This is a genomic window from Rothia sp. HMSC071C12 (genome assembly GCF_001813895.1).
Lineage (GTDB): Bacteria > Actinomycetota > Actinomycetes > Actinomycetales > Micrococcaceae > Rothia > Rothia mucilaginosa.
On record NZ_KV814371.1, the window covers coordinates 62,110 to 119,780 of the forward strand.

The 57,671-nt window shown below is 59.9% G+C and carries 36 protein-coding genes and 1 tRNA gene (1 of these 37 running past the window's edge); 6 read left to right on the forward strand and 31 right to left on the reverse strand.

Annotated features, from left to right (window positions below; all coding sequences use genetic code 11):
* From HMPREF2942_RS03600 to ileS, 15 genes are all read right to left on the reverse strand, one after another.
* On the reverse strand, positions 1 to 1,119 hold the 5' portion of the coding sequence (locus tag HMPREF2942_RS03600) for a glutaminase (protein WP_070688413.1). The gene continues 282 nt to the left of window position 1, outside the view; only the first 1,119 of its 1,401 coding nucleotides appear in the window; it begins with the start codon at positions 1,117 to 1,119; its stop codon lies beyond the left edge, outside the window.
* Between the two features lie 357 nt (positions 1,120 to 1,476).
* Positions 1,477 to 2,439: a cation diffusion facilitator family transporter gene (locus tag HMPREF2942_RS03605; RefSeq protein WP_070688414.1), complete on the reverse strand. Its 963-nt coding sequence runs from the start codon at positions 2,437 to 2,439 to the stop codon at positions 1,477 to 1,479.
* 111 nt (positions 2,440 to 2,550) lie between these two features.
* Positions 2,551 to 2,623 (reverse strand) — tRNA-Ala (locus HMPREF2942_RS03610).
* Between the two features lie 194 nt (positions 2,624 to 2,817).
* A complete protein-coding gene (gene rsfS / locus HMPREF2942_RS03615) occupies positions 2,818 to 3,255 on the reverse strand; it encodes a ribosome silencing factor (protein ID WP_005505774.1) in 438 nt (145 codons plus the stop codon).
* A gap of 66 nt (positions 3,256 to 3,321) precedes the next feature.
* Entirely contained in the window at positions 3,322 to 4,371 is a 1,050-nt protein-coding gene (locus HMPREF2942_RS03620; RefSeq protein WP_070688415.1) for a sulfite reductase subunit alpha, read from the reverse strand.
* Entirely contained in the window at positions 4,364 to 5,113 is a 750-nt protein-coding gene (nadD, locus tag HMPREF2942_RS03625; protein ID WP_070688416.1) for a nicotinate-nucleotide adenylyltransferase, read from the reverse strand. Before nadD ends, HMPREF2942_RS03620 begins: the two co-directional genes overlap by 8 nt.
* Before the next feature lie 411 nt (positions 5,114 to 5,524).
* Complete coding sequence (obgE, locus tag HMPREF2942_RS03630) at positions 5,525 to 7,132, reverse strand: GTPase ObgE (RefSeq protein WP_070688417.1); 1,608 nt, start codon at positions 7,130 to 7,132, stop codon at positions 5,525 to 5,527.
* Between the two features lie 198 nt (positions 7,133 to 7,330).
* Entirely contained in the window at positions 7,331 to 7,588 is a 258-nt protein-coding gene (gene rpmA / locus HMPREF2942_RS03635; RefSeq protein WP_005505766.1) for a 50S ribosomal protein L27, read from the reverse strand.
* 40 nt (positions 7,589 to 7,628) lie between these two features.
* Positions 7,629 to 7,940, reverse strand: a complete 312-nt coding sequence (rplU, locus tag HMPREF2942_RS03640) for a 50S ribosomal protein L21 (RefSeq protein ID WP_005505764.1) — start codon at positions 7,938 to 7,940, stop codon at positions 7,629 to 7,631.
* A gap of 527 nt (positions 7,941 to 8,467) precedes the next feature.
* A complete protein-coding gene (locus tag HMPREF2942_RS03645) occupies positions 8,468 to 12,232 on the reverse strand; it encodes an Rne/Rng family ribonuclease (protein ID WP_083313459.1) in 3,765 nt (1,254 codons plus the stop codon).
* 606 nt (positions 12,233 to 12,838) lie between these two features.
* Positions 12,839 to 13,078, reverse strand: coding sequence for a hypothetical protein (locus HMPREF2942_RS03655; protein WP_005505761.1), 240 nt, complete (start codon positions 13,076 to 13,078; stop codon positions 12,839 to 12,841).
* A 286-nt stretch (positions 13,079 to 13,364) separates the two neighbouring features.
* Positions 13,365 to 14,027, reverse strand: coding sequence for a vitamin K epoxide reductase family protein (locus HMPREF2942_RS03660; protein WP_049354518.1), 663 nt, complete (start codon positions 14,025 to 14,027; stop codon positions 13,365 to 13,367).
* Positions 14,028 to 14,504: 477 nt separating this feature from the next.
* The gene (locus tag HMPREF2942_RS03665; protein WP_005505759.1) at positions 14,505 to 15,182 is read right to left on the reverse strand and encodes a TenA family protein; all 678 of its coding nucleotides are present in this window, start codon (positions 15,180 to 15,182) and stop codon (positions 14,505 to 14,507) included.
* A 399-nt stretch (positions 15,183 to 15,581) separates the two neighbouring features.
* Positions 15,582 to 17,243, reverse strand: a complete 1,662-nt coding sequence (locus HMPREF2942_RS03670) for a bifunctional folylpolyglutamate synthase/dihydrofolate synthase (protein ID WP_070688419.1) — start codon at positions 17,241 to 17,243, stop codon at positions 15,582 to 15,584.
* A 132-nt stretch (positions 17,244 to 17,375) separates the two neighbouring features.
* Positions 17,376 to 20,717 carry an isoleucine--tRNA ligase gene (gene ileS, locus HMPREF2942_RS03675; RefSeq protein WP_049327276.1) on the reverse strand — a complete coding sequence of 1,114 codons (3,342 nt, stop codon included), beginning with the start codon at positions 20,715 to 20,717 and terminating at the stop codon, positions 17,376 to 17,378.
* A gap of 1,456 nt (positions 20,718 to 22,173) precedes the next feature.
* Between ileS and HMPREF2942_RS03680 the strand changes: the two genes are divergently transcribed.
* Both HMPREF2942_RS03680 and HMPREF2942_RS03685 read left to right on the forward strand, forming a co-directional pair.
* Positions 22,174 to 23,109 (forward strand): DUF6318 family protein, encoded by a 936-nt coding sequence (locus HMPREF2942_RS03680; RefSeq protein WP_070688420.1) that lies wholly within the window; start codon positions 22,174 to 22,176, stop codon positions 23,107 to 23,109.
* 342 nt (positions 23,110 to 23,451) lie between these two features.
* The gene (locus tag HMPREF2942_RS03685; RefSeq protein WP_070688421.1) at positions 23,452 to 24,417 is read left to right on the forward strand and encodes a DUF6318 family protein; all 966 of its coding nucleotides are present in this window, start codon (positions 23,452 to 23,454) and stop codon (positions 24,415 to 24,417) included.
* A gap of 313 nt (positions 24,418 to 24,730) precedes the next feature.
* On the opposite strand, the gene cobA is transcribed toward HMPREF2942_RS03685, so the two are convergent.
* Together cobA and nirB are read right to left on the reverse strand one after the other, a co-directional pair.
* On the reverse strand, positions 24,731 to 25,642 hold the full coding sequence (cobA, locus tag HMPREF2942_RS03690; RefSeq protein ID WP_070642518.1) for a uroporphyrinogen-III C-methyltransferase: 912 nt from the start codon (positions 25,640 to 25,642) through the stop codon (positions 24,731 to 24,733).
* Position 25,643: 1 nt separating this feature from the next.
* On the reverse strand, positions 25,644 to 28,313 hold the full coding sequence (nirB, locus tag HMPREF2942_RS03695; protein ID WP_070688422.1) for a nitrite reductase large subunit NirB: 2,670 nt from the start codon (positions 28,311 to 28,313) through the stop codon (positions 25,644 to 25,646).
* 546 nt (positions 28,314 to 28,859) lie between these two features.
* Between nirB and nirD the strand changes: the two genes are divergently transcribed.
* Positions 28,860 to 29,186, forward strand: coding sequence for a nitrite reductase small subunit NirD (nirD, locus tag HMPREF2942_RS03700; protein WP_060824684.1), 327 nt, complete (start codon positions 28,860 to 28,862; stop codon positions 29,184 to 29,186).
* Positions 29,187 to 29,324: 138 nt separating this feature from the next.
* Here the strand turns inward: nirD and HMPREF2942_RS03705 are convergent, their stop codons facing one another.
* The 9 genes from HMPREF2942_RS03705 to HMPREF2942_RS03745 form a co-directional block, all read right to left on the reverse strand.
* Positions 29,325 to 30,065, reverse strand: coding sequence for a sirohydrochlorin chelatase (locus tag HMPREF2942_RS03705; protein WP_065423850.1), 741 nt, complete (start codon positions 30,063 to 30,065; stop codon positions 29,325 to 29,327).
* Between the two features lie 83 nt (positions 30,066 to 30,148).
* Positions 30,149 to 32,944, reverse strand: coding sequence for an HtaA domain-containing protein (locus HMPREF2942_RS03710; RefSeq protein ID WP_070688423.1), 2,796 nt, complete (start codon positions 32,942 to 32,944; stop codon positions 30,149 to 30,151).
* Positions 32,945 to 33,123: 179 nt separating this feature from the next.
* Complete coding sequence (locus HMPREF2942_RS03715; RefSeq protein ID WP_070688424.1) at positions 33,124 to 34,740, reverse strand: enoyl-CoA hydratase; 1,617 nt, start codon at positions 34,738 to 34,740, stop codon at positions 33,124 to 33,126.
* Between the two features lie 338 nt (positions 34,741 to 35,078).
* Positions 35,079 to 36,908: a hypothetical protein gene (locus HMPREF2942_RS03720; RefSeq protein ID WP_246824346.1), complete on the reverse strand. Its 1,830-nt coding sequence runs from the start codon at positions 36,906 to 36,908 to the stop codon at positions 35,079 to 35,081.
* A gap of 465 nt (positions 36,909 to 37,373) precedes the next feature.
* A complete protein-coding gene (locus HMPREF2942_RS03725; protein WP_070688426.1) occupies positions 37,374 to 39,155 on the reverse strand; it encodes a propanediol dehydratase in 1,782 nt (593 codons plus the stop codon).
* A 297-nt stretch (positions 39,156 to 39,452) separates the two neighbouring features.
* On the reverse strand, positions 39,453 to 41,438 hold the full coding sequence (locus HMPREF2942_RS03730; RefSeq protein WP_070688427.1) for an adhesin: 1,986 nt from the start codon (positions 41,436 to 41,438) through the stop codon (positions 39,453 to 39,455).
* A gap of 752 nt (positions 41,439 to 42,190) precedes the next feature.
* Entirely contained in the window at positions 42,191 to 44,089 is a 1,899-nt protein-coding gene (locus HMPREF2942_RS09605) for an LPXTG cell wall anchor domain-containing protein (RefSeq protein ID WP_070688428.1), read from the reverse strand.
* Between the two features lie 540 nt (positions 44,090 to 44,629).
* On the reverse strand, positions 44,630 to 45,430 hold the full coding sequence (locus HMPREF2942_RS03740) for an SDR family oxidoreductase (protein ID WP_005505741.1): 801 nt from the start codon (positions 45,428 to 45,430) through the stop codon (positions 44,630 to 44,632).
* Positions 45,431 to 45,553: 123 nt separating this feature from the next.
* Positions 45,554 to 45,871: a penicillin-binding protein gene (locus tag HMPREF2942_RS03745; RefSeq protein WP_070688429.1), complete on the reverse strand. Its 318-nt coding sequence runs from the start codon at positions 45,869 to 45,871 to the stop codon at positions 45,554 to 45,556.
* Positions 45,872 to 46,408: 537 nt separating this feature from the next.
* Between HMPREF2942_RS03745 and valS the strand changes: the two genes are divergently transcribed.
* The 3 genes from valS to HMPREF2942_RS03765 all read left to right on the forward strand — a co-directional run bounded on the left by valS (position 46,409) and on the right by HMPREF2942_RS03765 (position 51,873).
* Positions 46,409 to 49,141 carry a valine--tRNA ligase gene (valS, locus tag HMPREF2942_RS03755; protein WP_070688431.1) on the forward strand — a complete coding sequence of 911 codons (2,733 nt, stop codon included), beginning with the start codon at positions 46,409 to 46,411 and terminating at the stop codon, positions 49,139 to 49,141.
* Between the two features lie 724 nt (positions 49,142 to 49,865).
* Complete coding sequence (locus HMPREF2942_RS03760) at positions 49,866 to 50,072, forward strand: hypothetical protein (RefSeq protein ID WP_070633977.1); 207 nt, start codon at positions 49,866 to 49,868, stop codon at positions 50,070 to 50,072.
* Positions 50,073 to 50,253: 181 nt separating this feature from the next.
* Positions 50,254 to 51,873, forward strand: coding sequence for an LssY C-terminal domain-containing protein (locus HMPREF2942_RS03765; RefSeq protein WP_070688432.1), 1,620 nt, complete (start codon positions 50,254 to 50,256; stop codon positions 51,871 to 51,873).
* Between the two features lie 139 nt (positions 51,874 to 52,012).
* Here the strand turns inward: HMPREF2942_RS03765 and HMPREF2942_RS03770 are convergent, their stop codons facing one another.
* The 5 genes from HMPREF2942_RS03770 to tig form a co-directional block, all read right to left on the reverse strand.
* On the reverse strand, positions 52,013 to 52,654 hold the full coding sequence (locus tag HMPREF2942_RS03770) for a DsbA family oxidoreductase (protein ID WP_070615900.1): 642 nt from the start codon (positions 52,652 to 52,654) through the stop codon (positions 52,013 to 52,015).
* A 174-nt stretch (positions 52,655 to 52,828) separates the two neighbouring features.
* Positions 52,829 to 54,151, reverse strand: coding sequence for an ATP-dependent Clp protease ATP-binding subunit ClpX (gene clpX / locus HMPREF2942_RS03775; protein WP_210399425.1), 1,323 nt, complete (start codon positions 54,149 to 54,151; stop codon positions 52,829 to 52,831).
* A gap of 508 nt (positions 54,152 to 54,659) precedes the next feature.
* Complete coding sequence (locus HMPREF2942_RS03780; RefSeq protein ID WP_012903382.1) at positions 54,660 to 55,349, reverse strand: ATP-dependent Clp protease proteolytic subunit; 690 nt, start codon at positions 55,347 to 55,349, stop codon at positions 54,660 to 54,662.
* A gap of 5 nt (positions 55,350 to 55,354) precedes the next feature.
* Positions 55,355 to 56,008 carry an ATP-dependent Clp protease proteolytic subunit gene (locus HMPREF2942_RS03785; RefSeq protein ID WP_005505718.1) on the reverse strand — a complete coding sequence of 218 codons (654 nt, stop codon included), beginning with the start codon at positions 56,006 to 56,008 and terminating at the stop codon, positions 55,355 to 55,357.
* Positions 56,009 to 56,327: 319 nt separating this feature from the next.
* Positions 56,328 to 57,629, reverse strand: a complete 1,302-nt coding sequence (gene tig, locus HMPREF2942_RS03790; protein WP_070688434.1) for a trigger factor — start codon at positions 57,627 to 57,629, stop codon at positions 56,328 to 56,330.
* Between the last annotated feature and the right edge of the window lie 42 nt (positions 57,630 to 57,671).

Genomic DNA, 57,671 nt, shown 5'->3' on the forward strand with positions numbered 1-57,671 from the left:
CTCATCCACCGCGTACACGCGAGTCACATCCAGGGCAACCTTGGAACCCTCCATCGGGGATTCCACAATCTCACGAATCACGCGCTCCACACCCGCAAAACGGATGCGGCCCTGCAACTGGATCAGGCGCATAGACTCATCGCCCGAACCGATTTGGTAGTTCGCGCGCAACGCCGAACGAGCCACGGTCGGCACGTTCATCACGTGCATGCCCATGTCATCCGAGAACTGCTCGAACAGCTCTACACCGCGCACACTGTTACCGTGACCGTCCAGACGCGGCGAGAACGTCGCCACGCCCAGCTGACCGGGCACCGCACCAATAATGCCGCCGCCCACGCCGCTCTTCGCCGGAACACCCACCTGGGTCGCCCAGTCACCCGCAGCGTTATACATACCGCACGTGAACATGACGCTCAGCACCTGACGCACCACAGTCTTAGGAACCACCTGCTCACCCGTCACCGGATGCACACCGTAGTTCGCCAAAGTCGCCGCCATCAACGCCAAATCCTTAACCGTCACCATCAGCGAGCACTGGCGGGTATAACCCTGCACCGCCACAGTCGGGTCACCGGTCAGGATGCCGTGGCCGCGCAGCATGTGCGCAATCGCGTAGTTGCGGTGCGCGTGCTCCAGCTCAGACTCGTACACGCGCTCATTCACCGACAGGCGGCGACCCGCAAACGCAGACAGACCAGAAATGACGCGCTCCATGCGCTCGCCCTGAGTCGCACCGGGAGGACCAACCAGCGAATGGGTGGTAATCGCGCCCGCGTTAATCATCGGGTTCAGCGGCTTACCGGAGCCGTCCTCCAGGGACAGCTCGTTGAACGGCTCACCGGAAGGCTCCACGCCCACCTTCGCAAGCACGTCATCATAGCCGCGGTCCGCGAGCGCCAGGGCGTACACGAACGGCTTAGAAATCGACTGGATCGTGAACTCCACATCGGAGTCACCGGCGGCGTACTGCTCACCATCAACCATGGCGATAGACGCGGCAAGCTTGTCCGGGTCCACGGCGGCAAGTTCCGGAATGTAGTTTGCCAACTCACCGGAGGTATCAGAAGCGACCGACTCGAGGGTCTCGGTCAGGTAAGTGGCAATAGGTGAATGCATAGTGTTCCGTATCTGCTGCTAATCGTGGTTGTTCTCGTCAAAAATCTATGGATGCGCCCGCCCGCTGTTCCGTTTCAGCTATTCCGTTTCAGCTGGGCTGAGGCGCTCATCGTTGCAGGCTACCGCGGCTACCAAACTAAAGAGCCAGCCAGCGGGCCTGTCAAAGTGTGTGGGTGAGGAGCACCTTTTGCTCCCTAAAGAGTGTATCTTTTGCGTGTTGAAGCCACCAAATATAACGGTCACTTCTCCCCCGCTATTTCAGGCTCTGGTACCTGTTCTGGCTTGCCGTTTTCTGCCGTAATTTACCGCGGCGGGCAGAACTGCCTGCGAAGTCCCGGCAAAACCTACGGGCACAGCCTAGGGGTGGCGAATCGAATCCGGCTCACGACCACCCAGCTCGGCGGTCTCCAGCTGGAAGGTCGAGTGCTCCACCGACACCTCAAAATGGCTCGCCACGCACGAACGGATACGGTCCAGAATCGCCACCGCAGAGCCGTCATGGAAGCACGAATCGGCAACCACCACGTGCGCGGTCACCACCGGCAGACCGGTCGCCACCATCGAGGCATGCACATCGTGCACCTCCACAACGCCGTCAACGCGCAGCATGTGTTCACGCATCGCGTCCAGGTCCAAGCCGTCCGGGGTGAACTCCATGAGCACGGCCGTCGTCTGCTTCATCAAACGTACTGCACGCGGCACAATCAGCGCCGCAATGAATAGACCCGCAAGGGCATCCGCCTGGTAGAAGCCGGTCAGCCAAATCACGATAGCCGCCACAATGACGCCCAGCGAGCCCAGGGCGTCATTGAGCACCTCCAGGAACGCGGCACGCATGTTGAAGTTCGCGTTCCTCGCCGTAGCCAGCACCGCAATGCCAATAGCGTTCGCAACCAGGCCAACCACACCAAAGATCAGCAGTTCGGTGCCGGGCACCTCCGGCGGGGCGAACAGGCGATGCACACCCTCCACCGCCGTGTAGATACCCACCGCCAGCAGCAGCACCGACTGCCCGAGGGCGGCAAGCACCTCAATGCGGCGGAAACCCCACGTACGGCGGGACGTTGCCGGGCGCGTCATCAGCGAAGCCGCCGTGAGCGCCACCAGCAGTCCGGACGCGTCCGTAATGGCGTGCGCCGTATCGGTCAGCAGGGCAAGACTTCCCGTGACCAACGAACCAATCGCCTGCGCCAACACAATAACGACCGCCAAGCTAAACGCAATCAGCAGGCGCGGACGCATCAAGGCGGCGTCCTCCGGGCTCGGTGCATGCGAATGATCATGATGCCCGCCGTGGCCGTGATGTTCGTGCGCTCCCATGTGCTTCTCCTCAACTATGAACTGCGTTGTTGACTATCGAGAGTTATCAGTGGATAGCAAAATCGCCCGATTCACAAGAACCGGGCGACAAGCTCCTCAACCGAGAAAACGTGGAGATAAGGGGACTCGAACCCCTGACCCCCTGCATGCCATGCAGGTGCGCTACCAGCTGCGCCATATCCCCATATTTTGTTATTGACCTCAACGAGGCAACATGAATATATTACACACACCACGGACAGCGATGCAAACCAGCGCACCCAAAACCACAAAAGTTACCGGCGGGTAAGCCAAAGGCTAAGCAAGAAGGGCGGACCCCGCGGCACCATACAGCGCCAACAGAGCCCACCCCTCATCAGCTAAAAATCAAGCAAAAGCTTACGCCTCATCCTGAGCGGGAATGATGCGTGCAGCATCTTCCTCAGTCTCACCCTCAATGTCGAAGGGAGCCTCGTTCTCAACGCCCAGCTCAATACGCGGAGCCTCAGCCCACAGACGATCCAGAGCGTAGAACTCGCGGTCCTCCTCGTGCTGAACGTGCACGACAATATCGCCGAAGTCCAGCAGAATCCAACGACCCGAGGAACGACCCTCACGGCGGACCGGCTTCAGGTCAGCCTGCTCACGCAGAGCGTCCTCAACCTCATCCGCAACAGCGTTCACGAGGCGCTCATTGTGGGCAGAAACCACCAGGAAGCCATCAATCAGACCCATCGCGTCGGATGCATCCACAGCGAACAGGTTCGTTCCCTGCTTCTCCTCCGCCGCGCGGGCGGCAATGCGCAGAGCCTCAATCGAGGACTGTGCAGCAGTCATATTTTCCTTCCTTGCCGGCAGAACACCCGCCGGCAGCACCCCCAACAGGGGTGCATTGTTCACGGCCTACTTAGGGCCAAAAATCATAATCAGACCAACAACGACCAGGGCGAGCAACAGCACAATCCACAGCCACGCCAGGGAGGGCTTCTGCGCAGGCTGCAGAACCTCTTCAGCCTTCTCAACAGCGCTCTCAGAAGCAGACTCTTCCTCAGCTTCCTTCGAAGCCTCAGCAGAAGCAGCCGAAGCAGCCTTCGACTCAGCCGGCTTAGACTCTTCAACCTCAGAGTCCTCTTCGGACTCCTCGGCAGTCTCCTCGACCAGTGCTTCTTCGGGATCCTGACGATCCACCATGCGCTGCAGCAGCTCCTCAACCTCATCCGGGCTCAGAGCAACAGTCGGGTCGCCGTCCACCGAATCCACGGTATCCCCTGCGGAGGCGCTATCCAGCACGCTCAGGTCAAGACCCTGCGCGTCCACCGCGCTCACGCGGGTGGGCAGCTCGTCAGCAGACTCTTCAACCTCAGCAACCTCAACAGTCTCTTCCTCAACGGAAGCAACCTCGGTCTGCTCAGTCTCAACGTCAGAGCTGTCCAGCTCCTCAACCTTCGGCTCATCGCGCACCAGGTACTGGTGCAGCTCGGGTTCCGGTTTCTCCTCCTTAACCACGGCAATGACCGGGATCGAAGAAGTCATCGGGTTATCCACCGCGGAGGGGCTGGTCGCATCCACACGGTTCTGCGCGATCTCTTCGGGGCGCAGAATACGCAGGCTACTGGTCAGAGGAGCAGGCTCGTGCAGCTTCTCCTCATCGTTCGCTTCAGTGTCAATCTTGCCCTGAGCCGCCAGCGCCGCAAAACGACGCTGAACAGCCAGAACCTGCGGGTCAATAGCGTCCGTATAAATCACGGAGCCCATGTTCGCAACAGGCTTCGCGGGCTCACCGCGGCGGTTCGCGCGCAGGTACTCGGCAACTTCTTCACGGTAGCGGGCAAGACGGCGCGGACCCATCACCTTAGTAGGCGGCGGCACCTCAATGCCGTCCTCGGTCACGTACGTCTCGTAGAGGTACGCTTCGTCCTCGCTATAGGGCTTCGAACCCGTAGCTTCACTCATGTGTTCCCTCATTATTCGTCGATTGGGGTGCCTGCCCAGACTCATCCTTCACGCGGGGCAAGCCGTCACGGTACGCCGTCAAGGCGTCCTTCTTGTACAGGCCGTACTTAGCAATGTACTGCACCACACCATCGGGCACCAGGTACCAGATGGGGGCGTCTGCAGCTGCGCGGCGACGAATATCGGTCGAAGAGATCGCCATCGCAGGAATCTTCAGGGTCGTAATATGACGACCCTCAGCCAGCGGCGGATCCAGATCATGATCGGGGCGGGTCACGCCCACAAAAGTTGCCAAATCCCACAGCTTATGGGCATTACGCCAGGTCATAATCTGGCTGATCGCGTCCGCGCCGGTAATGAAGAACAGGTCAGCATCCGGGCGCAGGGCGCGCAGCTCGTTAAGCGTATCAAAGGTGTAGGTGGCGCCGCCACGGTCAATATCAATACGGCTCACCGTAAAACGCGGGTTCGACGCGGTTGCAATCACCGTCATCAGGTAGCGATGCTCAGCGTCACTCACGTGCCGCTCCCCCACCTTCTGCCAGGGCTGACCGGTCGGAACGAATACGACCTCATCCAGGTCGAACACGGCGGCAACTTCACTAGCTGCCACCAGGTGTCCGTGGTGAATCGGATCGAAGGTTCCACCCATCACGCCCAGACGCACCCGACCGGGAGTGCGCGGGGGAATCGACTCGGTGCTCGGAGCACCAAAATCAAGGTGAACAGGCTGGTCAGTCACAAATGCCGTCCTTGCTGGGGACAGAGACCGCACCACGGCAGCTAAAAAGCCACCACAGGCGCGGATGCGGGCAGGTACACAGAAGGTACGCAACACCGAAAAAGGTGCCCGCGTACATTCCCCTCTATGCTACCTGCTTACGGTCAAAAAAACCGAAATGACGGGGGTGAGCTAAGCCGCCAGTGGAATACCCAGCCAGCACGCCCGACCACAGGCTCACCCGCGTGTTCCGACACGCACATCCGGCGCGAGCGGCAACCACAGAACACAAAAGAAAGCACCGCACACAAGAAAGCACCGCGCACCGGAGCCAAACCCCGGTACGCGGCACCACTCACTGTCTATGAAACAGCTGTCTATGAAACAGCTGTCTAGGCAACAGCTGTCTAGGCAACAGCTACGCTTCAGCTACTAGTCGTCGACGTTCGGCATGTCGATATTCTCGTCGACCTTGCCTTCCTTCAACTTCTTGCGGTACTCAACCGACTCGGTCCACACGCCTGCAGCGCGCTCGGACTCCAGCTCGGCACGAGCCTCCGCCTTCGCGTCCATACGCTCCTTGTACTCCACACGCTTCTGCGCACGAGTCGGGCGAATGATCTCTTCCAGACGAGCGTCCGTACCACGCGGGGAGGACAGCAACTCAGCGCCACCGACCATGGTCGGCTCCCAATCGAAGATCACCGAGTTGTCATTCTCACCAATCACCACGGCGTCACCGGCACGAGCACCAGCCTTGAACAGCTCATCCTCAACACCCAGGCGCGCCAGGCGGTCCGCCAGGTAGCCGACAGCCTCATCATTATTGAAGTCAGTCTGCTGAATCCAACGCTCAGGCTTCTCACCAATCACGCGGAACAGCGGCTCAAGGTTACGCTCCTCGCGGCGAATAATGAACTCCTGCTTCTTCTTACCGCGGAAGCCCTTCGGGCGAACCACAGGAGCCTCAACAACCACGCGCTCCGCTTCCTTCTCGGCAGCGGCACGAGCCTCGCGGTCTTCCTCAACGAGCTTTGCCATCGCAAAGATCAGGGACTTCAGACCCTCATGGGAAGCAGTCGAAATCTCGAAGACCTTGAAACCCATCTCCTCAAACTCGGGGCGAACAAACTCAGCCAGCTCACGAGCCTCAGGAACGTCAATCTTATTGAGCACCACAATCTGCGGACGCTCATGCAGCGGCACGGTCACACCCGCAGTCGGGTCAACCTCATAGTTCTGCAGCTCGCCGCGGATTACCTCAAAGTCGCTAATCGGGTCACGGCCCGGCTCCAGAGTCGCACAGTCAATCACGTGCACCAGAGCCGAAGAACGCTCCACATGGCGCAGGAAGCGGTGACCCAGACCGCGACCCTCAGAAGCGCCCTCAATCAGACCCGGAACATCCGCAACGGTATAGCGAACATCGCCTGCCTGCACCACACCCAGGTTCGGGATCAGGGTGGTGAACGGGTAGTCAGCAATCTTCGGACGCGCCGCAGAAATCGCAGCAATCAACGAAGACTTACCCGCCGACGGGTAACCCACCAGAGCCACATCCGCAATGGACTTCAGCTCCAGAACAATATCAGCCTCTTCACCGGGGGTGCCCAACAGAGCAAAACCGGGAGCCTTACGCTTAGCCGAAGCCAACGCAGCGTTACCCAGACCGCCCATACCACCATGGGCAGCAACATACTCGTCGCCCACACGCAGCAGGTCAGCCAAAACATTACCCTCGCGGTCCTTCACCACAGTACCCTGCGGCACGGTCAGAACCAGGTCCTCACCGTTATAGCCGTGGTGCATATCGCCACGACCAATATCGCCATTCGGGGCGTGCTGATGCGGGCTGTGGTGGTACTCCAACAGGGTCGTGGTCTGGTTATCCACGCGCAGAATCACCGCGCCACCATTACCACCGTTACCGCCGTTAGGGCCGCCCAGGGGCTTAAACTTTTCACGTCGCACGGAGACGCAGCCGTTACCTCCGCGACCGCCAGATACATGCAAGACCACGCGGTCCACGAATTCTGCCACGGGTTCTCCTTATCTTGGAAAATCTTCACTTCGCCACCGCACGGCACACACCAATCATGCTGCGGATGCGGCGGCAGGCGCGACCGGGTTGGGGTGCGCCTCATCGTGGAGCCCAGCACGGGCGGGCGTCCACGGCATTCGAGGTCATAGCGAGAGGGGGTAGACTAACGCCTACCCCCTCTGCCCTAGCGGTGAGTATTACTCAGCTGCTGCCAGGATGTTAACGACCTTGCGGCCCTTGCGGGTACCGAATTCGACGGTGCCTGCTGCCAGAGCGAACAGGGTGTCGTCGCCACCGCGGCCAACGTTCAGGCCGGGGTGGAAGTGGGTGCCGCGCTGGCGAACGAGAATCTCGCCTGCGTTGACGGACTGGCCGCCGTAGCGCTTAACACCGAGGTACTGGGGGTTCGAGTCACGGCCGTTACGGGTGGAGCTTGCGCCCTTCTTGTGTGCCATTCTGTATTCCTACCTTAGGGTTGAATTCCGGTCGTTTCGATTACGCGTTGATAGCGGTAATCTTGACGGTGGTCAGCTCGGCGCGGAAGCCCTGACGCTTCTTGTAACCGGTCTTGTTCTTGTACTTCTGAATAACGATCTTCGGACCGCGCAGGTCCTCAACCTTCTCAGCAACAACCTTGGCGGAAGCCAGGGACTTTGCGTCAGCGGTGACCTTGTCACCGTCGACGAGCAGCAGCACGGGCAGCTCGATGGTGCTGCCGGGCTCGCCTGCAACACGGTCAAGGGTAACGAGGTCGCCTACGGAAACCTTCTCCTGGCGGCCGCCAGCGCGTACAATCGCGTATGCCACTATGGGACTCACTTTTCTCGACAACTTGCTTCTTGAATCTCACACGAATGAGCAGCCTGCGCTTTCATTGCTGTGCGCCCTCCCCCGCCAGTCGAATGACCGCGAACAAGGAGGAACGGCCCGTGCGTTCCGGCGGGATTGCCCGCCGAAGCCAACACGCGAGGCTCACCGGTGGTGTCTCTCTCCCGCACGTTTCGACTCAGCCGAATACTCGACCGCGCCGAAGACGATGCGGGTGGGAGCGGTGTCTCCCGCTGGCCCTGCGTCGATAGGGCTTCACTGAGATAAACACCAGTCCTTAAGGATACGGCATGATCTACGCGCCGCGCAATAGATAATTTTGCGGAACACTCGAAGTCGGCACGTGATGCTCCTCTAATACTGCACCGCACTCTTAGTAGCGCCTTTAATAATGACGCAGCACACGCACAGAAAAAAATAGCCTCGGTAGGGAAGTTCCGGCTCGCCCTACCGAGGCTATCTCATATACACACACCATCGGATTTCCGATGATCGGAAGCTAAAGACTAATCGTCCTTACCTTCACGCTTAATGTCGGCAGCGGCAACGCCAATGCCGAACAAGACAGGAGCCGAAGCGTCATCAGCCACCGGAGCCACATCCGCAACAGAAGCGGAAGCAACCACGGAACCCTCAGCACGCTCGGAAGCGTCCACGGTCACGACCTGAGCACCGGCACCGGCGCTCGAAGCCGCACGGCGAGTGCGACGCTTACGCGGGGTCGAACCGGGCACCTGAGCCGCAGGCTTCTGAGCCTCCTCAACCGGAGCCTCAACCGCTGCGGGAGCTGCGCCCACCACGCCGGTCACCGCCGGAGCACCAATCACGCCGGTCACAACCGTGCGAGACTCAGGCTTCTCAACCTTATCAGCCTTTGCGGGTGCCTGCTCGGATGCCACGCTCTGCTCAGCTACCTTCTCGGCGCGCTTCTCATCAGCGGCACGACGCGCACGGCGGCGGGACGCACGCGGAGTCTCACGAACGTCCTCAATGCGCAGGTCCTCACGCTCAACACGCTTGGATTCCTGAGCCTTCTGCTCGGAGTTCGCCTCAGCGTTCTGCTGCTCACGGTCCTGGCGCTTCGCCGCACGATCCTCACGGTTCGAACGGAACGACTCGCCCTCGGCACGGGCAATACGGCCAGCCTTCTGAGAAGCACGAGCCTTCGCCTCACCGGCGCGAATCGCCTCAAAACGATCCGAAGAGCGGCTAAAGCGCGGGTCGAGCTCCGGGTCAACGTGGTGCTCGTCCTCCAGCGCACCCGCGCCGGAATCCTCCACAGCGGCGATATCCGCATCGGTCAGCTCGCGGCGCTTACGGTTACGAGAAGACTTCTTCTCGCCACGCTTAGACGAACGACGCTCCTCAGAACGGTCCTCCGAACGCTCCTGCTCAGAGTCCTGCGAGGAACCCTCAGCGGACTCCTCCACGCGGTCAAACGCGCTCGCCAGCTGCTCCAGGGAGAAGCCGCCCTGCTCACCAATCCAGTTGCCCTCGGTGACCTCAGCGACCTTGTCCTCACGCTGAGCAACCTCCGCGTGAGCCTGCTCGCTGGCAGCCTCGGCAATACCCTGAATCTCCTGCTCAAGCGAAAGCTCAGCGGTCTCCGCGCGGCGCGAACGCTTGCGACGCTTACGCTTCTTGCGGGTCGAAGCAGTCTCCTCCGAAACGTCCTCGCTCTGAGCGGATGCGGCAGCCACAGCAGCCATAGCGTTACGGCGCTCAGCCTTCTTCGACTCCAGAGCATCCTGCTTCTGCTGGTCACGAGAATCCTCGCGGGCAGCGGCACGGCTACGCTTACGGTCATTACGCTCATGGCGGTGGATGTAATCCGACGCGCCACCGCTACGACCGCTCAGCGGCTGATCGTGAACCACCAGGCCACGACCGGCACAATGCTCACAGGGCTCCGAGAAGACCTCAAGCAGGCCGGTACCCAGGCGCTTACGGGTCATCTGAACCAGACCCAGCGAAGTCACCTCAGCCACCTGATGCTTGGTACGGTCACGGCCCAGGCACTCAATCAGGCGACGCAGAACCAGGTCACGGTTCGACTCAAGCACCATGTCAATGAAGTCAATGACGATAATGCCGCCGATATCGCGCAGACGCAGCTGACGGACAATCTCCTCAGCAGCTTCCAGGTTGTTCTTGGTGACAGTCTCTTCCAGGTTGCCGCCGCTACCGGTGAACTTACCGGTGTTCACGTCCACCACGGTCATGGCTTCGGTACGGTCAATCACCAGCGAACCACCCGAAGGCAGGTACACCTTACGGTCCAGTGCCTTCGCCAGCTGCTCGTTGATGCGGTAGTGGTCGAAGAGGTCGTCATCGCCGTCCCACTGCTGCAGGCGGGAAACCAGGTCCGGCGCCACGTACGTCACGTACGCCTCGATGGAATCCCAGGCGTTCTCGCCCTGAACGATCATCGCGGTGAAGTCCTCGTTGAAGACGTCACGCACGGTCTTAATCATCAGGTCGGGCTCCTGGTAGAGCATCTCCGGAGCCAGCACCTTGCGGGAGTTAGCCTTCTCCTGGATCTCTTCCCACTGCGCACGCAGACGGTTAATGTCGTGGGTCAGCTCCTCTTCAGAAGCACCCTCCGCCGCGGTACGAACGATTACGCCAGCACCCTCGGGCAGCTTGTCCTTCAGAATCTTCTTCAGGCGAGCACGCTCAGTGTCGGGCAGCTTGCGGGAAATACCGGTCATCGAACCACCCGGCACGTACACCAGGAAGCGACCGGGCAGGGAAACCTGGCTGGTCAGGCGGGCGCCCTTGTGACCAATCGGGTCCTTGGTGACCTGCACCAGAACCGAATCGCCGGGCTTCAGGGCGTTCTCAATCTTGCGGGGTGCACCGTCCAGACCGGTCACATCCCAGTTGACCTCGCCCGCGTACAGCACAGCGTTGCGGCCGCGTCCAATGTCAACGAACGCAGCTTCCATGGACGGCAGAACGTTCTGAACCTTACCCAGGTACACGTTGCCAATCAGGGAATCCTGCTGGGTCTTGGACACGAAGTGCTCAGCCAGCACGCCGTCCTCAAGCACACCGATCTGGATGCGGCCGTCCTTCTGACGAACCAGCATCTGGCGGTCCACGGACTCGCGGCGAGCCAAGAACTCAGCCTCAGTCACGATGTGGCGGCGACGACCCAGGGAGCGGGACTCGCGGCGGCGCACGCGCTTCGCCTCCAGGCGGGTAGAACCGCGCACACCGGTCACAGTGTTGGATGCGTGAGAATCAGCCAGGCGCGGTGCACGCACCTTGGTGACGGTCTCAACGTCATCATCAACGCCGCCCTCAATCTCAATATCTTCGGTACCGCGGCGACGGCGACGGCGACGGTGGCTCGTCACCTCAGCCTCAGCAGCGGCCTCCTCGCGGCGGCGCTCCATGCGCTCCTTACGCTTCTGCTCCTCGGCAGCGGCGCGGCGTGCCTCACGCTCCAGCTTGGCGGCAACAGCGAGCTCGCTCAGCTCCTCCGGCTCGGGCGCCATGAACAGCGGCATCGCACCCATGGGGGTACGCGAGCGCAGCTCCTGCAGCTTCTCGCGCTGCAGGTCGCTAATGGTCTTCACAGGCTCGGGAGCTACTTCGGGCTCCTCAGCAGACTCTTCTACTGCGGGTGCCTTGAGTGCAGCCTCTTCGGTTGCGGATTCCTCAACAGCTGCAGCAGCCTCGGCGGGCTGCTCTGCGGCAGGCTCTTCAGCGGGAGCTTCAGCCTTCTCAGCCGGTGCGGGGGTTACGACCTCAACCTTGGCGGTCTCTTCCTTCACCTCAACGGCAGACTCGGCAGTGGGCTCAGCCACCTTCTTCTCAGCAACCGGCTCAGCAGACTCAGCGGCAGGGGCAACAACTTCCTCCACCTTCGCGGTCTTCTCAACGGTCTCGACCTTAGCGGCCTTCTCCACGACAGCAGGCTCAGCCGCCTTCTTCTCAGCAGCCTCAAACAGGCTATCCAGAGTAGAAGCAACCTCGGTCTCAGACGCAGCGGGAGCGGCAACCTTCGGTGCCGGCGCGTGCTTAGCCTTAGCGTTACGCAGGTTGGTCAGGCCAGCCGCAATCGCCTCATCCAGGGGAACCTCAGGAGCCTTCTCCTTCTTCGGGCGACCCGGACGGCGGCGCTCAATACCCTGCTGGGCGTCAGAGCTCTCACGAACATTCTTACGCAGAGTTTCACGGGTCTCTGCAGAGGCGTTCTTCTCCTCCGCGAGGGCGTTCAGCGCCTCAAAAACCCCAAGTTCGACGTTCTTCTCGTCAGACATTAATCTTCTTTCGTTACACCCTGCTCCGCACCGCAAGGATTTTAACAGCGCGCATACAGCGCAAAGCCTAGTTGCTGTCACCGCGGCTCAAGCCTCACCCTACGGTGCGCGTTCATCGGCGCTACCGGGCACTATCTCGTTCAGTGCTTCTGCCGTAGGGGGCGAGCGGGCGGAACGCAGAGCGCGCCGCGACGGTCACAGCCACCTCGCTCTCGAGCACGGCACGCTCACACCCTTCCTGGGTGCCCTGCCGGTCTTCGGGTTTCTTCGCCGAGGCGGGCGGCCCGCGCGGTGCGACAGTTATGCTCCGCGGCTTATAGCCGGCGCTCTTCGGGTACTCTCCCTCGATGCGTTGGTGGGGATCTTTATGCGCGTGCGGGGCGCACAAGACACCGTGTTCCATTATACCCGGTAGAGAGTACCTCTAAGCCACCCCACCCATCCTATCTGGGCTCCACCTCCCGGCAGGATGCGCGGGCACATTACTACGGGCACCTTGCAGCAGGCACATTGCTGCGAGCACGCTGCGGCGGGCGCATGGCGGGTACAGCAAAGCCGGGCATGCCACTACGCACCACCCGGCTTCAAAAACTTTCAGAGGAGGGGCTAGTCCAGACCCAGCTCCGCATCGCGCGCCTCACGAGCCTGCTGAGCAAGCTTCGGGTCGGTCGGCAGGTACTCCGGACCGGAACCGGTCGCAAACGGAACACCCAGAATGAAAACAAACGGAGAAACCACCAGCAGAATCACCCACAGCAACGAGAAGTGACCGGCGGTCAGCAACAGCAGGGCAGTCAGAAAAATAACGGCAGCAGCGCCCATTGCGGCAATTCCGGCAGTCTTCACGGTTCTCCTCGAAGGGGTATCAAGAATCTAGTGTCCAGCAGAACGGCAGGCAGTCAACGCTGCGGGTGAAACCCGCGGACGGCTCCGGCTGACGCCGCTCAAGAATATACCTGACCATTATACGCACCCGCGCCGCCTCCCCGCTGACCGCCGCCGGCAAGGTTGCCGGCGCCTCCCCCACTACCCGGAACATTCTTCCCGGCACAATCTGCCTGCGGGTACAGCAACGCCCCGGCACCAACAAGTACCGGGGCGTTGAATGTTCGGGGCATCAGCCCTCAAATGCTTAGCGCATCATATTCACAATGACCTCAAAGAAGCGGATCACAATAATGCCGAAAATCAGGATCAGCCACAGGCTAATCGCAAACCACGACCAGCCGCGAGCGCTCTCACGCATCGACTGCGACGCCGGAATAACACCCGCCGAAATATTGCGGACCGTAGTCTTCACAAAAAGCGTGATGGTCATAACCCACACGATCATGCAGAACAGGCACAGGGCATTAATCTGGAACGTCGTCTGGTACCACAGCCACATGATGAACGCGGTTGCCGCAGCCAGACCAATGTTCATGCACACCCAGAACCACTTCTTAAACTGTGCGCCCGCCATGATCGCGGCACCGATAGTCACCACAATCGAGAAGCCCACCAGACCAATGAACGGGTTCGGGAAGCCGAACGCTTCCGCCTGTGGAGTGCGCATCACCGTGCCGCAGCTGAGCAGGGCGTTGATATCGCAGACCGTGGAGTGGCCGGCATCAATGTAAATCTGCAGGCGCTCATACACCAGAATCGCTGAAGAAATGAGTGCGATCAGGCCGGCGCCAACCAGCCAGAATCCGAGCTGTCGGTCTGAGTAGCCGCCCGGGGTTCCCGCGTGCCCGTGCTGCGCTTCTTTTGCAGCGTGGGTGGGCTCGGTAGTACTCGATGCGGCGGTACTCATACGACTCCTTTAGATAGTGTTTTACGGTGGTACTGTCCCAGCAGCACCGTCTTAAGCTCTGTAGTGTTGAGGGGTGCATGCAACCGTCAACGCGGCAGACGCCGGGGACAGCTGAGGAGGTGCCGGTTAGGTCCCTCAAGGGTGCGCCTCACCTCGTGCAGTAGCGGGTACGTATCGGCGCGGCATAGCCAGCACCCCGGAAGCGGTACCCCATTTATCCTAGCCTCTCACACCGCCAAATGGCACGCCATCAGCCTATATGTTCCGTTTTATGACGTGCTATTTTACACAGGTGGGCGCGTTTTCTGTGCACTTTCGGGGCATTTTCAGGGGCTCATTCCGGGCACTTTCGGGGCGTCTTGAGCACGCGAAACCCCCGGGAGGCGCCCGCAATTCAGCGGCGGGCGGAACCTTCCGAGGGTTTCAACGGGATATTTTCTAGGGCTTTATCCGGGGCATCACTTAGGGCGGTATTACCTAGGGCAGCGGGTGGGTGTACGACTCATCAAAGAACAGCTGCTCCAGCTCCACCGCGCGGCTAAAGAACTCGCGGGCACGCTGCGCATCCGACGGGCCCACACGGTCCAGTTCGCGGCGCAGGAAATCAACCAGCTCACGAAACTCCGGGTAGTCGTGAAGGCTAATCCACTCGTGGTGCACAAAAGATTCAGGACGCTTGGCGGGAGCCTTCGACGCCCAATCCAGGTACAGGCCCTCGCAAACCACCAGCACCGACAGGATCGCCGCGTAGCTGCCGCTAGCCGCCGCGTCGAGGAAGAGACGCTTGAAGCCGGTGGTCGCCTCCGTATCGGGCATGGAATCACGCTGATGCTCAGTCACGCCGAGAGTTTCAAAACAACGCAGGAAGTAGGTGTTCTCATCGCCCGCAATCTCGCCGGCAAACTGCGCCAAGCGCAGGCGACCCGCGAGAGTATCAGCGTTAGCAATCGCGCCACCAATCAGGGCGAGGAAGGTATCGAGGAAACGGTAGTCCTGCACCAGGTACCCCGCCATGACCTGCGGGGCGATCGAGCCGTCAAAAAGCTCAGCAACAAAGCGGTGATTCGTGGCGGAAAGCCAGGTGTCGAGGTTCTCCTGGCGCAGCGTCTCCGTGAACGAATCGGTGCCAATCAAATCGGTGAAGGGTGCGGGCATGATGGGTGCCTTTCACTATGTGGCATACCGTCGCTGGTATGCGTATGTGTGCGGGTGTGTTGGTGCGGCCTCAGGCGTTGGGGCCGGCGCCTCAGCGAATATAGCACCGTGACGCCAAGGCGTGCCCGGTTTTGCGCCCCGGTGCCCGCAAATTTTCGTTCTTTTCGATTTTTTGGGTGGGTGAGGGCGGATGATGCCGGTCAAATTCGGGCGATTGGGGTTAGGTGAGAGCCCATGGGAACACGTGAGAAATCATGCGTTCGAGTGGGAGTATGAGGGCAAAGGCATAAAAAGCGGGGGCACGAAAAAACGGGGTGCCACTCCCCCAGCCAATAAATACTAGAAATACTAGCCGGAGGGCGGCACCCCGCCTCATGTCTGTAACCTCAACAGACCGCTTTAGTTGTCCGAGTCTTCGTCATCACCGAAGAAATCATCGGTGTACGAATCGCCCAGCGGCAGACCCAGCGAATCCTCCAGCGAAGAACCCGCCGCAGACTCGCCACCCAGCTCAGCCATGATGCCGTCCAGCAGCTCATCCGGCTCAGCAGAGGCAGCCGCAGCCGCCGCGGCAGCCAGAGTCGAAGCCGACGCCGCGCCCGCAGAACCCGCATAAGCACCCTCGGCGCCCAGCTCATCCGGCAGCTCCTCAGCCTCAGCGCCGGGGGTCTTCGCCTCCTCATGCGCCGCCAGCAGGGTACGCGCCTCACCAATGACCGTAATCGAACCGGTAATCAGCACACCCGCTGACTCCTGCTCAAAGAGTGCGTTCTCCATGGCGGTGGCAATCGCCTCGTCCAGGTGCTCAAACACCTCAATCGAGTCTTCGTCCAGACCCGCATCCAGCGCCAGCTCGTGTAGACGCTCCGGCGCAATCGCACGCGGCGAATCCGACGCCGCCAAGTACAGGCGGAACGTGCCGTCAGAAGCGTCAACGTACTCTTCGCGCATGGTCTCAAACATGCCCAGAGCATCCTTCTCACCCAAAATACCGACCACGGCGTGCAGGTGGGACAGCTTGAACGCTTCAGTCAGCGCAGCCGCGGACGCACGCACACCGTGCGGGTTGTGGCCCGCATCCAGGATGGTCAGCGGCTCGGTGCGCACAACCTCCAGACGGCCCGGCGAGCGCACCGTCTCAAACGCGGTACGCACCACGTTCTCGGGCAGCTGACGCTGACCGCCGAAGAACGCCTCCACGGCGGCGAGAGCCACCACGGCGTTCTGCGCCTGATGCGCACCGTGCAGGGACAGCGGCACATCCGGGTACTCGCCCGCCAGTCCGCGCAGGGTCAGCAGCTGACCGCCGACCGCAAGCTCACGGGAGACAACGCCGAACTCCACGCCCTCAAAGGCGAAGGATGCTTCCTTCTCGCGGGCGGAGGCGAGCAGCACGTCCGCCGCTTCCGGGTCCTGTGCCGCAGAAACCAGGAAGCCACCGGGCTTGATAATGCCGGACTTTTCGGTCGCAATCTCGGCGAGGGTTTCGCCCAGCATGTCGGTGTGGTCCAGACCGATCGGGGTAACCACGGAAACCACGCCGTCGGCAACGTTCGTGGAATCCCAGGTGCCGCCGATACCGACCTCGAGCACCACCACGTCCACCGGCTCGTCCGCGAAAATCGCGAAGGCAAGCACGGTAACGGACTCGAAGAAGGTCAGGGCGGGCTCGCCGCGGGAGGTCATCTCCGCGTCCACAATCTGCAGGTAGGAGGCGATTTCCTCCCAAATACGCACGAAGGTGGCGTCCGGTACGGGTGCACCGTTAATGCAGATACGTTCGGTGACGCTTTCAAGGTGCGGGCTGGTAAAGCGGCCCACACGCAGGTCGTGGCCGAGTAGCAGCGCCTCAATCATACGGGCGGTGCTGGTCTTGCCGTTCGTGCCGGTGATGTGGATGACCGGCGCGGCACGGTGCACGTCGCCGAGGATTTCGACGGCACGCGCCACGGCGTCCAGGCGCGGCGCCATCTTGTTTTCGGGTGCTCGCGCCAGCAGTTCACCGTAGACCCGCTCCACGCCCTCGGGGTCGGGAATTGCGGGGTAATTCTTCTCGCTCATTGTTCTCCTCACTGGGATAGCCGGCCGGTGCCGGCAGGGGCCCACCGTGCGGCAGGATAACCGTGCGGCGGGATAGACGACGGGCCGCCCCGCCCAATCAAGGGGGCGGGACGGCCGTACGGTTCAGGCGTTTTATGCCTTGGCTACGCTAATGCTCAGCTCGGCTGCTTCGCTCAGCTGCAGGGACACGGCGAGGGTTTCGCCGGTCACCAGTGCTTCGTTGGTGCGCAGAGCTGCCAGAGTTTCCTCCGGTGCCGCGATGCTCAGGTTGATGCGGTCCGCAACGTTCAGGTCGGCGTCCTTACGTGCCTGCTGAATAGCGCGGATGGTATCGCGGGCGATACCTTCGGCAACCAGCTCGTCGGTCAGCTCAATGTTGAGGACCAGGAAGCCGCCGGGCAGAACCGCAGCCGCAGTGTGCTCAGCACCCTCAGCGTCAGCGGCAACCACGGTTGCCAGCTCGTATTCGCCCTCTTCCAGAGCCAGGCCGCCGTCCAGAGCTGCCACGCCGACCAGGACGGTACCGTCCTCGGTCACGGCCCAGTCACCGGACTTGGATGCCTTAATGGCAACCTGCACCTGCTTGCCCAGGCGCGGACCTGCCGCACGTGCGTTGACCTTCAGCTGCTGGGAGATGCCGTAGTCGGCGGGGTCGACGGTGTCGGCGCTGACCAGCTCCACCTGGCGCAGGTTCAGCTCGTCCTCGACGATGTTCGCGAAGTACTCCGCGCCCTTCTCGCCGAAAGCGGTACCCAGCGCAGCGAACTGCTCGGGTGCGATCGCCACGGTCATCTTCTGCAGCGGCTGGCGCACGCGGATCTTCTTCTCCTTGCGCAGTGCCGAACCGGCGGAGCAGACCTCACGCACGGTCTGCATGAGAGCCAGCAGGTCGGACTCATCAGCGAAAGCGGATGCCTCGGGCCAGTCAGCCAGGTGCACGGAGCGTTCACCGGTGAGGCCGCGGTAGATTTCCTCGCTGCTGAGCGGCAGCAGGGATGCGGCGACCTTCGACACGGTCACCAGTGCGGTGTAGAGGGTGTCGAATGCGTCGGTGTCTTCGTTGAAGAAGCGCTCGCGGGAGCGGCGCACGTACCAGTTGGTCAGTGCGTCGGCGTACTGGCGCAGGGATTCGCAGGCGTTCCAGATGTCGTAGGAGTCCATCGCTGCGGTGACCTGCTCGATGAGTTCGCGGGTCTTGCCGAGGATGAAACGGTCCATCACGTGCTGCGAGTCGTACTTGAGCTTTGCGCTGTAGCCTTCACCGTTGTTGGCGGCGTTAGCGTACAGGGCGAAGAAGTGGTAGACGTTCCACAGCGGCAGCATGACCTGGCGAACACCCTCGCGGATGCCCTGCTCGGTCACGATCAGGTTGCCGCCACGCAGGATCGGGGAGGACATCAGGAACCAGCGCATTGCGTCGGAGCCGTCGCGGTCGAGGACCTCGGAGACGTCCGGGTAGTTACGCAGGGACTTGGACATCTTCTGACCGTCCGAGCCGAGCACGATACCGTGGCTGATGACGTTCTTGAACGCGGGGCGGTCGAAGAGCGCGGTCGCCAGTACGTGCAGCACGTAGAACCAGCCGCGGGTCTGACCGATGTACTCGACGATGAAATCTGCCGGGTAGTGGTTCTCGAACCATTCCTGGTTCTCGAAGGGGTAGTGCACCTGCGCGTAGGGCATGGAGCCGGAGTCGAACCAGACGTCGAGCACGTCTTCCACGCGGCGCATGGTGGACTTGCCGGTCGGGTCGTCCGGGTTCGGGCGGGTCAGCTCGTCAATGTACGGGCGGTGCAGGTCGGGTTCGCCGTCCTTGTTCAGGGGCAGGCGGCCGAAGTCTGCCTTGAGCTCTTCGAGGGAGCCGTACACGTCCATGCGCGGGTAGTTCGGGTCGTCCGAAACCCACACGGGGATCGGGGAGCCCCAGAAGCGGTTACGGGAGATGGACCAGTCGCGTGCGTTCTCAACCCACTTGCCGAACTGGCCGTACTTCACGTTTTCCGGGATCCAGTTGATCTGCTTGTTCAGCTCGTACATGCGGTCCTTGAAGTCGGTGACCTTCACGTACCAGGAGGTGATTGCACGGTAGATGAGCGGGGTGCGGCAGCGCCAGCAGTGCGGGTAGGAGTGCACGTAGGACTTCTCGCGGATCAGCACATCGTCTGCCTTGAGGGCGTTGATGATGGTGCGGTTCGCGTCGAATGCCTGCACGCCTGCAATCTCAGCCAGAGCGGTAGAGCCGGAGGCGGTGGGCTCGGCGAAGAGGTTCAGGAACTTTGCGCCTTCGTCGAGGGAGAGGATCACGGGGATGCCGTAGCCTTCACAGACCTTCTGGTCGTCTTCACCGTAGGCGGGTGCCTGGTGGACGATACCGGTACCGTCACCGGTGGTGACGTAGTCGGCGACGAGGATCTGCCAGGAGGTTTCGGTGCCCCACTTTTCGGCGTCTGCGAAGTAGTCCCACAGCGGGGTGTAGCGCACGTGCTCGAGCTGGGAGCCGGTGTAGCGTGCGGTGACGGCTGCGTCTGCGTCCTTTTCGGGCTGGTCGCCTTCGTAGCCGAGGTCCTTAGCGTAGGAGCCGAGCAGGTCGGAGGCGATTAGGAAGGAGCGGCCCTCGAACTTGCCTGCACCGGGTACAACGGAGTATTCAATCTCGGGTCCGACGGCGAGCGCCTGGTTGGTGGGCAGGGTCCAGGGGGTGGTGGTCCATGCGAGTGCTTCGACGCCGTCGAGTTCTGCGGCGACCTTCTCGTCAGCACCAAGGGCGGTGTCTGCGGTGAGGCGGAATGCGACGGTGACGGTCTGGTCCTGGCGGTCCTTGTACACGTCGTCGTCCATGCGCAGCTCGTGGTTGGAGAGGGGGGTCTCGTCCTTCCAGCAGTAGGGCAGCACGCGGAAGCCCTGGTAGGTCAGGCCCTTATCGTAGAGGCGCTTGAACGCCCAGATGACGGACTCCATGTACTCGACGTTCAGGGTCTTGTAGTCGTTTTCGAAGTCGACCCAGCGTGCCTGGCGGGTGACGTACTTTTCCCACTCGTTGGTGTACTTGAGCACGGATGCGCGGGCAGCGTCGTTGAAGTTGTCGATGCCCATTTCGAGGATTTCGCGCTTGTCGGTCATGCCGAGCTGCTTCATTGCCTCGAGTTCTGCGGGCAGGCCGTGGGTGTCCCAGCCGAAGCGGCGTTCTACCTTGTGGCCGCGCTGGGTCTGGTAGCGTGCGACGAGGTCCTTGGCGTAGCCGGTGAGCAGGTGGCCGTAGTGGGGCAGGCCGTTAGCGAAGGGAGGGCCGTCGTAGAAGACGAATTCGTTTTCGCCGTTTTCGCCTGCGGGGCGGTTCTCAACGGATGCGGAGAAGGTGTTGTCCTTCTTCCAGTAGTCGAGGACTGCCTCTTCGAGTGCGGGGAACTTGGGCGATGCGGTGACGCCGCTTCCTGCGGCTTCGAAGGCGCTCGCCTTGGGGTAAACATGGGACATGTGTTTGTGCGCCCTTATCTGTTGTTCTCAACGCTGAGAGGTTGGGGCGACAGGGTACGTAGCACTCGTCGTCCGCACCGTTTCAGCGGGTGAGGATTGACATGACGGGTGCAAGGACGCCTAGGCATCGCTGACTTGCCCGGGTTGTGCCGGGGGTCGGGATGCGGCGCGGTACCACCTTGCTTACTGATTTAACAGCTCAACGCACCGAACCCTCCCGGGGCTAGCGGGGTGTCGCGTGTCCGCGATACCTAGCCACCGGAAGAGCGGCGCGTTGGGCGGGTATCAGTCGCTTATTACAGCTATATCGGGCTTAACCGTCCGGTTCTACTGGGACTACATCTCTTCCGCTAAGACACCCTCGCCGCAGCGATTGGCGGGTGCCCGCAGGTGCGGTCCGTTCTTCCGAATTGCTCGCCGGTGATGGCCGGGTCGTTGCAAACACTAATAGTTTATGTGGCTTTTGTGCCTGTATGCAACCCCGCGGGGTGTGGGTTTGAACAGTACTATTCAGATGCGCCGATGCCGGGGACACAAAACAGAATGGTTCTTCGTTCGGCGATATTTAGAGCGAGTAGGGGGCTTAAGGGGTCTTGCCTCACCCCACGCTCGGGCGTGTTTAAGGATGTATGTTTTTGCATTCCCCCGGTGTTGCTTTAAGTGGGTTTCGATTTTTTCGTGGGAGCCCATGGGATTGCAGTCAGTGCAACCACAAGATATGGGGTGAACACCGATGTAATTCCACTAGATATTCACCCCTGCACGTTTTCATCTCTTCAACACCCCGTGTGGGAACCGGTTTTTCTGAATGATTCAGCAATGCATAGCGGGTGAATAGAGTGCATATTTGGGAATTGTTGAGCGGGTTTCCCCTTGTTGAATCGGGTATTTCTCCTGAACTACTGAAGGCCTCCTCACAACCAGAAGGTTGAGCCAATCCCTCCCCTATCCCCCATTTTTTGCAAACACTGGGACGAGGCTCTTTCGTTTTTTAGGCCATAAATATGATTGAAATCACTTAATTTAACATACGTGCCGCCTCTCACCGAAGCGCCCACTCCCATCAAATAGCTCCCCATCGACAGAGCATAGTCACAATACTTTACGGTGATTGATATCTTGAGTGATCCATAGACTCACAGAGATTACTAAGGTGTATTTTCGTGCATTTTGAGCTCAAAATAGTCTAAAATGAATCGTGCAACACATCAATGAAGATTCGATAGCATCTGCCCTCTCACCGGGGCGCGACCACAGCAATCTCAAAGATGAGTTCACCAGTACCCCTCGCCCACTGCGTGAGGTACGCCCGAGGTCACTTCCGGACAGGGTCTGAAACCACGGCATCTACCCGAAGTTTTCACCCCTTTCACGACCTCACCCAACACGCCATACAACCACGCGCCCGCCGCCGGGTGCCCCGAGCCCGCCTCGGGAATAATCAAGGAGTTCACCGATGCTCTCACCCTCTTCGAGCACCCGTTCCGCCGTTTCCCGCCTTATGAGCCGCCGTACTCTGCTGCTCGGTGGCGCGGTTTCCCTCATGACCGGTTGCGCCTCCGATATTCGCCCGCTGAGCGAAGAAGCAAAAGCTAAGGTAGGCTCCCCCACCCCTTCCGCGAGCGCTTCCGCTTCTGCATCTAGTTCACCGTCTGCTTCACAGTCTGCTTCGGCGACCGCATCAGCAAGCGCTAGGAGCAGCTCGTCCAGCGCGGCACGCGTACCCGTATCTAAGGATGCACTCGTTGAGGGTTGGGAAAAGTACCCCGGTCCCCTGAAGCTGACCGGTGAATACATGGGCGAGTACCAGCCCGCAACGGATTCTTCCCCTGCGAAGAACGTACCTAAGCCCCTCAAGACCGTTCCGCACCGTGAAGAACCGACCTTCCAGGGCGCCTACGAGACGTTGCGTGCCTACTACAGTGCTCAGATCACCGCACTCAAGGATGGCCACTACGCGGATCAGGCGATTGAGCTGACCTACCCGGCAGACAAGAGCGCCATTGATGAGGTCAAGGCGGTCAAGGAACTGTATGAGCAGAACGGCTGGTACATGGACTTCACGTGCAGCATTTCCATGCGGAATACGGAGCCTCGAACCGCCCTGAAGAACGGTGACGGCTACGTAGAAATCATGATGGACGCCAAGTATTCTGCCACCGCCATCCATCAGCCGGACGGCACCGAACGCAAGATACCGGCAATTACCCAGGTAGCCATTCCGCACGTGATGCTCTACACCGAGGGTAAGTGGTGGCGAATCGGCAACGATTATCTGAACGAGCGTCTGAATGGCGGCAAGGGCTCTTCCGACTCTTCTAGTTCAGCTGGTTCCAGTTCCGCAGGTTCTAGCGGTTCTTCGTCCTCGGGCCGAGGCTCCACTAAGGTCTAAATCTGCATGCGCATAGTCCGGCGCGGTCTAAACTAGCCCCGTTTCATCAATTTCATACGCACTAGCCCAAAGTCGTTGAGGCACGGTCCCCCTGCACCTCACCGACTTTGGGTTATTGCGTCTTAAAGACAATGTTCAGGGTTTTTTGACGAAGTTTTAAAACCAGTCTTCTATAGTAAGAAGTGGATACTTCATACCGCCGCAGTTCACGCTCCGGCACACCCGTATCCCGGTACCCCCCCCTGTACCGAGCACCATACAAAAACGATGAGGCGGATCCTTTCGTACGCATCACAGCGTTGTGAAGCGAGCTACCTCGATCAACCACTTTCAGGAGATACCATGTCCTTCCGGCCGAGTGCACACACCAACTTCTCTGCTAACGACCGAAACGGATTGACCCGCCGCACCGTTCTTTTTGGCGGTCTGACCGCCGGCGCTTTCGCCCTGGCAGGATGCGCCTTCAACAAGGATATTCGCCCCACCGGTACCGGCGATACTTTCTCCGGTTCCCCGAGCGCCTCCGCCTCCCCCTCGGCGTCTGCGTCGGCTTCGCCTTCTGAGTCTGCCTCGGCTTCGGCATCCGCTTCGTCTTCGTCTTCGTCAAGCCGTAGTAGCGCGAAGATTATTCCGTCCGACGAGTTCTTGAAGGACTATAAGAAGTACATTGGCGACGTCAAGTACGAGTACAAGCCCGCCATTGCGCACTATGTTGAGCCGACCGACACCTCCCCCGCGAAGAACGTCCCGATCCCGGTCATTGATACGGTGGCTCAGCGTACCGTCAGCCTCGAAGGCGCCTACAAGACCCTGGCTGCTTACCAGAGCGCGTACATTGCCGCGATGTACAGCGGCGATCTGCAGTACCTCAAGGGTCTGGTCCACGGCGCTGACAGCGGCCTGGTCAACAACCTGAAGGCTATTGCTAAGCTCTACGCTGCGGGCGGTTGGACTAAGGACTACGAGAGCAAGCTGAGCATCCGTGATGACAAGGATGCGAAGGCTCTTGCCTCTTCCGATTTGGCTGTTGTGGCGTTCCCCTGCCGGGATGTCGTCAAGGAATACACCATCTACCAGAAGGGCACGGGTGAGCCTCAGAAGGCAAGCACCCTGGAAGTCGTGATCTACGTGGTGTACGCCGAGGGCAAGTGGCGTGTGACCAGCCGCGAGTACTTCGTGTCGGAGTACAGCGACCAATTCCGCAAGGTCTTTGAGGGTCCCTCTGCTTCTGCAAGCAAGTCTAGCGGTGGCGGCTCCGGCAGCTCCGGTGGCTCTAGCTCCGGTAGCAGCAGCGATTTCAAGGTCTAGGCTCTGAGGCTCTAGGATTTGAGACTCTAAGCTCCGAGACTAGGCTCTGAGAGCAATACCCCTGACGAAAGCGGGGCGGGTATCAACTGATACCCGCCCCGCTTTCATATGTTTTTTTGACGCTGTTTTTGCGCCGCGGCATTCCCGGCGCTACTCCGCCTGCGAGCGCCTCAGCCGCCCAACATCTAGCATCTGCACGCACAGCAATAACAGCAGGCACAGCAACAGCCCCGCTCCTTGGCAACTAGGAAAAACCAAGGATGCGGGGCTGCGCAATATTATCTAACGCACCGCGCTATCTAGCGCACCACCTCTAGGAGGTGGAACGCTCACGCAGACGCTCGTGAACCTCGCTCACAAAGCGGTTCTGATCATCGCGAGCATAATGCACGACCTCACCGATGACGGTAATAGCCGGCGCCCTAACCGATGCGCAATCTACCTGAGCGTTCTCAAGGGTCGTGACAGTCACGCGCTCCTTCTCAGAGAAACCGTTCTCAATGGTTGCCAGCGGCGTGTCAGCCTCAATCCCACGAGAGAGCAGAGACGCCACCGTATCGGGCAGGGTACGAACGCCCATCAGCAGCACCACGGTGCCCTGGGCACGCAGGGTCGCCTCAACCGCCGACACTTCGGTCTCCGACAGGCCGGAGTGACCAGAAATGACGGTGAAAATCGAGGATACCTTACGCAGGGTCACCGGAATCGCCGCACGCGCAGGAACCGCGATAGCGCTGGTAATGCCGGGGATGACCTCAGCCTCCAGGCCTGCGGCGATGCACGCATCCAGCTCTTCAGCACCGCGACCGTACACGTACGGGTCGCCACCCTTCAAACGCACCACGGTCTTACCCGAAAGCGCGTAATCAATCATGAGCTGCTGAATGCGGGACTGCGGAACAGCGTGCTTACCGGGAACCTTGCCCACATCAACAATGAGGGCGTTCGGCGCGTACTCACCGTACTCCTGCGGGGCGAGGTGATCCAGAAGAACCACGTCCGCCTCACTCAGGGCACGTGCCGCACGCAGGGTCAGCAGGTCAGCGGCACCGGGGCCGCCACCCACAATGTAGACCTTGCCGGGGTTCTCAGCAGGCTCGCCGGGCAGAAGGATGCCGCGTTCCGTCACGCTATCGTCCAGGGTGTGCCCGGGCGCCCCGCCCGCGAGGATTTCGTCAATAGTGGCGAACTCGCGGGGCGGGAACGGAGGAATCTTCGGGCACATACTACGCTGCCGGGACCGGGTTGAGGTCACTGGGCTTGCCCACGGGAATCTTGGCACCGGTCAGCAGGACGGTGTTGGACTCGCCAGCTTCTGCCGCCGCAATTTCCTCGGGGGTTGCGGGGCGAATCTGCTCGCGCTCCAGCACGTACAGGTGCGAACCCTCGTCGCTGCCGTTGGGCTCGTTAATGAAGGCGCGGAAACGGCGCAGGCGGCGCTCGTCGCGCAGGGTTGCTGCCCACTCGTCCTCGTAGGAGTCAACGTGACGCTGCATGTCGCGCTCCAGGTCCTCGCACACGCCCAGGGAGTCCTCAATGAGGACCGACTGCAGGTGTGCCAGACCGTCGCCGTGCTCCTCATCCAGATCCTCAAGCCAGCGAGCGGTACGCTGCAGCTTGTCCGCGGTACGGATGTAGTACATCAGGTAGCGGTCAATGTAGCGGATGATGTCCTCGCTGGAGGCGTCCTTGACGAAGAGGCGACCGTGAGCGGGGTTCGCACCACCGTTACCGCCCAGGTACAGGTTCCAGCCGTTGGTGGTTGCAATCAGACCAACGTCCTTGCCCTGTGCCTCAGCACATTCACGGTTACAACCGGAAACACCGAACTTGAACTTGTGCGGGGAACGCAGACCGCGGTAACGGTTCTCGAGCTTGACTGCCATGCCGGTCGAGTCCTGAACACCGAAGCGGCACCAGGTCGAACCCATGCAGGACTTCACGTTACGCAGGGACTTACCGTATGCCTGACCGGACTCGAAGCCGGCATCCACCAGGCGCTCCCAAATGTAGGGCAGCTGCTCCAGGCGAGCACCGAACATACCGATACGCTGTGCACCGGTGATCTTCACGTACAGGCCGAACTCGTCAGCGACCTCTGCAATAACACCCAGCTTCTTAGCGGGAATCTCACCTGCAGGAATACGCGGAACGACGGAGTAGGTACCGTTCTTCTGCATGTTCGCCAGTGCGCGGTCGTTGGTCTCCTGAATACCACCGCGGCCTGCGTCCAGGACGTAGGAGTTGCGGAAGGAGGAGAGAATCGATGCAACGGTCGGCTTACAGATAGCACAGCCGTCGCCACCGCGGCCGAAGCGTGCCAGCACGGAGTCGAAGTCGTCCAGGCTGGTCAGGCGCACAGCCTCAGCCAGCTCTGCACGGGAGAAGTCGAAGTGCTCACACAGTGCCTTGGAGACGGTCAGACCCATCTTCTTCATCTGCTGTTCCAGAGTCTTCTGCAGCATCGGGACACAGGAACCACACTGGGTACCCGCGGTGGTGCAGGACTTCAGCGATGCAACATCGTGGTTGCCGTCAACGATAGCCTCGCGGACAGCGCCGAAGCTGATGTTGTTGCAGGAACACAGGATTGCGTCGTCGGGCAGTTCGGTGTCGGGGATGCCGTCGCCGCCGCCAGCTGCGGTCAGGTAGACGTTCGGCTCAGCGGGCAGTTCGCGACCGAGCAGGGGCTTCAGGGAGTCGAAGGGAGCGGTGTCACCGACGAACACGCCACCGAGCAGGGTCTTTGCGTCGCCGCTGGTCACGATCTTCTGGTACATGCCGCGTGCGGGGTCTGCGAACAGAACCTCGAGGCAACCCTCGGTGGTACCTCGGCGATCACCGAAGCCGGCAACCTGAACGCCGGAGAACTTCAGCTTGGTTGCGATGTCGAACTCTTCAACCTGAGCTTCTTCGTTGTCGTTGAGCAGGTTAGCTGCCACAGCGTCAGCCATAGCGTTAGCCGGTGCGACCAGGCCCCAGGTGCGGCCCAGCACGCAGGCAACCTCACCGATAGCCCAAATGTGCTCGTCGGAGGAGTGGCATGCGTCGTTGACGAGAATACCGCCGCGCTCACCCAGTGCCAGGTCAGCGTCGCGTGCCAGCTCGTCGTTGGGGCGAATACCAGCACCGAAGACCACCATGTCGGCGGGCAGGGTGCGGATTTCTGCATCCTCAGAAGGAGAATCTGCGATGGAGACGGAGACGACGTTGCCGTCAGCGTCCTTGTTGATACCGGAGATGTACACGCCGGTCTCAATGTCAATGCCGGTTGCCTTAATCTGGGCGTTCACGGCGTAACCGCCGCCCTGGTCAACCTCAACGGAGAGCAGCCAGGGTGCCACGTCCAGGATGGTGGGCTCTGCGCCCAGGTCCTTCAGACCCTCAGCTGCTTCGAGGCCGAGCAGACCGCCACCGACGACGACACCGCGGGGTGCGCGGCCGAGGGTGGACTGCAGGCGCTTGACCTCGGAGACCATGTTCTTCACGTCGTCAATGGTGCGGAAGACGTGTGCGGCGTCCGAGTTAAGAATGGGGATACGAACCGCGCGGGAACCGGTTGCGAAGACCAGCACGTCATAGGGGTACTCGTTGCCCTCGGTGTCGGTAACAACGCGGCGGGTGCGGTCAAGCTTCTCTGCGTGGCAGTTGTTGACCAGGTTGATGTTCTCTGCATTCCACAGTTCGGGATCACCGAGGGTCAGGTCCTTCTCGGTGTCCTTGAAAATCTTCTCGATAGCAACGCGGTCGTAGGGGATGTAGGGCTCGTCGTTGAGGACGGTGATGGTGTCCGCTGCGCGACCGGCAGCTTCAGCGCCTTCGTGGTACGCGCGTACAAAACGCCACGCAGCGGGGCCTGCGCCGACAACGAGAATGTTGCGGGGAGTGTGCGACATGGATTTTCCTTCCTAGTTGTAATGCAGGTAGTTCATGGCACTTATCTACCCTCAGTGTGCGACTGGATCGTGCCCAGCATTGGAACTCCTAGTTTCCGTACCGTTGGGCTCGTACCTGATGCGTACCGAGTAGTTGAAGCACCCGCTTCTTTAGAATGCATCTGAAAATTACGAAACATTTTTGTGTGGGATTATGTTGTTTTCTTCAGGCAGTCAAAAGGCGTTTTAAACTACGACTTTTATCGTACACTCTAGCGCGGGGTCGAGGCATCGAAAATCCGCATTTTTTGGGAAAATTTTCTAAAAAATCCGCGGAATATCGGGCTGAAATAGGGTATTCTTACCTTACCTGAAATTAAATTAGGTAAGGCTAATCTACAAAATTCAAGGTCGTCTTTTTAGGGTAAAAATAACCTTTAGCACCCTCCGCGTGCCCCATTTCCAAATGTGGGTTTCATAAGGTAAACTCCAAACAAAGAACACACGAACCGCTATTGTGTCCTGCACCCCGCGCGGCGCAGACCACCACTTCGAAAGGAAACCCTCATGGCTGAGAATTGGGTACGCATCTGCGCCGAATCTGACCTCGAAGAAAACTGGGGTGAAGTCGCCCTGGTCGACGGCTACCAGTACGCCATCTACAAGACCAAGCACGGCATCTTCGCCAGCGACCACCTCGACCCGCACAGCCAGGCGCTGGTCCTCGCACGCGGCATCGTCGGCGAGAAGAACGGCAACCCCACCATCACCTCCCCCCTCTACAAGGAGGTCTACGATCTGACCACCGGCGAGTGCCTCTCCGACCCCTCCTACTCCATCAAGGTCTACCCCGTAGAGGTCCGCGACGGCGACGTCTACCTCAAGACCGCCTAAACACTCACACTTCACAACTCAAACACAGCAACACAAAAAACCTCGGGAACATAACGTCCCGAGGTTTTTTGTATGGATTTTCAGAAGCCCCGAATCAGGTGAGTGAACAGCGAGCGCACTAGCCTGATTTTAAGTCATCTAGGCGGCATCCAGCTGGGCAATAGCGGCATCCATGCGGTCAATAAAGCACTCCGCCACCACGGCAGCAGAAGCACCACCCTGCGCGTTCACCAGCGGCGAGGCAACCTTCACCGGCACACCGGTCGACTCAGCATCACGGCGCATCTTACCGGCGAAGAAACCCTCCGCTAGAAGGTAGGTTGCAGCAAACTTAGGCTGATGCTCAGCAACCACCTCGTGGAACTTCGGATCGATAGCGGCAACGAAGCCGTGATGCACCGGGGTGTTCAGTTCCTCAGCCAGCAGCTCAGCGGCACGGCTCATGTCCGCGCGACCATCAGCACGAGAAGAACCCGCAGCACCCTGCACAACAGGGCCGTCGCCGGGAGTCCAACCAGCCTCTTCCAAGCGGGCGCGGGTCAGTGCGGCAAGGCGCGCATCCGGGCCCAGAGACTCGCCAATACTAATACGCTCAATACCGCTATTGCGTGCGGCACGGCGCAAATCCACCTGAGTGTGGAAACCGGTCGACAGCAGAATCGGCACGATCACGCAGGGCTCATCATTGGGCAGAGAGGCTGCGGCATCATCAACGCTGGGAGATTCCACATCCACATATGCGGCGTGGATACGGTACTCCACGCCGTCGTTACGCTGCGCGAGCAGGAACTTGATCTGCTCACGAATCAGCGTAATAGCCTCGCGACCGGCGACCGAGTCGGTGCCGTGCGAGGTTGCGATTACATTCAGAATAGTCATATTTCCATTGTATGAAAGGAACACCCCGCTTCCCCACTCATGAACACGAGTGACGAAACGGGGTGTTGCACGAAGGCTAAATTTTAGCTCTTGCGGCGGCGTGCCACGACCAGTGCGGTACCTGCAGCCAGGGTGATAGCACCAGCTGCTGCTGCGAACATAGCGCCGGATGCGCCGGTCTGTGCCAGCTTCGAGGAGGAGCTACCGGAGGTCGAGGAACCACCTGCGGAAGAACCACCGTTAGAGGAACCGCCGTTGGAGCCGCTCACACCCAAGTTGTCGGAGGCGCCGGAACCTGCGTCAGAACCGCCGTTGGAGCCACCCTTGTGGCCGGCTGCGTTCTGGTCAGCGGTGCTGCTCTCAGAAGCAGAAGCGCTCGCGGATGCAGACTCACTTGCGGAAGCGCTCGCGGACGCGGATGCACTCGCAGATGCAGACTCGCTAGCCGATGCGGTCACCGATGCGCTGCTGGAGCTGCTTGCGGAGCTCGATGCGCTCGCAGAAGCGCTCGAAGAAGCAGACGCGCTAGCGGATGCAGACGCGCTCACCGAGGGGGTCACAGCGGGAACGCTCGGAACCGCGGTCGGGGAAGCGCTCACCGATGCGCTCGGAGTTGCAGAAGCACTCGGGGCTACAGAAGGAGCCACGGATGCGGTCGGCAGAGACGGCGAGGTGGGCTCTTCCGAAGGTGCTGTGGTGGGTTCTGCGGTCACGCTGGGCTCAGCGGTTGCAGAGGGTTCCACGGTCGGCTCAGCAGTCGGTTCTGCGGTGACAGAAGGTTCTGCAGTAGCAGAAGGCTCCGCAGTCGGCTCAGCGGTGGGAGCAACGGTCGGCTCAGCAGAGGGTGCCTCGGTGGGCGCAACAGTCGGCTCAGCGGACTTAGTGGGCTCTGCGGTCGGCGCCTCGGTCGGAGCAACAGTCGGCTCCGCAGTCACGGTAGGCTCAGCAGAAGGCTCAGCAGAAGGCGCGACGGTCGGCTCAGCAGTCGGTGCCACGGTAGGCTCAGCAGACTTAGTCGGCTCAGGTGCCTTAGTCGGTTCAGGTGCCTTGGTCGGCTCGGGTGCCGGGGTCGGTGCCGAGTTCGCTGCCAGGCGGTTCAGCCACAGCTGATCCTCATAGGTGTTCGGGTTCTCGAAGCTGGTCGGGTAGATAATATCGCCGTTGGGCAGCTCGAGAGCGTTGTAGCCGCCGCTCTTGTCGGTCTTGCGCATCGAGGAGAGCACCACCTCGTTCACCTTGTTCAGGTTGTCATCCATGAACACCAGGCGGGAGCCGGATGCGTCCACCACGACCACGTTACCCGCGCGGGTCAGGAACATGGTGGCAACCTCGGTCTTCTCGAAGCCCTCAAGAGTTGCGGACTCGCGGACCACGCTGAAAGTGCCGTTCTCGTACTTGAGGATCTGCACCTTACCGCCGTACCAGTTGTTCCAACGGTAAATGTAGCCCTTGGGGCTAACCAGGGTCGAGGGCAGGGCGGTGGTGTACCCCTCGGGCGAGGAGTTCGGCACCAGGGACACGCCGTTGCTGCTCATGTGCAGCAGGTGACCCTTCTGAACCACCTTTTCGCCGGCCGCATCGTAGATGGAGGTCGACGGCGCGTACACGAAGCTGCCGTCGGGCAGCGGCGCGAGGGTCACGGTGTTGTTGGAGAACGAGTCGCCGTAGTACTCGTCGAGCGAGTAGGCGTTCACAACCTGCGGGTCGATGGAGTCGGGCTTCGGCAGAGCCTGCGAGGTTGCCTTGCCGGATGCGTCAATAATGGTCAGCTTGCCGCCGCCCTGACCGTCAATACTGAGGATGCCCCAGGTGTTGTTGGCGGGGTTGTAGCCGATTGCCTTGACGGTGTTGGCGCCGAGGTCTACGTCGGAGTAGGTACCGGAGGAGACGAGCTTACCCTCGGCGGTCACGGTGTACAGCTCGGGCTTGTTGGTCTCGCTGCCGATGACGAGCATGCGGTTGCCGTCAGCGTCTACCGCGAAAACGCCCTTGATTGCCTTCAGGACGCCGGTGTCGGTCATCTTCAGGTTGGAGCTGGTCAGCACGGTGTAGGTGGTGTCGCCACCGAAGCTCGGGGGTGCCACGTGCACGATGTGGTTCTGACCCAGACGTGCGGTGTTCTGGGGCAGGCTCACGCCCGCGCCGGTGTTGTAGGACTCGGCGACGCTGTAGGCGCTCTTGGGGGTGTTAGCTGCGCTACCGTTGTAGGAGATGCTCAGCGGGTCGAGGCTGGCGCCTTCGTTGTAGAAGTCGGAGAAGGCGTGGTTACCGTCGGCGGTCAGGTTCGCGGAGATGCCGCTGATGCTGACCACACCGTCCTTCTCGCTCTGCTTGGCGGTGCCGGTGCTCAGGGTCGCCATCTTGACTTCCATGGGGCCCTCGAACTTGCCGGAGGCGTAGTTCTTGGTGCGCACGGTCATGTAGAGGGAGCCGGTGCCGTCAGCGAGGTTCAGTTCCACGCGGGGGTTGGAGAAGGTGAGGTTCAGGGCGCAACCAGTTTCGGGGTCCTGACCTTCGGCGCAGTGGCCGGTGAACCAGAGGCGGCCGGCAGCCTGCAGGGTGACCTGCTTGCCGTCTTCAGAGACGGTGGTGGAGGTCGGGGTGAAGGTGAACTGCTTTGCGGTTGCGTCCCAGGATGCGCCGTCGGTCATTTCGCGGGGCATACCGTTGTAGGACAGGAAGGAGGCGCGCACGCCCCAGCCGAAGGATGCGCCAGCAGTTGCCTGGTCGCCTGCAGCGACATTCTGTGCGGCAACGTTCTGGGCAGCGATATTAATGTTCTCGGCGAGAACGGGTGCCAGGGGCAGGGCAACAGCGCCAGCAACGGCGAGGGCGCAGGCTCCCTTGGAGAGGCGGGTGCCAGATGTGAAAATCTTCATTGGTGTGTATCCATACTATCGACACTGTTAGGACAGGCTTACTATATCGACAGTGTGAGTATTTCTCAAGATACACACCAAATGAGCCATTTTATGACAAAACATCTCACAGCACACCGACAGGGCAATACCCCCTCAACATGCAACAGGGGCCGCCACCACCCCCAACTCCTACGCGACTAATCCTTCTTCGAGGTATGCATGCGTGACATGCCCAAAGCACCCAGAATCAGGCCACCACCCAGGGTCACCAAAATCGGCAGAAGAGGCGAGCTCTTATCCATGTTGCGGGTAATCTGCGCCTCCGTTGCCTTCACACCGTTCGGCGATCCAGGCTCAGTACGAACCTGAGAGGAAGAACCGTTCAGAATCGCGGCACGGCGAGACTGCGCCGCCGAATCAGTACCCGAAGGTAGGTTAGATTCGGGGGTCGCGACCTCAACAGGCTGCGCCTCCCCGGTGCGGTACCCCAGCGCCGAGGAAGACGCGGTGGCAGAGCTACCGGTAGCGCGCGGAATAGAAATCGTGGCGTCATTAGTACCCGGAGCCATGGCGGTATCAGCCTGAATACCGCGGGTCTTAGACGTGGAACCCGTAGCGGGTGCATTCGCGCCGGATGCGTCCGCAGTCTCAGAGGTAGATGCGGAAGGTACAGCAACCGGTTTCTCCTCGTTCACAGACGAAGAACCGGACGATGATCCACCGCCCTCAGAAGACGCCTGAGTCACCGTAAAACGCACCGTATTGAGCTGAAGGTTACCGTCACCGGCAGCATCAAAAGCCGCCACCAGGTACGTCCTACCAATCTGTAGGGACGCACCGGGCACACCAATCACCGCCTCGAAAGCGCCCGCAGAAATAGATTCCGGGCCAACGTGCACAATGGCGAGCGCGTCACCCACGGTGTTGCCATTGGAGTCGATTTCCATGACGATCAGGTCGTAACCCTTGTCATTCTGGGGGAAGTTCGTGGCACGGACTGTGACCGGCTTCGTATCATCCTGAGAGTCACCCTGCGAGTCCTGAATGGACAGGTGCGCCTTGCCCTTGCGCTGGTTCATCGGGTCGTACACGCTATTGTCTTCGGAGATAACGTACTGGCCAGAATCTTTGTTCTGCGGGTTGTCTACGGTACGGCGAACCGCGTCACCGTTCGCATCGGTGGATGACGTAGCGGTCGGCGAAGGCAGGTTTACCGCCTCGGGACTTGGGGTAACAGTTGCGTCAGCGGTTTCTGCTTCTTCACGCTCAATATCGACCGGAGGTTCGGTGGGCTTTGCTTTGCCGTTGCGCGGGTCAGCAGCCTCTACCAGGCGGTTCCCCCGCTCGGTCACAAAAAATTCGTAGGAGACACCGTGCGCGGTATCCTCCAGAACAATCACGTACACGACGTTAGAGTCCGTCGCCGGGCTCATCAGGAGGCGAAACTCCCCCTCCTTGGTCCCCTCAGCTAGGGTCGGGCTTTCCAGAACGGAGCCACCATACTCACCGGAAGGGGTGTAGAAGTTCACATCAACCAGAACGCTGGAGGCCTCCAGATCTTCAGGGAAACCCGTCCAACGTAGAAGGTAGCCACCATCCTTGAGCTGCGCCTTCATGGTGATGGTGGAGGCGGCGCCCTGCGTCTCCTGGTTGTCTTCAGCCTGGTTCGTGTTCAAGGTCGCGGTTTTTTGCACGGCAGAGTGGGTCGTGACGGGTGCTTCCGTTGCGACAGAGGGTACAACAAGCCCGCACTGAAGCCCCGCAACCAAAACGGTTGCGGTGACAATACGGTGCTTCGCTGAATAAATACTCATGCAATGCGTCTTTTCATGATGGAATTGTGCGTGCTACTGCCCATTCTTCATGCGCCTCAGGGAGCCTTTCGGGAGCGCCATACACCCGGATTTGTCGTACCATACTCCGCTTCATATTTCAGGTGAAGAAGACCTGACAATAGCTCGCATCTATTTATCGGTTATTTCAACCCTATCACGAACCTTAAGGTTTATTCACGCGAGGGTAGAGTTTTTTTGAACACCCTGAACGCACGACTCGCCCCCGCGATCTGCGCCAACAGATAGCGGGGGCGAGCATTCCTCATGAAACAACGAACATACTATGCGATGCCGCCAAAAAGCACGGATTAGGGGCGTTAGCCGCCGAGGACTCCCCTGCGGTGAGCCATCCACGCGGCACCAACCACCAGCGCCAAACCGGCGCCTCCAAGAGCCCAGAAAGCTACACCGTGCTGCGCAACCTCTTCACTAGCGGGAGACGCCGCCGAAGCTACAGCCTTCACGCCATCCTGACGATCAGCATTCGCGTTGGAGTGCACCTGGGTGGTATTCGAGTTCACCGTAGCGGAACGATTATTAGATTCCGAATGAACCACGGGGGTGAAACCCTTATTGCCATTACCAGAAGCTGCCGACGCCGCCTTTTCTTCATCCGTCAAAGCATCCAGCTTCGCGGTAGCAGCGATAGATGCCGGATCAGAACCCGAACTGTACGCCGAAATCTGATTGGTGCGAGTCGGCTCAAAAGCCGAACGCGGACTCATCGTACGTGCCTGAGCCAAAGCCTGCAGAGCCTGACGCTGACGCTCAGCCTTCGCTTCCTTTGCCTTGGACATGGCGCTCACCGCATCCAGGGTGGAGCGGGGTGCGCTCGCGGCTGACTGACCCGAGCCCGACTGGGTGTCATCAGAACGAGTCGAGACGGCACTAGTAGCAGCCGAGGGGCTACCCTGAGTGGCGCCGGTCGCCTCAGCTGTATTGGCGCTGGGCGTAAGCGATGCGTTTGCATCCTGGCGGGGCGACTCATCCTTCGTCAAGGAGGTTGAGTTGCCGGTCGCCTCGCCACTGACCTTGAATCGCACCGAGACAACTTCTTCCGCATACTCAGTATCGTCCGCACGCACCAGGTAGGCGGTGTACACCGAGCCGGTCTTCAGCAGAGAGCCGGGCATGCCAATCTCTTCTTTGAACGCGCCATTCACAATGCGATCAGAGCTGATGTGCGTAATGGACAGCGCATCACCCTTATGGTTGCCACTCATGTCGGTTTCAACCACGATCAGGTCGTAGCCAGCCGCGTTCGCGGGCACGCGCGCAGCGCTGATAGTGACCGGCTTGGTTTCCTTATCGGAGCGAACCTCAGCATACGCAACCTTCAGTTCCGTAGCACTCAGAGTCTGGGTATCACGCGAAGAGGTGGAGCCGCCGGGGACCTGCTCCAGCTTCTGCGTGTGGGTTTCGAGGTTCAGGTTTTCAGCAGACTCGGAAGGCACCTCAGTCTTAACCTTATCCTTGCTACCCTTCTGATCTGCATCCTGCTGGTTCTTCTGCTCCTCTTCGCGGAGCTTATCCAGCGTCTTCAGCTCGTCAATGGTGGGCACCTGGTGGGCAGCTTCCTTCTTATCCACCATTACCTCGTCAGAGTCGTCCTCTACCGGGATAGTGTGCGGCACGAGGGAGCCCTCAGAGATCATGAATTCGCCGTAGCCAGCATCGGAGGTCACCAGGTCCATGGCGCTCATGGAGTAGTAGCCTTCCTGGGGCATCTGGGGCATCTCAAAGGTGACCAGCATCGAGCCGTCGTCAGCACGCTCAACCTGCAGTGCGGACGGCTCGTAGGTGTCAGATCCGAGCACCGTGCCGGTGGTGCCGTAGTACTGCACTACCAGGTACACCTTGGAGGCGTCGCCCACGTAGCCACCCTCATAGAGGGGCGCGAGCTTAATGGTTGCCTGACCGTCCTTAATGGACTGCACGCGAATCTCGATGGTGTCGATTTCAAGTTCGAGGTCTTCGTAGGGGCAGTTTGAATCAAATTCGCTATTAACCAGAGCCGTCAGGCAATCATTCACGTTAATTGCTTCAGCCTCTACTGCGGAGGCGCCAGGAAGCACAAAAGCGCTTGCGCCTAGAGCGGCAACAAGCGAAAAAGCATGAATGCGTTTCGGAAGTCGAGTGATAGTCATGTGTGCCATTTCGATCGATGTATGCGCAAAGCGTGGACTAGGGACGGCTCACCACAAGCCCGGTGTTTCTATCCAAGTATTTGCGCACCAGTACGTCGGTTACACCCTAGCCTAACACGGATATTGCACTAAATGTTGTATTGCATTCATGTGCTAAAACTTTATGTCGCAATAATTACCGAAATAAAAGGGAATTAAATACTTTACTGAGATATAAATAACGCAAAATTCGAATGCCATAAAATATTCCCAGCAGTGCACTAAAAGAATTTTTTACACCGTCCCAAGGCGCGACAGAACCACTTTATAACAGAGCCACTGTATAACAGGGCCAACGCCCGGGCACACAGAAGGCGCCCCACCAAACACGCACCCACACGGCACGCACTCGACAGAGCGCCTCCCACTCAACAACTCCCCTACGAAGAGCCATGCCTCACAGCGCCAAGAAACGGATGCGCTGATTTACTCAGCACCCAGCTCCTCAGCACCCTCAAGGCGGCGACGATACACATTCACCGCCACAGCAGTACCCACAAAGGCAACCGAACCCAGCAGAGCAATACTCAGCGGCAAGGTACCCTCCGGCAGCGGGCCGTTATCCTGAGCGCTCGCCTCCAGCTTCGAACCGGCAGAATCACCGCGCGACTTCGAGCTACGCGTATAGAAACTACCCGAACCGGCGGCGCCCACATTCTCCTGCGGAGAAGCAACAGTCACCGTCTCCCCCTCAGGAGACTGGTAACCCAGCAGGTTCACCACGGTACGACCCGGTAGCATCACCGCATACCCAGACATCACCATCGTCGAAGGAACCACCGCAGTCTCAGCCACAGAACTACGAGTCTGCGCGGTAATCGCACGAGCAGACTGCTGCGCCTGCACAATATAACCCAGGGCGCTATCCACCGACGGAATCTTAGCAACCGAATCAGTCACCAAATCCTGAGCATCCACCGAGGCATCTGAAGAGTCCACAGCGTTCACACGGCCCGAAGGCGCCGAAGGGCTCACACGCTGATTCACATCAGAAATCACCGGACGAGCAGTAGTATTCGCAGGCTTCGGAGCCGAATCAACAGGAACAGCACGCTGAATCACGCTCACACCAAAAGCACTGGTTGCCATGAGCTTCAGCTCCTCGGCGGAGTCACCACCCACCACAACCACGCGGTAACGCTTACCCGCATGCAAGGAGGTTCCGGGCACCTTCAAATCAGCAGAGAAAGAAGCATCAGTCACCTGTTGCGGGCTCACGTGAGTGGTCGCCAGCGGCGAACCCACCGCACCGCCATCGGCAGGCATTTCAAAGACCATCACGTCATAACCCAGGCCGCTCTCCGCCACATTCCTAGCGCGCACGCTAATCGGCTGCAGCTCATCCGAGCCGCGCAGTTCTGCGGTGGAAATTTCCAGGGTTGCCTCGCGGGTCTCCGCGGGAGCCTGATCGGAACGGGAATGCACCAGCAGACGATCCTCGGTCACCTCCGCGGGCGCCGCATCAGCAGCAGACGCGCTCGCCGAATCAGAGGCGCTGGCGGAAGCGCTCGCGGAAGGACGCGCCGAAACTTTCTGCGATGCAGACGGCGCTTCAGAAGGCGCCGGGGCGACCGTCGGGCGCGGGCTATCCTTCGCGCCGCTCGGGGATGCGCTGGGGCTCAGGGACACCTCTGGGGTGGGATTCGCCTCCACGCGGTTAGCACGGGGAACGCCAGGGGTGTCAGGGAAGAAAATGTTCTGGCGGCTCGCCAGAATCTCGTCAACGGTCGCACCCTGTTCAGGCATGAACTCAACCGAAATAGCATCCTTGGTGCTCAGGTTCTGCACCTCAACCATGTACGGCTGCTCAACGTTCAGGCGCTGGTGAATACTGACCTCTAGCGCACCCTCATCGTTCAGAGAGGCAGTCATCTGGGAGGCAGGCACGGTCATCGCCGCCACGATACCATCGTCAACGGAAATAGCAACCAGGCGAACCCTCAGATTCTCCAAAGAAGTTACACCGGTCAACGACAGCAGGGTGTAGTCATTGCTCTGAGCAACCAGGTCCAGGGTAATGTCGTGGCTAACCATATCGGCGGCAACGGCGATGGGAAGTTCAGGCTTCGGGGTCTGCTGAGTCTGCGCGTGAGCGGCAGAGGCAAAGGTGGCGGGGGCCAGAGTTGCAGGCGCGACGGAGCCGCCCAAACCGAGGGCGGCAGACGCTACTAGCGCCGCGCCGCGAGCAGTTCGCTGCGTGGAAAACATGGTCACCTATTTTCGTGAGTGAGTGTGATGAATCGTCGTGTGACTCCTGCGCCCAAAGGTCGGAAGTAGGCGCAGAATAACGGTTCTCTGATATCGGTGACCGGAGGCGCTTCACAGCGACTCCTCACCCCGGGTGAACGAGGTGATAAAGAGTGATAGTACCGTCTATAACAGCACTCTAAATTATAGGTATAACCTTAGAAAAAGTTAAAGATGCAGGGACGCCCGAATCTTGCATTTCGGACGTCCCTACATCTATATGCGTATTTTGCCTAGTGGGGCAATAATTGACCCGTTTTAGCGGCGAGAACTGAGCTGCATCTCACTACGGCGACGGCGGCTCAAACGCATACCGGCAAGCAGTGACAGCGATCCAGCGGCACTAATGACCAACATATTGGAGGCGCCGGTAGCCGCCAACTGCTCACGCTTCTGCTGGGCATCGGAGGCAACCTTCTGGGAGCCAGATGCCTGTGCTTCGACCTTCTGCGCGTTGCCCTTCTGCGCCTCAGCCTTCTGTGCAGAGGCGTTCTGTGCAGAAACATTCTGCGCGGGAGCACCCTGAACACCAGCCGGAGCGTCCTTCTTCTGCTCAGCACCGCTCTCCCCCGCCTTCTGCTCGGTAACAGAAGCCTGATCAGCCGCAGGCTCAGTAGGCACCGAAGCATCGACCGTGGGAGTCTCGACAGCGGGAGTGTCGGCTACGGGAGCCTCGACAGTGGGCGTATCCTGCTCAGGGGTAGTGGGCAGGCTATCCACGCTATCGCGCTCGACGGTAAAGCCGCCATTGACCATGCGCACAGTACCCTGCTCATCCTCAGCCACAGCGCTCACACGGTAGGTGGCACCGGGCTTGAGCTCCGAGCCGGGAATCTGCACCTGTGCGGTGAAAGCACCGGAGTCGTCAATCTCAGAGACATCAGCCGACGCAATCACGCCGCCGGTAGCCACTCCGTATTCATCGATAGCGCTAACCATCAGGTGCACCGAGCTGACGCCGGTGAAGCCCTCTCCACGCAGGGTCAGGGTCTTTGCGGAATCGTTTTCGGGAACTACGGTTTCTTCTACGTGCAGGCGGGCGGTCATCACGGGGCTAGAGGTGTTGTTCTGTTCTTCAGTGGTGCCGTGGACGCGGTCAAAGACGGTATTGCGCGGCAGGCTGTAGTGGCGGCGCGGGTCATCCTCGGGCAATACGTGGTCGAACTTCTCGGCGGGGCTCACGGCAACTACCTGCTCAGAATCAGCCTGGGCGTTCTGCTCGGGCTGCGCCTCCTCTGCAGACTGCTTCTTCTCGAACTGTGCCTGCTCCGCCATTGCACGCTCAGCGGTAGCAACCGGAGCGGAGCCATTCTGTGCATTCCAACCATTCATGAAGGGAACCTCAACTTCCTGGGCGGTGTAACCATTAGCGGCAGAGGGCGCAACCTCAACGCTCAGCACATAGCGCAGGTCTTCGTGAACAGCCTGCACTTCTTCCAGCCTGGATCCGGGCACTTCAATACCATCCAGGAGGGTGCCGTTCATAACGTCGGCGCGCGCGGGAGAGGCAGCGAGCAGGATGCGGTTACCCTGGCTATCCAGGGCGTAAGCGTAGGTCATGACTTCGAAAGCCTGCGCCTCACCCAGACCGGTGACCTTGTAGACGACAAGGTTCTTATCCTGCGGGATTTCCAGCTGCCCCGAAAGAATCTGAGCATTGAGCGGCTCATCCTGAGTATTTGCGGGCAGCAGCTCCAGCGGTGCGGAGGAGTTGTAGGAGGGGTCCTCGGTTGCATAACCCTTACCGGGGTCGACCACGGCAGTTGCGACGACGTACTGCTGGTTGGGGTCGAGGGTACCTGCGGGCAGGGTCACCTGGGTACTGAAGCGGCCACCGTCCACATCGAGTTCGGGCACGAGGGTCATCGTCACTGCGGAGCCGCGACCCAGTGCGTAGAGGGGGTACTGGCGGTATTCGCTCACGTACACCGCCACACCGTAACGTTCAACGGCACCGCCGGTGAAGCCTTCACCGGTGACGGTAATGCTCTGGGAGCGCGCGGGGTTAATGACAACACCCTGCTCGACGTACACCTGCGGGGAGTTCTGGGTAGCAACGTTTTCGATGGGGGTTGCGTTTGCCGCGGAGGGAGGATTGTCGGATTCCACCGCAGTCGGTGAAGCCATTCCGCCGGTATTCTGCACCTGCACATCTGCGTGCGCAGCACCAACACCGGTGACGGACAGGACGGAAGCAGCAATAGCGGCTGTTGCTCGGGTTTTTGAGTGAGCGGGTTCGGGCATGGAACACACCTTTTCTGTGAGTGTGAACGATACCCTCCGGAGGGCGCCACGGATCGAAGTTGGACGGGTGTCTCTTCGGGATTGAACGCTATAACGTACGGACTAGTCATAACATTCATGTAATGGTGGAAGTTACCGCGAAGGGAATCGCTCTATTTATCGGTAATTCCACACTAACAATACTTTTCTTGTTATTGCTGTAAAGACGCTTTAGGTCCCAACTATTTTCCTGTGCAATAACCCACACAGCATATTTTTTACCCTCCAGAACAGCATCAAGAGCACTCAAACTGCATGGACTAGGTAAAATTTTTCAACTCTCCCTTGAAGCTCAAGGTTTTATTGCATGCATATGCAGTTTTAATGGATTTGAGATAAAAATATTCTGCACATTCATGCATTTAATTTATTTCTTTTAAGTGAAAAAATAGCAGGTCACACCGCTTTTACATGCGCATTGATTACAAGCATGCGTACCAATAATTGCGCGCCAAATAACCCAGCAAAATCATTCCGTTACACCGCCCCGCGCTTCCACCCCGCACCTCCACCACGGAAGAGAACACCCGCGCCTCTCCCCCAGCTTGCCGCACACGCTTTGCCACACCCCCTCCATTTCAAAACAGCTCAACACAAAACTGCCGACACGCAAAAGTGCCGCCAATACCCTTTTCAGAGTATTGACGGCACTTGCCGCACTCACCGTGCGGTGAGCATCAGATTTTCAGAGCCTGGCTATAGAGCCTGAGCTATTAGAGGCTGCGGCGGCGCAGGAGCATCAGTGCGGCACCAGCAATCAGAGCTGCGGCGCCAACGCCTGCGATACCCGCAACACCCTCAGCGCCAGTGTGCGCCAGCTGCTGCTTCGAAGAGGAAGAAGAAGCCGACGAAGAGGTCGAGGTCGAACCCTTGGTACCGGAGGTGCTCAGACCGTGGCCCTTCGAAGAGGTAGCAGCGGATGCGTTGCCAACCTTAGCCTTGGGTGCCTGAGAAGTGGGCATGCGGGTCTCGGTTACAACAACCGAACCATCTTCGCGCATTTCAGCGGTGAAGACGCTGGTGGTGCCGTCGCCGTTATCGCGAACGGTGGTGTTATCGTCCTCGGTAGCTGCCGGCAGGGTCGGTGCGGGGTTGTTCGCATCGCTCACGGTAGCGGTGGTGACTGCCACCTGGTGTACCAGGCCGTTGGGGTCACTGGTTGCCACCATTGCGTAGGCGTAACCGGGCTGCAGCAGTTCAGCAAGAACGCTGACCTTGACGCGGAAGGTGCCGTTCACGATTTCAGAAGCGGGCACATCGTGGGTTGCCAGAGCATCACCGGTGATGTTGCCGTTTGCATCCAGGCGGAAGATAGCGATCTGCACACCGTTAGCGACGGACTCGTGGGTGAAACCGGAGCCGTTGAAGGTCAGAACGTTGTACTGGTCGTTCGGGTTCAGGGAAGCATCCTCGGTGGTGAGGGTTGCGTTCTCGGGTGCCGCGGGCGCCTCAGGAGCGGGGGTCTCGTCAGCCTTGGGGGTCTCAGCCTTGGGGGCTTCCGGAGCAGGAGTTTCTTCCTTGGGAGTCTCAGTCTTGGGAGCCTCGGGTGCCGGGGTCTCGTCAGCCTTCGGGGTCTCGGGTGCCGGGGTTACGGGAGCGGGAGTCTCGTCAGCCTTGGGGGTCTCAGGCTTGGGAGCTTCAGGGGCGGGGGTCTCGTCGGTCTTCGGAGCTTCGGGAGAAGCGGAATCGGTGACCTTGAAGGAGGAGAGAGCCACGAGCTTCTGATCGGGCTGACCCTGCGGGTTGCTGACAGCAACCAGAGCGTAGGATGCGCCTGCGGGCAGCTTGCTTGCCTCAACAGTGAAGGCGGTCTTGAAGGAGCCGTCCTGAATCTGATCTGCAGACACAGAGACGGTAGCGATAGCATCGCCGGTGACCTGCTTGTTTGCATCCAGTGCGTAGATGCTGACCTGAACGCCGGGGCCAACCTTCTCACCGTAGAAGCCGGTGCCAACAACGTTCACGGTGTTGAACTGCGCGTCACCGGGGAAGTGAGCATTCTCAATAATGACGGAGGGATCAGCCTGCTTTGCCTCGGGAGCCGGGGTGGAGGGGGTGGTCGGCTCAGGGGTTGCCGGAGTGGTGGGCTCAGGGGTTGCCGGAGCAGTGGGGGCAGGGGTTGCCGGAGCAGTGGGGGCAGGGGTCTCTGCCTTGGGGGTCTCGGTTGCCTCTGCCTTGGGAGCCTCGGTAGCCTCAGCCTTAGGAGCTTCGGTCTTGGGTACTTCAGCCTTAGGTGCCTCGGTTGCAGGAGCGGTGGGGGCAGGGGTCTCAGCCTTGGGTGCTTCGGTCTTCGGAGCCTCAGCCTTGGGAGCTTCGGTTGCCGGAGCAGTGGGGGTAGGAGCCTCTGCCTTGGGAGCCTCGGTAGCCTCAGCCTTAGGAGCTTCCGCCTTAGGAGCCTGAGTTGCCTCAGCCTTGGGGGTCTCTGCCTTAGGAGCCTCAGTTGCGTTGCCGCCAGGCAGGGAAGAAGTCTGAGCAGTTGCCTTCTGGTCGACAACCTGCTGCTGGTCAGCGGGTGCTTCTGCCGCAAAAGTTGCCGGGATTGCTGCCACGGAACCGGCAGTAAAGGCTGCCGCTGCTGCGATCTTGTAAACGCGACGGGTAGTCTTCGACATTTTTCCTCGATCTCTGATTATCGGTGTTGAGCCTACCGTGGTTCGCCCCCGTCTTTGAAGGTGCAGTAGGCCCACTACATGGGTGTGACTGCTAAAAGGCTAGCATTTGCCCCTGGACGTTTAGCATGCTTACCGCCATCTTTGCCCAACTGTAACGAAATCGTTATAAAACCACCCCTTAAGTTGAGGCTTAATGCAGACCAATCCGGGAATTTTACGCCCATCTACTGACATACGAAGGCATATAACCCTATCTTTTGATTGCATTTGAAGAAAATATAGGGTGTTCCATAGGTGATTTCGACTCACCATTTTCACCCTAATGAACCTTAAAGTCTCACGTACCACTTTATAGTTCCCTCAAGTTCTCCTTCATGCCTCTCCCCCGCTTCTCAACACCCCACGGGCACCTTCATGCATGCCCCCTATGTACGTCTAAGAACGCAGAGAAACACCCCGCCCGCATCCAGATAGGGATGCGGGCGGGGCTACCAAAGTCAAGGCCTCACTAAGGCTCAATCGTCACGGCACACCGCAAGCTCAGCTCTCCTTACGAATCACCTTAAACTGGCTCGGCTGTGCCACCGGGCGAATCGTGATGCGGTCAAGGTTCACGTGGTGCGGAACGTTCAGCGCAAAGGTCACGGTCTGCGCCACGTCCTCTGCGGTCAGCGGCTTCTCAACACCCGCGTAGACGCGCTCGGCGGCTTCCTTGGAACCCAGACGATTTAGGGAGAACTCCTCGGTGTGCACCATGCCCGGGCATATCTCAATCACGCGAACGTTATGTTCCGCTTCTTCCAGGCGGAGCGCCTCCGTCAGGCCGCGAGCGCCGAACTTCGCCGCATTGTATCCGGCACCGCCCTCGTAACCGTGCTCGGCTGCAGTGGAGGTCAGGTTCAGGATCGTGCCGTGACCGTTCAGGCGCAACGCCTCCGCGAAGGCACGCACCATGTGCAGAATACCGAGAACATTCATCTGGTACATCTTCAAATAATCGGTAGGCTTGCCGTCGGCAACCTTATCCACGCCAATAGCACCACCGGCAATATTGACCAGGGCGTCAATGGTGCCCTGCTCCTCCAGGATCTGCTCGGCAACAAAGCGGACGGAATGCTCGTCGGTCACGTCGCAGGTCACCGGGTGAGCGCCGGTTTCCGCGTAGAGAGTGTAGAGGCGGTCGGTGCGACGAGCCAGAGCATAGACGGTCCAGCCGCTTGCTACTAGCTGCTGCACGGTGGCTCGGCCAATACCGCTGGAGGCGCCGGTCACCACGGCAACTTTGCCGTCGCCGGTATGGGGCAGGAAAGGAGATGCAGGAATGTGGGTGTTCTCAGTCATACTTTAATCCTATGAGAAGGATGCCCGCGAGTGCTCTGTTCGAGCAGGCTCGCGGGCATATATTTTGAAATTTTCGATAGTGAGATAGATGCTGGTACCACAACCGCCCGGCGCTCTGTCAGGCTACTTCTTGCGGCGGCGAGGCAGACCCCAACGACTCCTACCGCCGTCACGGAAACCGAGGCGGTGCTCAAAGTACACGGGCGAGCTACTGCCGGTCTTAATCGTATCCGGAGGGACCGCACCCTCACGCGCCGACAACAGGTAAAGAGCCGCGGCGCCGGGCATGAACACAAGCAGGGGTAGCACGAACCGCATGCGCGCCTCGCCGTAGCCGCTACGCACCGTCAAATGCCAGAGGCACAACGCCACCAGCACCAGGTGCAGTATCAGCAGAACGGTTTCAGGCGTACCCAAACCAAAAATACTCAGAGAACTCATTGGCAACTCCTCAAAGGTCGTGTATCTTCAGTCTACGCCGCGCCCGCTCTGCTGAGAAGGATTCGTGGGCATTGATACTGCAGATTTTCGCGCATACACTGCAGGTAATCAGGGGCAGCATATTAGGGGGTCTCTCCCCCATTACCGTTTCCACCGAGTTTGTCGCTGAATCGCCAATTACTCCTCATATAGGGAGCCTCCACATGACAGCAATACCGCACCAGCACATCACCGACCTTAAAGAGCGGCGCCAAGCGCTCCAGCAGAGGGCGCGCACTATCCGTGCCGCCACCGGAACCCCCTACAGTTCTGAGGTGCATCTGCTGCTCGGGCAGAGCTACCTCGACCCCGCTTCCTGGCGGGAACTCACCACCTCCAGCGGGGTACGCGCCGCAGTACACAGGGCACAATTTGCGCGCCGGTACCGGCACCTCCTGGCACGTCTAGAAGCCGCAATCAAGCAGTACGAACAGGCAAGCACAGCGCAGAATTCCCCTGGAGCTGAGAGAATGCCGTGAATATGAGAAAATAGCCGTTATGGCTGAAAACATTTTGGGCTCAGACTCGCCCGTACAGATTAACGTTCCCGACCGCCCCGCCCTCGAAGGCCTCGAAGAGAAGCTCTCGCAGCGCTGGGCCGACGAGAAGACCTACGCATTCGACGAGAACACCACTCGCGAACAGGTCTACTCCATTGACACCCCGCCGCCGACCGCATCCGGCTCCCTGCACGTGGGTCACATGTTCTCCTACACCCAGACCGACGTCATTGCACGCTACCAGCGCATGACCGGCAAGAACGTGTTCTACCCCCTCGGCTGGGATGACAACGGCCTGCCCACCGAACGCCGCGTTCAGAACTACTACGGCGTTCTCTGCGACCCCTCCGTGGCAGACAACGACTCCTTCCGCGACCTGATCACTTGGAAGGCAGACGGCACCCCCAAGCCCGACCGCAGCCAGGCAAAGTGGCCGCGCATTTCCCGCAACAACTTCATCGAACTCTGTGAAGAGCTCGCGGTTGAAGACGAGAAGGTCTTCGAAAACCTCTTCACCACCCTGGGTCTGTCCGTTGACTGGTCGCGCACCTACCGCACCATCGATGCACACTCCCGCAAGGTCTCCCAGCTCGCCTTCCTGAAGGACCTGGAAGCAGGCAACGCCTACATGGCTGAAGCACCGACCATGTGGGACGTCACCTTCCGCACCGCAGTGGCACAGGCTGAGCTGGAAGACAAGGAACGCCCCGGCGCGTACCACCGCATCAGCTTCCACCGCCCCAACGGCGAGAAGGTCTGGATTGAGACCACCCGCCCCGAGCTGCTGCCCTCCTGCGTGGCTCTCGTGGCGCACCCGGACGACGAGCGTTACAAGCCGCTGTTCGGCACCACCGTCACCTCCCCGCTGTTCGGCGTTGAGGTCGAAATCAAGGCGCACCCGCTGGCACAGCCTGACAAGGGTGCCGGTATCGCCATGATCTGTACCTTCGGTGACACCACCGACGTCACCTGGTGGCGTGAACTGCAGCTGGACACCCGCGCCCTCATCGGTCGCGACGGCCGATTCTCCCGCGAAACCCCCGAATGGATCACCTCCGCTGAGGGTCGCGAGCGCTACGAGCGCATGGCTGGCGCCACCGTCTTCACCGCACAGAAGACCGTCGTGGAGATGCTGGTTGAGGCTGGCGAAATGGACGGCGACCCCAAGCCGATTACCCACCCCGTGAAGTTCTACGAGAAGGGCGACAAGCCCCTCGAAATCGTTGCTTCCCGCCAGTGGTACATCCGCAACGGTGGCCGTGACGCTGCACGCCGCGAGAAGCTCATCGAGCGCGGCCGTGAGATGAACTGGTACCCCTCCTTCATGCGTAGCCGCTACGAGAACTGGGTTGAGGGTCTGAACGGCGACTGGCTGATTTCTCGCCAGCGTTTCTTCGGCGTTCCCTTCCCCGTCTGGTACCCGCTGGACGCTGAGGGCGAGCCGGACTACGAGAACCCGATTCTGCCGACCGAAGAGATGCTGCCGGTTGACCCCGCATCTCAGGCTGCTCCCGGTTACACCGAGGATCAGCGCGGCGTAGCGGGCGGCTTCATCGCCGACCCGGACGTTCTGGACACCTGGGCTACCTCCTCCCTGACCCCGCAGATTGCGACCGGTTGGGGTGTGAACCCGGACCTGCACGCGAAGACCTTCCCCATGGATCTGCGCCCGCAGGGTCACGACATTATCCGTACCTGGCTGTTCTCCACCGCCGTTCGCGCGGAGACCCTGGCTTCCTCCGTGCCGTGGTACAACACCGCGCTCTCCGGCTGGATTCTCGACCCGGACCGCAAGAAGATGTCCAAGTCTAAGGGCAACGTTGTGGTCCCCAACGAGGTTCTGGAGAAGTACGGTTCGGACGCTGTGCGCTACTGGGCTGCTTCCGCTCGCCTGGGTGCTGACACCGCCTACGACGAAGGCCAGATGAAGATTGGCCGCCGCCTTGCCATCAAGCTGCTGAACGCATCCAAGTTCGTACTGAACCTGGGCGCTACCGAGAAGTCCGTGATTACTTCTCAGGCTCAGGGTCGCGTGCTGATCAACGCTCTGGACCGTTCCCTGCTGGCTCGCCTGGCGTACCTGATTGAGGAAGCAACCGCAGCGTTCGAGAAGTACGAGTACGCTCGTGCCCTGCAGATTTGCGAGAGCTTCTTCTGGTCCTTCACCGACGACTTCGTTGAGCTGATTAAGGACCGTGCGTACGGTGCTCGCGGCGAGCAGGAGCAGGCTTCTGTTCTGGCTGCTCTGGCAACCACCCTGGATGCTCTGCTGCGCCTGTTCGCACCCTTCCTGCCGTTCGTGACCGAAGAGATTTGGTCCTGGTGGCGTGCAGGTAGCGTGCACCGCGCCGAGTGGCCGCAGGCACTGCCCATTCTGGAAGGTACCCTGCTGGCTGAGTACTCTGCCCAGAACCCGACTGCTGGCATTTCTGCTCAGTGGGTCCTGGCGGACGCTGACCCGGCTCAGATTGAGTCGCTGAAGCAGATCCTGCCGGATGTTGCTGAGGCTCTGGGTGGTCTGCGTAAGGCTAAGAGCGACGCGAAGGTTAAGCAGCGCACCGAGGTTGAGTCCGCAACTATTGCGGCTCCCCAGGCTCAGCTGGATCGCATTGCCGCTGGCATGGCTGATCTGAAGGCTGCCGGTAACGCTCGTGAGCTGTCCCTGGTGGCGGCTGAGGGCGAGCTGGAGGTTCGCGATGTTGTACTCGTTGTGGAAGAAGCAGCTGAGTAATCGCGTCTTAGCGTTCATCGCTTGATTTTATGACGCCACTTTGGTGTTGGTAACGGGGCGGTACTGGTTTTCAGTACCGCCCCGTTTTCTGTGCCTACTGTTCGTTGTAGCTCGCCGGGTGTGAGGCCCCAGCGGCTGACCTCTACGGCTCTGACTATAGGATTTGTCCAAGCTGCGCCCGTGGATGCCTGCTCCAGCCCTCTGAGAATCTTCGCTAGCGGTTCCCCCAACGATATGGGTTTAGCCTGCTAATCTGTGGGGATTCTATGGAATTTCCAACCCCTTTTTATATTCATCAATGTGCAAAGAGCATAATCAACCTTATGAGATTGACTGTCACTTTATGTATGATTGTTGATGCGAGGGTTTTACCATCAGGAACAACCCTCTATTCAACTTCAGCAACAGACAAATCACCGGTACGAGTAACGACATACCCCGACCAACCGCACGACAATAAACCACCCGTCAGGCGTAGCGATGCGTCCTGGCTCTGACCCGCGCCAAAGTAGGCGCACCCATAATTACTATGAATTCACATTCTTCATCTTCCGGATTACCGCAAGAGCCTCAGGCGAGGCAGAGCTCAACCCCGAGCACGCCGCCAGGAGCGCAAACCAACATTTCCCCCAATCAGCTTCAGCACTATCACACGAGCCTGAACGAGTACATCAGCCAGGCACGTGAACATGCCCAGGCGCTGCGTGCCAGCTACACCAACGAAGTGTATGAACTCTGGCTTCAGCATATTTCCACCAGCGCCGCCACCGATGAGGCGAGCATCGTCTCCGGTTCGTTGACCGCTCAGCAGCTTGAGGAACTGACCCGCAAGTGGGTGCGCCTCATGCGTGAAAGCCGCGATATGCTGCACCACGAAAGCTCCATTGCCGCCGCACGCGCCGCTGTGGAGGCTAAGCCCCTCCCCGAGTAGGGTCACCCTTTATTTCTTTCGCGCGGCAACGCCAGCACTCCGCGTTGGTACCGCGTTTTCCGCGGCGGGGCGATCGAGCCAAGCGATTAAGCCCTGCTCGGAATGCGTACTTCACATAACCTGCCCCTTGCTATAGTTATGGATATTCAAAGACCCTAACTATGTTGCAGAAAGGGCGGGAATGTCCCACCAAAAACGCGTCCTACGGCCTATACGTAGCGATGTTGCTCCCCCAGTTACCTCCCCACCGGTCTACCGTGGTGATATTGACGCGCGCGGCACGGCGCAAGACCTCGTCCCGCGCAGCTTGTGGGTCGATTTCTGGGACACTCTCTTCTTTATCTTTGCCGGCATCGCGGCCCTCGTGCTGACCTTCATGATTCTGGCGAATACGGTCGGCCATTCTTTCTGGGGTTTCCCCATTGCCTTCATTTTCTGGGCGGTCACCGCGTACCTGACGCTACCGCGTTTTCACGCGATCATGACCCGCATCTACGTGCCCGACTACTTTATTGGGCGCACCCGCACCCCGGACGGTCTGCTCGGCGACCCGGTCAATATCGGTCTGATTGGTACCGAGGAGCAGATTCACCAGGTCATGCAGGACGCAGGCTGGACCCGCGCTGACAACGTCACCCTCGTCTCTTCCTGGAAGATTATTCTCTCCACCATCACCCGCCGCTCCTACGCGGAGGCGCCCGTCTCCCCGCTGAAAATTTTTGGTAAGACGCAGGCTTTCGCCTACCAGAAGGAAGTGGACGGCAACCCCGAGAAGCGCCACCACGTGCGCTTCTGGAAAACCCCGGACGGCTGGCTTCTGCCGGGCGGTCACCAGGTGGATTGGTTGGCGGCGGGCACGTACGACTCCGGTGTGGGTTTCAGTTTCTTCACTCTGCAGGTCACGCACCGCATTGACGCTGAAACCGACTTTGAACGCGACTACATTGTGGAGTCCATTCAGTACGCCCACCCGGAAACTCACGTTGAGATTCTGCACGATTTTTCCTCCGGCTACCATGCCCGTAACGGCGGCGGTGACGCGATCCGCACGGACGGCGCGCTCCCGGTCATCGTGCTGAACAATGAGGGCCTGGAGCCGCAGGAGCAGGAAGAAATTCACCTCTCCAGTGCGCACGACCTGGCGTACCGCATGCCGCTGAGCCTGCTGGTTGGTTCGGGTATGCTCATCGCTGTGACCCTCGCCGACATTGTCAACAGTGTCATTTTGGCGCTCAGCCGCCCGGCACTTCGCGCCAAGCTGTTGGAGGAAGGTTCCGGCAACGACATTGAGCTGCTGGACCTCTTCGATCAGGTGGATAGCAACGTGCTACTCACCATTACCGGCACCGTGCTGGTGGGTTTTGTAGCAATTTATTCGGCGGTGCACCTGTTCCTGCTGTGGAGTACGTTGCGCGGCTCGTCGAAGGCTCGTCGCCTGGCTCTGCTGTTGACAGCGTTGAACTTCGCGGCGATTACCGGTGGTGTGCTGTGGGGCCATCAGTCCCTGCCGCTGTCCACGATTTTCTTCCAGCTGGGCGTTGCGGTGTTTGCGATGTTGGCGTTCACCTCGGACGCGGCGGTCCAGTACACGGCAACCCGCACCTTCCATATGCGTGATACGAAGATTGTGCAGCGGGCAACGCACCCGAAGGTTCTGGAGCACAGGGCTCAGCGCAAGGCTCAGAAAGCGCTGAAAGCGCAGAAGATGCACAATGCACAGAAGGCGCACAATGCGCAGAAGGCGCACAAGGCGCAGAAGGCGCACAAGGCTACCTCTGCAAGTAGCGCTCACCGCGCGTAGATCGTACGTTTCAGCGCAACATAGTGAATAGAAAAGTACCGCCCGGTCAGTACATGACCGGGCGGTACTTTTTTGCTCTGCAGCCGCAGACTCTACCGAGCCTGCGGGCATGCAGGATTCTCAGCACATTGCAGGCTTCTTAGGCTTCGCCCTTTTCGCCGTGGAAAATCGGGCCCACGTTACGGGGGCGCTTGAGCTCAAAGAAGCCGGGGTAGGAAGCCAGCGCCAGGGCGCCGTCAAAGAGCTTACCAGCCTCTTCACCGGCGGGGCTCGGGGAGATGACCGGGCCGAAGAAAGCGGTGCCGTTAATGGAAATCAGCGGAACACCCACATCGGTGCCGCCCACGGTCTCCAGTGCCAGATCCAGGGAGGCGCGCATCTGCTCATCATACTGGTCGGTGAAGGCGACGTCCACCAGCTCAGCGGGAAGGTTGACCTCCTCCAGCGCCTTGACGATTGCGTCGCGGTAGGAATCAGCCTTGTTCTTGTTGTGGTGAATCTGCTCGCCCAGAGCGTCGTAGAGGGGCTTGATGACCTCGTTGCCGTGCAGCTCACGCACAGCGGTAATGAGGCGGGTCGGCGCCCAGGACCGGTCCATCATTGCCTGGTAGTCGGCGGGCAGGTCGCGGCCCTGGTTGTGCATGGACAGGGAGAAGGGACGCCAGGTCACCTCAACATTACGGACCTTCTGCACCTCGCCAATCCAGCGGGAGGTAATCCAGCACCAGGGGCAGATCGGGTCGAACCAGAAATCAATCTGTGCGGGTGCGTTCTCAGTCATGAGTGTTCCTCTCTCATACGGTTGCGCCAGCCGCTTCTATGAGCCGGCGCTTATTCTTCGGTACACGCTCATCAGGACATGCCAGCGAGAGCAGTACCTGCTAGTGAGCCGTCACCCCGTATAACCGGGGCGACGGCTTCTTTATTCCCTAGCCTGTCGGCTGGAAGTATTCGGTTATGCCGCCTGACGGTCCGCTTCCTTCAGGGAGGCAGCCTTCGCCTCCCCCTTCACGGTGCGGGTGGTCTCGGTTTCGGGGTCGGGTGCCTGCAACACGTAGCGGGGTTCCGCGCCGTTGAGCACGGTGTCCTCACCGATAACGATGGACACCACATCGGTGCGGTCCGGGATGTCGAACATAATCGGCTGCAGAATCTGCTCCATCATGGCGCGCAGGCCGCGGGCACCGGTGCCGCGTTCGGCGGCGAGACGGGCAATAGCCGCGATCGCTGCGTCGTCGAGGACCAGGTCCACGCCGTCCAGGGCGAAGAGGTGGCGGTACTGCTTGAGCAGCGCGTTCTTCGGTTCGGTCAGCACGCGAGCCAGCTCTTCTTCGTTGAGCTCACTCAGGGTCGAGATGACCGGCAGGCGGCCAATCAGCTCAGGGATAATGCCGTAGTGCGCCAGGTCCTCAGGCATGATCTGGTCCAGCGGGTTCTTCACGGAGCCACCCAGGTCAGCACCGAAACCGATACCGCCGGCACCCACGCGGGCTGCGATGCGGTCGTCAATATTGTCGAAGGCGCCAGCCACAATGAAGAGAATGTTCGAGGTATCGATCTCAATATTCGCGTGTGCCGGGTGTTTGCGTCCGCCCTCCGGCGGTACGGTCGCCACGGTGCCCTCAATAATCTTCAGCAGCGCCTGCTGCACGCCCTCGCCGGACACGTCACGGGTGATGGAGAGGTTCTCGCCGCCCTTACGGGCAATCTTGTCAATCTCGTCAATGTAGATGATGCCGCGCTGAGCCTTAGCAATATCGCCGTCAGCGACGTTGATGAGGCGCAGCAGAATGTTCTCCACGTCATCACCCACGTAGCCCGCCTCGGTGAGGGTGGTTGCGTCGACCAGGGCGAAGGGCACATCCAGCTTCTTCGCCAGGGTTGCCGCCAGGTAGGTTTTACCGCAGCCGGTCGGGCCGAGCATCAGAATATTCGACTTGCCCAGCTCCACCTGCTCCCCCGCGGTCGCCGAAAGAATGCGGGAGGTCAGCACCGGGTTATCAATATCGTGGATGCGCTTGTAGTGGTTGTACACCGCCACCGCCAGGGTGCGCTTCGCCGCGTCCTGACCGATGACGTAGTCGTTGAGGTAGCTGTAAATTTCGCGCGGAGTAGCCAGCTGAGATGCAGGCGCCGCCGCGGAGGATTTCACCTTCAGACGCTCTTCAGCGAGGATCTCCTCGCACAGCTCCACGCATTCGTCGCAGATGGAAACATTCGGGCCGAGCACAATCTTGAAAACCTGCGCGCGAGTCTTCTTGCAGAAGGAGCATCGCATGCTGGCGTTGGGCTGTTCGGGAGGCACAATGATGTCTGTGGCCACGAAGATTCCCTTTCGATCGGCGTGGTGAAATCGGTGCAGAAGGGTCAGTGACCTGATGTCTGCGGTGATTTCTTAGGAGGGGCACCGGTGGGTGGTGGGCGCCTTAGTTTGAGTGAGAAACCGGTATGAAATACTCGAATTTTCTCCTTCTCTAAGGCTACCGGAGTTCACCCCGGAACTCAGAATTACGCACCGCAAATGAACGGACTTACCGGGCATATGACAAAGCGCGTCTTTTATGACGGCGGCGAGGCTGATACTCCGGCATATGACGATAGGTATGTGACGCTAAAGCCCGGCAAGAAAGAGCAGGTCAACGCCACATATCAGCTTGGTTCGCCGCCCCCACCCGGCGGGTGCAAAAAGGGCGGCACCGCACCGCGCACCAGCCCGAAGGCTCGCACACGGAGCGATGCCGCCCCTCCCCCGAAAAACGCTCGGGAATATTCCTCAAAACTAAAGTTTAGGTGTGGGAAATAGCGGTGTTGGTCGCAGGCTTACGCAGCTTACGAGACTCCAGCACCTTATCGACCAGGCCGTACTCCAGAGCAGCAGCCGCAGTCAGAATGTTGTCGCGCTCAATGGAACGGTCAACTTCCTCGTAGGTCTTGCCCGAGTGCAGTGCCAGGGTCTGTGCAGTCCACTCACGCATACGCATAACCTCGTTCGCGTGAATCTCGATGTCAGATGCCTGACCGCCCTGCTGGCCGCTCAGCGCGGGCTGGTGAATCAGCACGCGAGCGTTCGGCAGTGCCAGACGCTTGCCGGGGGTACCGGCAGCCAGCAGAACCGCTGCAGCGGATGCCGCCTGGCCCAGGCACACGGTCTGGATCTCGGGGCGGATGAACTGCATGGTGTCGTAGATAGCGGTCATTGCGGTGAAGGAGCCGCCGGGCGAGTTGATGTACAGGGTGATGTCACGCTCGGGGTCCTGTGCCTCCAGCACCAGCAGCTGAGCCATGATGTCGTCAGCGGATGCGTCGTCCACCTGGGTGCCCAGGAAGATGATGCGGTCCTCGAACAGCTTTGCGTACGGGTCCTGACGCTTGTAACCGTAGGGGGTGCGCTCCTCGAAGCTGGGGAGCACGTAGCGGTTGCTCGGCATAGCCGGCGCCGAGGTGGTGATATCGTTCGGCAGGTAGTTCATGTGCATCTCCCTTATGCGTTCTTCGATTCGGGCAGCTTACCGGCGGTGGTCGCAATGTGGTCGAAGAAGCCGTACTCCAGGCCCTCTTCCGCGTTGAACCAGTTGTCGCGGTCGTTATCCTTCAGGATGGTTTCCAGGCTCTTGCCGGTGCGCTCAGCGGTAATCTCTGCCAGGCGCTTCTTCATGTCCAGAATCAGCTCAGCCTGGGTGCGGATATCAGATGCGGTACCGCCAATACCACCGAGGGGCTGGTGCATGAGGATGCGGGCGTTCGGGGTTGCGTAGCGCTTGCCGATGGTGCCTGCGGTGAGCAGGAACTGACCCATGGATGCTGCCATACCGGTCACCACGGTCACCACGTCGTTCGGGATGAGCTGCATGGTGTCGTAGATTGCCATACCAGCGGTCACGGAGCCGCCGGGCGAGTTGATGTACAGGTAGATGTCTGCCTCGGGGTCTTCAGCCGAGAGCAACAGCATCTGGGAGCAGATGAGGTTAGCGTTGGAGTCGCGCACCTCGGAGCCGAGCCAGATAATGCGCTCCTTCAGGAGGCTGTTGTAGACGTAATCTTCCTGGGCACCAACGATGGGGGTTGCCATAGACGGCGCGGGCGCCACGCCGGCTGCCTGGGAGGCGCCGATGGGCAGAGGCATGTAGCTGGACATTCTTCCTCTTCTTCTCTAATGGGTCTTCGCTGCATCTTTGCGCGATTTACGCGCCGGAGCGCACGCGAAAAGTTTCGTTGCTACTACCTTACCGATAGTTGCTCTCCCCCGCTTCCCTTCGGGTTGTTCGTTCGCCAGGGGGTGAAGCCGAGGCGATAACCTCGGTACGGAATAACTTGAGAACGGAATAGTTTGGGGTAAAAAGAGCCTCAGCGGGCACCCAACCGGTAATTCGGTGGATGCCCGCTGAGGCTACACGTTTCAAGCAATCAGCTCACGCCCTCTAGCGGGGTGGCTTCTTGCAGACCGTGGCAGGGATTTAGGCAGCTGCCTCTTCGCCCTCGCCCAGGTACTTGGACAGATCAACAACGTTGCCCTTGGTGTCCTTGACCACTGCGGTCTTCAGCACTGCTGCCAGAGCCTTGGAGCGGCGAACCTCGCCGACCAGTGCGCCAGCCTGGCCGGAGCCGTCCAGCATCTGTGCGAACTGGTTGGGGTCCATGCCGTACTGGGAGCTCATGGTGATGATGTAGTTAATCATCTCAGCCTGGTCAACGGTCACTTCTTCCTTGTCCGCAACAGCGTCGAGAACCATCTCGTTCTTGAATGCGGTCTCGGTGTTCTCGCGAACCTCGGCGCGGTGCTCCTCGGTGTCGTGGCCTGCTTCAGCGTTGGGGTTGTTGAAGTGCTGCTCGAGCTGATCCTCGATAACCTTCTCGGGGACGGGGATCTCAACGAGCTCAACGAGCTTTGCGAGGACCTTGTCGCGTGCCTGGGTGCCCTGCTCGGCAACCTTAGCTTCTGCAACCTGCTTCTTGATGTCTTCCTTCAGCTCGTCGATGGTGTCGAACTCGGAAGCCAGCTGTGCGAACTCGTCGTCAGCTTCGGGCAGCTCGCGCTCCTTGACTGCGGAGAGCTTGACCTTGATGGTTGCCTGCTCGCCTGCGTGCTCGCCGCCGGAGAGCTTGGTCTCGAAGGTCGCGTCCTCGCCAGCGGACAGGCCGGTCAGAGCCTCGTCGATGCCGTCGAGCATGGTGCCGGAACCAATCTGGTAGGACAGGTCGTTTGCTGCGTCAACCTGCTCGCCGTCGATCTCAGCTGCGATGTCGATGGTCACGAAGTCCTTGTCAGCTGCGGGGCGCTCAACGGTCTTCAGGGTGCCGAAGCGCTCACGCAGAGCGTCCAGTGCCTGAACCTCGTCCTCAGCGGTGACCTCTACCTCGTCAACCTCAACCTCGAGGCCCTCGTAGTTGGGCAGCTCGATTTCGGGGCGGACGGTGACGGTGATGGTCAGCTTGACGTCTGCCTCACGGTTCTCGGTGGAGGGCTGGGACTGAACATCCAGCTCGGGCTGTGCCAGGGGGGAGAGTTCGTTCTCGCCCAGTGCCTGTGCGTAGTAGTCGTTCAGAGCGTCGTTCAGGGATGCCTCGACGATGTAGTCGAAGCCCGCACGCTGCTCGATGAGCTGCTTGGGCAGCTTACCCTTGCGGAAGCCGGGAACGCTGATCTGACCCGAGAGGTTCTTGTAGGTGCGGTCCAGGTAGGGCTTGAATTCTGCGAAGGGAACCTCGACCTCAATCTTTGCGAGGGTCGGGTTGAGCTTCTCGACGGCGGTCTTCACGTCCGTGATCTCCTCATATAGTTTCGGTGCGGCACGAATCGT

Excerpts from the sequence above, each read along its gene's own strand:
- HMPREF2942_RS03605 (WP_070688414.1), bottom strand. The coding sequence starts at position 2,439 with ATGGGAGCGCACGAACATCACGGCCACGGCGGGCATCATGATCATTCG.
- rsfS (WP_005505774.1), bottom strand. The coding sequence starts at position 3,255 with ATGACTGCTGCACAGTCCTCGATTGAGGCTCTGCGCATTGCCGCCCGC.
- HMPREF2942_RS03620 (WP_070688415.1), bottom strand. The coding sequence starts at position 4,371 with ATGAGTGAAGCTACGGGTTCGAAGCCCTATAGCGAGGACGAAGCGTAC.
- rpmA (WP_005505766.1), bottom strand. The coding sequence starts at position 7,588 with ATGGCACACAAGAAGGGCGCAAGCTCCACCCGTAACGGCCGTGACTCG.
- HMPREF2942_RS03645 (WP_083313459.1), bottom strand. The coding sequence starts at position 12,232 with ATGTCTGACGAGAAGAACGTCGAACTTGGGGTTTTTGAGGCGCTGAAC.
- HMPREF2942_RS03660 (WP_049354518.1), bottom strand. The coding sequence starts at position 14,027 with ATGAGTACCGCCGCATCGAGTACTACCGAGCCCACCCACGCTGCAAAA.
- HMPREF2942_RS03665 (WP_005505759.1), bottom strand. The coding sequence starts at position 15,182 with ATGCCCGCACCCTTCACCGATTTGATTGGCACCGATTCGTTCACGGAG.
- HMPREF2942_RS03670 (WP_070688419.1), bottom strand. The coding sequence starts at position 17,243 with ATGAGCGAGAAGAATTACCCCGCAATTCCCGACCCCGAGGGCGTGGAG.
- ileS (WP_049327276.1), bottom strand. The coding sequence starts at position 20,717 with ATGTCCCATGTTTACCCCAAGGCGAGCGCCTTCGAAGCCGCAGGAAGC.
- HMPREF2942_RS03680 (WP_070688420.1), top strand. The coding sequence starts at position 22,174 with ATGCTCTCACCCTCTTCGAGCACCCGTTCCGCCGTTTCCCGCCTTATG.
- HMPREF2942_RS03685 (WP_070688421.1), top strand. The coding sequence starts at position 23,452 with ATGTCCTTCCGGCCGAGTGCACACACCAACTTCTCTGCTAACGACCGA.
- cobA (WP_070642518.1), bottom strand. The coding sequence starts at position 25,642 with ATGTGCCCGAAGATTCCTCCGTTCCCGCCCCGCGAGTTCGCCACTATT.
- nirB (WP_070688422.1), bottom strand. The coding sequence starts at position 28,313 with ATGTCGCACACTCCCCGCAACATTCTCGTTGTCGGCGCAGGCCCCGCT.
- nirD (WP_060824684.1), top strand. The coding sequence starts at position 28,860 with ATGGCTGAGAATTGGGTACGCATCTGCGCCGAATCTGACCTCGAAGAA.
- HMPREF2942_RS03705 (WP_065423850.1), bottom strand. The coding sequence starts at position 30,065 with ATGACTATTCTGAATGTAATCGCAACCTCGCACGGCACCGACTCGGTC.
- HMPREF2942_RS03710 (WP_070688423.1), bottom strand. The coding sequence starts at position 32,944 with ATGAAGATTTTCACATCTGGCACCCGCCTCTCCAAGGGAGCCTGCGCC.
- HMPREF2942_RS03715 (WP_070688424.1), bottom strand. The coding sequence starts at position 34,740 with ATGAGTATTTATTCAGCGAAGCACCGTATTGTCACCGCAACCGTTTTG.
- HMPREF2942_RS03720 (WP_246824346.1), bottom strand. The coding sequence starts at position 36,908 with ATGACTATCACTCGACTTCCGAAACGCATTCATGCTTTTTCGCTTGTT.
- HMPREF2942_RS03725 (WP_070688426.1), bottom strand. The coding sequence starts at position 39,155 with ATGTTTTCCACGCAGCGAACTGCTCGCGGCGCGGCGCTAGTAGCGTCT.
- HMPREF2942_RS03730 (WP_070688427.1), bottom strand. The coding sequence starts at position 41,438 with ATGCCCGAACCCGCTCACTCAAAAACCCGAGCAACAGCCGCTATTGCT.
- HMPREF2942_RS09605 (WP_070688428.1), bottom strand. The coding sequence starts at position 44,089 with ATGTCGAAGACTACCCGTCGCGTTTACAAGATCGCAGCAGCGGCAGCC.
- HMPREF2942_RS03740 (WP_005505741.1), bottom strand. The coding sequence starts at position 45,430 with ATGACTGAGAACACCCACATTCCTGCATCTCCTTTCCTGCCCCATACC.
- HMPREF2942_RS03745 (WP_070688429.1), bottom strand. The coding sequence starts at position 45,871 with ATGAGTTCTCTGAGTATTTTTGGTTTGGGTACGCCTGAAACCGTTCTG.
- valS (WP_070688431.1), top strand. The coding sequence starts at position 46,409 with ATGGCTGAAAACATTTTGGGCTCAGACTCGCCCGTACAGATTAACGTT.
- HMPREF2942_RS03765 (WP_070688432.1), top strand. The coding sequence starts at position 50,254 with ATGTCCCACCAAAAACGCGTCCTACGGCCTATACGTAGCGATGTTGCT.
- HMPREF2942_RS03770 (WP_070615900.1), bottom strand. The coding sequence starts at position 52,654 with ATGACTGAGAACGCACCCGCACAGATTGATTTCTGGTTCGACCCGATC.
- clpX (WP_210399425.1), bottom strand. The coding sequence starts at position 54,151 with ATGCGATGCTCCTTCTGCAAGAAGACTCGCGCGCAGGTTTTCAAGATT.
- HMPREF2942_RS03780 (WP_012903382.1), bottom strand. The coding sequence starts at position 55,349 with ATGCACATGAACTACCTGCCGAACGATATCACCACCTCGGCGCCGGCT.
- HMPREF2942_RS03785 (WP_005505718.1), bottom strand. The coding sequence starts at position 56,008 with ATGTCCAGCTACATGCCTCTGCCCATCGGCGCCTCCCAGGCAGCCGGC.